Origin of the sequence: Streptomyces sp. NPDC002588, assembly GCF_040295925.1 — a bacterium.
Classification (GTDB): Bacteria; Actinomycetota; Actinomycetes; order Streptomycetales; family Streptomycetaceae; genus Streptomyces.
Window position 1 is genome coordinate 1 of sequence record NZ_JBEOWF010000058.1, and the last position, 57,284, is coordinate 57,284.

The 57,284-nt window shown below is 70.0% G+C and carries 52 protein-coding genes and 1 pseudogene (1 of these 53 running past the window's edge); 20 read left to right on the forward strand and 33 right to left on the reverse strand.

The genetic code is table 11. The features are described from left to right. Positions 1–107: 107 nt before the first annotated feature. Genes ABT057_RS42925 through ABT057_RS42935 form a run of 3 tightly spaced genes read right to left on the reverse strand, consistent with a single transcriptional unit; the run spans position 108 to position 3,926 of the window. Positions 108–2,300, reverse strand: coding sequence for a xanthine dehydrogenase family protein molybdopterin-binding subunit (locus ABT057_RS42925; RefSeq protein WP_352349661.1), 2,193 nt, complete (start codon positions 2,298–2,300; stop codon positions 108–110). Beyond that, positions 2,297–3,277 carry an FAD binding domain-containing protein gene (locus tag ABT057_RS42930; RefSeq protein ID WP_352349663.1) on the reverse strand — a complete coding sequence of 327 codons (981 nt, stop codon included), beginning with the start codon at positions 3,275–3,277 and terminating at the stop codon, positions 2,297–2,299. Before ABT057_RS42930 ends, ABT057_RS42925 begins: the two co-directional genes overlap by 4 nt. A gap of 10 nt (positions 3,278–3,287) precedes the next feature. Next, positions 3,288–3,926 (reverse strand): (2Fe-2S)-binding protein, encoded by a 639-nt coding sequence (locus ABT057_RS42935; protein WP_352349665.1) that lies wholly within the window; start codon positions 3,924–3,926, stop codon positions 3,288–3,290. A 400-nt stretch (positions 3,927–4,326) separates the two neighbouring features. Between ABT057_RS42935 and ABT057_RS42940 the strand changes: the two genes are divergently transcribed. From ABT057_RS42940 to ABT057_RS42950, 3 genes are all read left to right on the forward strand, one after another. Further along, positions 4,327–5,367 (forward strand): NAD(P)-dependent alcohol dehydrogenase, encoded by a 1,041-nt coding sequence (locus ABT057_RS42940; RefSeq protein ID WP_352349667.1) that lies wholly within the window; start codon positions 4,327–4,329, stop codon positions 5,365–5,367. 298 nt (positions 5,368–5,665) lie between these two features. After that, entirely contained in the window at positions 5,666–6,583 is a 918-nt protein-coding gene (locus ABT057_RS42945; RefSeq protein ID WP_352349669.1) for an alpha/beta hydrolase family protein, read from the forward strand. Positions 6,584–6,608: 25 nt separating this feature from the next. Continuing rightward, a complete protein-coding gene (locus ABT057_RS42950; RefSeq protein ID WP_352349671.1) occupies positions 6,609–7,562 on the forward strand; it encodes an alpha/beta hydrolase in 954 nt (317 codons plus the stop codon). Between the two features lie 56 nt (positions 7,563–7,618). On the opposite strand, the gene ABT057_RS42955 is transcribed toward ABT057_RS42950, so the two are convergent. The 4 genes and pseudogenes from ABT057_RS42955 to ABT057_RS42970 all read right to left on the reverse strand — a co-directional run. After that, a complete protein-coding gene (locus tag ABT057_RS42955) occupies positions 7,619–8,491 on the reverse strand; it encodes an aldo/keto reductase (RefSeq protein ID WP_352349673.1) in 873 nt (290 codons plus the stop codon). Positions 8,492–8,613: 122 nt separating this feature from the next. After that, complete coding sequence (locus tag ABT057_RS42960) at positions 8,614–10,095, reverse strand: aldehyde dehydrogenase (protein WP_352349675.1); 1,482 nt, start codon at positions 10,093–10,095, stop codon at positions 8,614–8,616. Between the two features lie 34 nt (positions 10,096–10,129). Continuing rightward, complete coding sequence (locus ABT057_RS42965) at positions 10,130–10,528, reverse strand: MFS transporter (protein WP_352349677.1); 399 nt, start codon at positions 10,526–10,528, stop codon at positions 10,130–10,132. 19 nt (positions 10,529–10,547) lie between these two features. Next, positions 10,548–10,718, reverse strand: a pseudogene (locus ABT057_RS42970) (MFS transporter); the annotation flags it as partial. A 4-nt stretch (positions 10,719–10,722) separates the two neighbouring features. Between ABT057_RS42970 and ABT057_RS42975 the strand changes: the two are divergent. Then, the gene (locus ABT057_RS42975; RefSeq protein WP_352349679.1) at positions 10,723–11,280 is read left to right on the forward strand and encodes a ketopantoate reductase family protein; all 558 of its coding nucleotides are present in this window, start codon (positions 10,723–10,725) and stop codon (positions 11,278–11,280) included. A 66-nt stretch (positions 11,281–11,346) separates the two neighbouring features. Here ABT057_RS42975 and ABT057_RS42980 read toward each other — a convergent pair whose 3' ends face one another. From ABT057_RS42980 to ABT057_RS43025, 10 genes are all read right to left on the reverse strand, one after another. After that, a complete protein-coding gene (locus ABT057_RS42980) occupies positions 11,347–12,798 on the reverse strand; it encodes an aldehyde dehydrogenase family protein (RefSeq protein WP_352349681.1) in 1,452 nt (483 codons plus the stop codon). A gap of 61 nt (positions 12,799–12,859) precedes the next feature. Continuing rightward, on the reverse strand, positions 12,860–13,663 hold the full coding sequence (locus ABT057_RS42985) for an enoyl-CoA hydratase/isomerase family protein (protein ID WP_352349683.1): 804 nt from the start codon (positions 13,661–13,663) through the stop codon (positions 12,860–12,862). Continuing rightward, positions 13,656–15,275 carry a class I adenylate-forming enzyme family protein gene (locus tag ABT057_RS42990; protein WP_352349685.1) on the reverse strand — a complete coding sequence of 540 codons (1,620 nt, stop codon included), beginning with the start codon at positions 15,273–15,275 and terminating at the stop codon, positions 13,656–13,658. The genes ABT057_RS42985 and ABT057_RS42990 overlap by 8 nt, the downstream gene beginning before the upstream one ends. A gap of 4 nt (positions 15,276–15,279) precedes the next feature. After that, complete coding sequence (locus tag ABT057_RS42995; protein ID WP_352349687.1) at positions 15,280–16,059, reverse strand: SDR family oxidoreductase; 780 nt, start codon at positions 16,057–16,059, stop codon at positions 15,280–15,282. A gap of 49 nt (positions 16,060–16,108) precedes the next feature. Beyond that, the gene (locus ABT057_RS43000) at positions 16,109–16,855 is read right to left on the reverse strand and encodes an SDR family NAD(P)-dependent oxidoreductase (RefSeq protein ID WP_352349689.1); all 747 of its coding nucleotides are present in this window, start codon (positions 16,853–16,855) and stop codon (positions 16,109–16,111) included. Between the two features lie 27 nt (positions 16,856–16,882). Continuing rightward, a complete protein-coding gene (locus tag ABT057_RS43005) occupies positions 16,883–17,236 on the reverse strand; it encodes a carboxymuconolactone decarboxylase family protein (RefSeq protein WP_352349691.1) in 354 nt (117 codons plus the stop codon). 2 nt (positions 17,237–17,238) lie between these two features. Continuing rightward, positions 17,239–18,078, reverse strand: coding sequence for an aspartate/glutamate racemase family protein (locus tag ABT057_RS43010; protein ID WP_352349693.1), 840 nt, complete (start codon positions 18,076–18,078; stop codon positions 17,239–17,241). A 16-nt stretch (positions 18,079–18,094) separates the two neighbouring features. Beyond that, positions 18,095–19,072 carry an NAD-dependent epimerase/dehydratase family protein gene (locus tag ABT057_RS43015; protein WP_352349695.1) on the reverse strand — a complete coding sequence of 326 codons (978 nt, stop codon included), beginning with the start codon at positions 19,070–19,072 and terminating at the stop codon, positions 18,095–18,097. Beyond that, the gene (locus ABT057_RS43020) at positions 19,069–20,283 is read right to left on the reverse strand and encodes an acetyl-CoA C-acetyltransferase (RefSeq protein ID WP_352349697.1); all 1,215 of its coding nucleotides are present in this window, start codon (positions 20,281–20,283) and stop codon (positions 19,069–19,071) included. Before ABT057_RS43020 ends, ABT057_RS43015 begins: the two co-directional genes overlap by 4 nt. A gap of 36 nt (positions 20,284–20,319) precedes the next feature. Then, positions 20,320–21,063 carry an SDR family NAD(P)-dependent oxidoreductase gene (locus ABT057_RS43025; protein WP_352349699.1) on the reverse strand — a complete coding sequence of 248 codons (744 nt, stop codon included), beginning with the start codon at positions 21,061–21,063 and terminating at the stop codon, positions 20,320–20,322. Between the two features lie 483 nt (positions 21,064–21,546). Between ABT057_RS43025 and ABT057_RS43030 the strand changes: the two genes are divergently transcribed. The 3 genes from ABT057_RS43030 (at position 21,547) to ABT057_RS43040 (ending at position 24,279) form a co-directional block, all read left to right on the forward strand. Further along, on the forward strand, positions 21,547–22,584 hold the full coding sequence (locus ABT057_RS43030) for a zinc-dependent alcohol dehydrogenase family protein (protein ID WP_352349701.1): 1,038 nt from the start codon (positions 21,547–21,549) through the stop codon (positions 22,582–22,584). Positions 22,585–22,626: 42 nt separating this feature from the next. Beyond that, a complete protein-coding gene (locus ABT057_RS43035; protein WP_352349703.1) occupies positions 22,627–23,157 on the forward strand; it encodes a cupin domain-containing protein in 531 nt (176 codons plus the stop codon). A gap of 249 nt (positions 23,158–23,406) precedes the next feature. Further along, entirely contained in the window at positions 23,407–24,279 is an 873-nt protein-coding gene (locus ABT057_RS43040; protein ID WP_352349705.1) for an NAD(P)-dependent oxidoreductase, read from the forward strand. Positions 24,280–24,330: 51 nt separating this feature from the next. On the opposite strand, the gene ABT057_RS43045 is transcribed toward ABT057_RS43040, so the two are convergent. The 8 genes from ABT057_RS43045 to ABT057_RS43080 form a co-directional block, all read right to left on the reverse strand. Continuing rightward, positions 24,331–25,002, reverse strand: a complete 672-nt coding sequence (locus ABT057_RS43045; protein WP_352349707.1) for a FadR/GntR family transcriptional regulator — start codon at positions 25,000–25,002, stop codon at positions 24,331–24,333. 291 nt (positions 25,003–25,293) lie between these two features. Continuing rightward, a complete protein-coding gene (locus ABT057_RS43050) occupies positions 25,294–26,487 on the reverse strand; it encodes an acyl-CoA dehydrogenase family protein (protein WP_352349709.1) in 1,194 nt (397 codons plus the stop codon). A gap of 30 nt (positions 26,488–26,517) precedes the next feature. Beyond that, on the reverse strand, positions 26,518–28,008 hold the full coding sequence (locus tag ABT057_RS43055; RefSeq protein WP_352349711.1) for an aldehyde dehydrogenase: 1,491 nt from the start codon (positions 28,006–28,008) through the stop codon (positions 26,518–26,520). Continuing rightward, the gene (locus ABT057_RS43060) at positions 28,005–29,171 is read right to left on the reverse strand and encodes an acyl-CoA dehydrogenase family protein (protein WP_352349713.1); all 1,167 of its coding nucleotides are present in this window, start codon (positions 29,169–29,171) and stop codon (positions 28,005–28,007) included. Before ABT057_RS43060 ends, ABT057_RS43055 begins: the two co-directional genes overlap by 4 nt. A gap of 4 nt (positions 29,172–29,175) precedes the next feature. Next, positions 29,176–29,952 carry an enoyl-CoA hydratase/isomerase family protein gene (locus tag ABT057_RS43065; protein ID WP_352349715.1) on the reverse strand — a complete coding sequence of 259 codons (777 nt, stop codon included), beginning with the start codon at positions 29,950–29,952 and terminating at the stop codon, positions 29,176–29,178. After that, entirely contained in the window at positions 29,940–31,142 is a 1,203-nt protein-coding gene (locus ABT057_RS43070) for a CaiB/BaiF CoA transferase family protein (RefSeq protein WP_352349717.1), read from the reverse strand. The genes ABT057_RS43065 and ABT057_RS43070 overlap by 13 nt, the downstream gene beginning before the upstream one ends. Positions 31,143–31,194: 52 nt before the next feature. Continuing rightward, a complete protein-coding gene (locus ABT057_RS43075) occupies positions 31,195–32,157 on the reverse strand; it encodes an acyl-CoA dehydrogenase family protein (protein WP_352349719.1) in 963 nt (320 codons plus the stop codon). Further along, on the reverse strand, positions 32,154–32,930 hold the full coding sequence (locus tag ABT057_RS43080; protein WP_352349721.1) for an enoyl-CoA hydratase-related protein: 777 nt from the start codon (positions 32,928–32,930) through the stop codon (positions 32,154–32,156). Before ABT057_RS43080 ends, ABT057_RS43075 begins: the two co-directional genes overlap by 4 nt. Positions 32,931–33,098: 168 nt before the next feature. On the opposite strand from ABT057_RS43080, the gene ABT057_RS43085 reads away from it, so the two are divergent. Then, entirely contained in the window at positions 33,099–34,598 is a 1,500-nt protein-coding gene (locus ABT057_RS43085) for a 3-hydroxyacyl-CoA dehydrogenase (RefSeq protein WP_352349723.1), read from the forward strand. 161 nt (positions 34,599–34,759) lie between these two features. Here the strand turns inward: ABT057_RS43085 and ABT057_RS43090 are convergent, their stop codons facing one another. Next, positions 34,760–35,587: an HpcH/HpaI aldolase/citrate lyase family protein gene (locus ABT057_RS43090; protein ID WP_352349725.1), complete on the reverse strand. Its 828-nt coding sequence runs from the start codon at positions 35,585–35,587 to the stop codon at positions 34,760–34,762. Next, a complete protein-coding gene (locus tag ABT057_RS43095; RefSeq protein ID WP_352349727.1) occupies positions 35,584–36,456 on the reverse strand; it encodes an HTD2 family dehydratase in 873 nt (290 codons plus the stop codon). The genes ABT057_RS43090 and ABT057_RS43095 overlap by 4 nt, the downstream gene beginning before the upstream one ends. A 184-nt stretch (positions 36,457–36,640) precedes the next feature. Here ABT057_RS43095 and ABT057_RS43100 point away from each other — a divergent pair, with 184 nt between their 5' ends. The 6 genes from ABT057_RS43100 (at position 36,641) to ABT057_RS43125 (ending at position 44,741) form a co-directional block, all read left to right on the forward strand. Further along, a complete protein-coding gene (locus tag ABT057_RS43100; RefSeq protein ID WP_352349729.1) occupies positions 36,641–37,879 on the forward strand; it encodes a CoA transferase in 1,239 nt (412 codons plus the stop codon). 138 nt (positions 37,880–38,017) lie between these two features. Then, entirely contained in the window at positions 38,018–39,064 is a 1,047-nt protein-coding gene (locus ABT057_RS43105) for an ABC transporter permease (protein ID WP_352349731.1), read from the forward strand. A 40-nt stretch (positions 39,065–39,104) separates the two neighbouring features. Continuing rightward, positions 39,105–40,385 carry a substrate-binding domain-containing protein gene (locus ABT057_RS43110; RefSeq protein ID WP_352349733.1) on the forward strand — a complete coding sequence of 427 codons (1,281 nt, stop codon included), beginning with the start codon at positions 39,105–39,107 and terminating at the stop codon, positions 40,383–40,385. Positions 40,386–40,474: 89 nt separating this feature from the next. After that, a complete protein-coding gene (locus ABT057_RS43115; RefSeq protein WP_352349735.1) occupies positions 40,475–43,009 on the forward strand; it encodes an ATP-binding cassette domain-containing protein in 2,535 nt (844 codons plus the stop codon). Positions 43,010–43,024: 15 nt separating this feature from the next. Beyond that, positions 43,025–43,939 carry an SMP-30/gluconolactonase/LRE family protein gene (locus tag ABT057_RS43120; RefSeq protein WP_352349737.1) on the forward strand — a complete coding sequence of 305 codons (915 nt, stop codon included), beginning with the start codon at positions 43,025–43,027 and terminating at the stop codon, positions 43,937–43,939. 58 nt (positions 43,940–43,997) lie between these two features. Next, positions 43,998–44,741: an SDR family oxidoreductase gene (locus ABT057_RS43125; protein WP_352349739.1), complete on the forward strand. Its 744-nt coding sequence runs from the start codon at positions 43,998–44,000 to the stop codon at positions 44,739–44,741. A gap of 46 nt (positions 44,742–44,787) precedes the next feature. Here ABT057_RS43125 and ABT057_RS43130 read toward each other — a convergent pair whose 3' ends face one another. After that, on the reverse strand, positions 44,788–45,063 hold the full coding sequence (locus ABT057_RS43130) for an HPr family phosphocarrier protein (RefSeq protein ID WP_352349741.1): 276 nt from the start codon (positions 45,061–45,063) through the stop codon (positions 44,788–44,790). Positions 45,064–45,435: 372 nt separating this feature from the next. Here ABT057_RS43130 and ABT057_RS43135 point away from each other — a divergent pair, with 372 nt between their 5' ends. The 6 genes from ABT057_RS43135 to ABT057_RS43160 are packed head-to-tail and all read left to right on the forward strand — an operon-like array spanning position 45,436 to position 52,664. Beyond that, on the forward strand, positions 45,436–47,364 hold the full coding sequence (locus ABT057_RS43135) for a glucose PTS transporter subunit IIA (RefSeq protein ID WP_352349743.1): 1,929 nt from the start codon (positions 45,436–45,438) through the stop codon (positions 47,362–47,364). Between the two features lie 30 nt (positions 47,365–47,394). Next, complete coding sequence (locus tag ABT057_RS43140) at positions 47,395–48,804, forward strand: glycoside hydrolase family 1 protein (RefSeq protein WP_352349745.1); 1,410 nt, start codon at positions 47,395–47,397, stop codon at positions 48,802–48,804. A gap of 47 nt (positions 48,805–48,851) precedes the next feature. After that, positions 48,852–49,700, forward strand: coding sequence for a PRD domain-containing protein (locus tag ABT057_RS43145; protein WP_352349747.1), 849 nt, complete (start codon positions 48,852–48,854; stop codon positions 49,698–49,700). Continuing rightward, positions 49,697–49,966: a PTS transporter subunit EIIB gene (locus ABT057_RS43150; RefSeq protein WP_352349749.1), complete on the forward strand. Its 270-nt coding sequence runs from the start codon at positions 49,697–49,699 to the stop codon at positions 49,964–49,966. Before ABT057_RS43145 ends, ABT057_RS43150 begins: the two co-directional genes overlap by 4 nt. Further along, positions 49,963–51,642 (forward strand): phosphoenolpyruvate--protein phosphotransferase, encoded by a 1,680-nt coding sequence (ptsP, locus tag ABT057_RS43155; protein ID WP_352349751.1) that lies wholly within the window; start codon positions 49,963–49,965, stop codon positions 51,640–51,642. The genes ABT057_RS43150 and ptsP overlap by 4 nt, the downstream gene beginning before the upstream one ends. Then, positions 51,639–52,664 (forward strand): Gfo/Idh/MocA family protein, encoded by a 1,026-nt coding sequence (locus ABT057_RS43160; protein ID WP_352349752.1) that lies wholly within the window; start codon positions 51,639–51,641, stop codon positions 52,662–52,664. Before ptsP ends, ABT057_RS43160 begins: the two co-directional genes overlap by 4 nt. A 71-nt stretch (positions 52,665–52,735) precedes the next feature. Here ABT057_RS43160 and ABT057_RS43165 read toward each other — a convergent pair whose 3' ends face one another. The 5 genes from ABT057_RS43165 to ABT057_RS43185 form a co-directional block, all read right to left on the reverse strand. Further along, positions 52,736–53,215, reverse strand: coding sequence for a hypothetical protein (locus ABT057_RS43165; RefSeq protein ID WP_352349754.1), 480 nt, complete (start codon positions 53,213–53,215; stop codon positions 52,736–52,738). A gap of 411 nt (positions 53,216–53,626) precedes the next feature. Further along, a complete protein-coding gene (locus tag ABT057_RS43170) occupies positions 53,627–55,060 on the reverse strand; it encodes an MFS transporter (protein WP_352349756.1) in 1,434 nt (477 codons plus the stop codon). 234 nt (positions 55,061–55,294) lie between these two features. Continuing rightward, positions 55,295–56,164 (reverse strand): helix-turn-helix transcriptional regulator, encoded by an 870-nt coding sequence (locus ABT057_RS43175; RefSeq protein ID WP_352349758.1) that lies wholly within the window; start codon positions 56,162–56,164, stop codon positions 55,295–55,297. 96 nt (positions 56,165–56,260) lie between these two features. After that, positions 56,261–56,599: a MoaF-related domain-containing protein gene (locus tag ABT057_RS43180; RefSeq protein WP_210584642.1), complete on the reverse strand. Its 339-nt coding sequence runs from the start codon at positions 56,597–56,599 to the stop codon at positions 56,261–56,263. 48 nt (positions 56,600–56,647) lie between these two features. After that, positions 56,648–57,284, reverse strand: the 3' portion of a protein-coding gene (locus tag ABT057_RS43185) for a type 1 glutamine amidotransferase domain-containing protein (protein WP_352349761.1). 65 nt of this gene lie beyond the right edge of the window; the window shows 637 of its 702 coding nt (coding positions 66–702); its start codon lies beyond the right edge, outside the window; its stop codon occupies positions 56,648–56,650.

A 57,284-nucleotide genomic window follows, 5' to 3' on the forward strand; every position in this document is an offset into this window, starting at 1 on the left:
GGCCGCCGCCGCGGCGATAGGGGGCGCGTGCGCGGCGGCGGCCCGGGGAGGGTCCGGCAGCCGTACGGGGGGTTCGGCTGCCGGACCCGGCCACGGAGGCGGTGGCGTCAGAGCAACGCCTCGGCCGTGATGGGCAGTTGGCGGACCCGACGGCCGGTGGCGTTGAAGACCGCGTTGCCGATCGCGGCCGCCACACCGACCTGGACGACCTCGCCGAGTCCCTTGACGCCCAGCAGGTTGCCGGCGTTGTCCTCGCCCTCCAGGTAGATCGACCTGATCTCGGGGACGTCGGCGTTCACGGGCACGAGGTAGTCGGCGAGGCTGGAGTTCACGATCCGCCCGTCGCGGTGGTCGGTGACCGTGTGCTCCAGCAGCGCCTGGCCGATGCCGCCCACGATGCCGCCGAACGCCTGGCTCTCGGCGAGCTTGGGGCTGATGATCCGCCCCGCGTCGTACACGCCGAGCATTTTGCGCACCCGCACCAGCCCCAGGTCCGCGTCCACCGAGACCTCTGCGAAAGTCGCGCTGTAGGCGAAGTAGGCGGACCGCTCGGAGCCAGGTCCCTCGTACGAACCGTTCGCCTCCAGACGGGAGCGGTCGTTGCGGGCCAGCAGGCTCTCGTAAGTCTCACCGCGCGCCGTGTCGTTCCGCACGTGCAGTCGGCCGTTGCGTACGAGCACGTCGTCCGCGTTCACGCCGTACAGCGGCGACTCCGGGTCCTCCACGGCCAGCTTGATCGCCTGCTGCCGCACCTTGTTGCAGGCGTCGGCGACGGCCGAGCCGACACTGGCCATGGTCGCCGAACCGCCGTGCGGCGAGGTGAACGGATACTCCGAGTCACCCAGCCGGAACGTGACCGTGCGCATGGTCAGTCCGAGGGCGTCCGCGGCCACCTGCGTCTGGGAGGTGTAGGTACCCGGGCCCATGTCGGTGGTGGCCGCCTCCACGACCGCCGTGCCGTCGGCATCCAGCCGCGCCCTGGCCTGCGCCGGATACCGCCCGCAGTCGTAGGCCCCGGCGGCCATGCCCAGGCCGATCAGCAGGTTCCCCTCCCGTGTGGAGCGCGGCTTGGGGTTGCGGCGGTCCCAGCCGAACTCCCGGGCGCCGACCGTGTAGCACTCGCTCAGCCTCCGGGTGGAGAACGGCTCGTTGGTCGACTCGTCCTCGGCCGGTTCGTTGCGCCGGCGCAGCTCGATCGGATCGATGCCGAGCTCGTCGGCGAGCTCGTCCATGGCCGACTCGATCACGAACGACGCGGGGGCGAAGCCGGGCCCGCGCATCCAGATCGGGGTGTTCACGTCCAACGGCACCTGCCGGTACGCCTGGCGGACGTTGGGCATGCTGTACATCATCTGGCCTGTGCCGAGAACGGCCTCGAAGAACGTCTCGTACGACGAGGTCTCGTGGTCGATGTCATGGATCGCGGCGTTCAGCTTGCCGCGCCGGTCGCTGCCGAGGCGCAGCCGGTACTCGTAAGCCGGCCGGAATCCGGTGCCGAAGTACATCTGCTTGCGCGACAGCACCAGCTTCACCGCGCGCCGCGTCACCCGCGCGGCGAGCGCGGCGACGATCGTGTGCGGCCAGCAGCGCAGTCCACTGCCGAAGCCACCGCCGACGAACGGGTTGATGACCCGCACCGCGTCCGCCGGCAGGTCGAAGACCGCGGCGATCTCGTCGTGCGTGCCCATCACCCACTGCGTCTTGTCCCACACCGTGAGCCGGTTGCCGTCCCAGCGGGCGACGGTGGCGTGCGGCTCCATCGGGTTGTGGTGGTTGCGCGCCAGTTCGTACGTCAGGTCCAGCCGTACGGCGGAGGAACGCAGCCCTGCTTCGGCGTCCCCCCGCGCGTAGGGTGTCGGCTCGCCCGGCTTGGCCTTGGTGATGTCGGTCGAGGGCTTCTCGGCGTCGTACCGGACCTTGACCAGGCTCGCGCCGTGCTGGGCGGCCTCCAGCGTGGTGGCCACCACCACGGCGACCGGCTGGCCGTGGAAGAGCACCTTGTCGTCCTGGAAGACCCGCAGCCTGCGTCCGGCCGGGTTGTTGGAGCCGGCGTTGTCGCGGTACGGCAGTCTCGGGGCGTTGCCGTGGTGGATCACCCGCAGCACGCCCGCGTGTTTCGCGGCGGCGCGTGTGTCGATGGACCTGATGCGGCCGCGGCCGATGCTCGCGTCGACGATGACGGCGTGCACGACTCCGTCGATGTCGTGTTCGGCGGCGTACTCCGCCTTGCCGGTGACCTTGAGCCGGCCGTCCACGCGGGACAGCGGCGCACCTACGGCTGCCTGCGGCTGGGGGCTCATTCCATTTCTCCTACGGTGCGCAGCTGGCGTTCGACGGTTCGCTTCAGGAGCTCGACCTTGAACCGGTTGTGCTGGAGGGGGCGGGCGCCGTCTGCCGCGTGACTGGCGGCCTCGGCCCACAGCCCGTCCGAGGGGCGCTCACCGATCAGGGCCCGCTCGACGGCGGGCAGCTTCCATGGCACGGTGGCCACACCGCCGGCGGCGACCTTCGCCTCGCGGATCACGCCGCCACGTACATGCAGCGCGACGGCCGCCGTGGCGAGCCCGAACGAGTAGGACTGCCGGTCGCGGATCTTCAGGTAGGCCGACTTGAGCGGACGGGGATACGCCGGGATCTCGATCGCCGTGATCAACTCGCCCTTCCGGATGCTCTGTTCGCGCTGCGGGGTGCTGCCGGGGCGGAGCAGGAAGTCGGCGAAGGGCAGGCGGCGCTCCTTGCCGTCCGGGGCCTGCAGGTGGACGGTCGCCTCCAGGGCGGTGAGGGCGACGGCGAAGTCGGAGGCGTGGACGGCCACGCAGTGATCGGAGCCGCCGAGGATGGCGTGACCGCGGTTGTAGCCCTGCAGGGCGGCGCAGCCGGAGCCGGGCTCGCGCTTGTTGCAGTCGGCGGTCACATCGCGGAAGTACGTGCAGCGGGTGCGCTGCATGATGTTGCCGCCGATGGTGGCCATGTTGCGCAGCTGGGCCGAGGCGCCTCGAAGGGCCTGGGCCGCCACCGGGTACAGGGAGTTCAGCTTGGAGTCCGCGGTGGCCACCGACATCGGGACCAGGGCGCCGATGCGGATGCCGCCGCCCTTGGTGGCGGTGATCTCACGCAGGGGCAGCGCGCTGATGTCGACCACTGTGTCGGGGGTCTCGACGGTCTCGCGCATCAGGTCGACCAGCGTGGTACCGCCAGCGATGTAGCGACCGCCGCGTCCACCGGCCTCCAGGGCTTCCCGGACACTGTTCGCGCGGGTGTAGGCGAAGGGATACACGGGCGGCTCCTTACTTGCGGGCGGCGGTCTGCTCGACCGCGCGCACGATCTTGACGTAGCAGCCACAGCGGCACACGTTGCCGCTCATGTACTCCCGGATCTCCTCCGGCGAGTTGGTGTGGCCCTCCTGGATGCACGCGACCCCGGACATGATCTGGCCCGGAGTGCAGTACCCGCACTGGAAGGCGTCCTCGTCGATGAACGCCTGCTGCAGCGGGTGCAGTTCGTCGCCCTTGGCCAGGCCCTCGATAGTGGTGACCTCGGCGCCCTCCAACCGCACTGCCAGCGTCAGGCAGGAGTTGACCCGCTGCCCGTCGACCAGCACCGTGCACGCCCCGCAGGCCCCGGCGTTGCAGCCCTTCTTGGAACCGGTCAGGCCGAGGTGCTCGCGCAGCAGGTCAAGCAGCGAGGTGCGGTTGTCCACCGTCACGGTCCGGCGGGTGCCGTTGACCGTCAGGGAAACCCGGCTGGAGGGCGATGCCTCTGCGGCGGAGGCCTCCTCCGAGCCGGCGAGTAACGTCCCTCCAACCACCACGGCACCGCCCACCACGACACCAGTGGCGATGACGGCACGCCGGCTGGGGCCCGAGGAGGACTCGCCCGATTCGGTCGAGGGTGGAACAGCGGATTCAGAGAGGTCAGCAGACATACTCACGCCTTCGCATCACGGACGGAACAGTCGTGAACAACAGCGGTACGGCAGGCGCGGGATCAACGCCACCGCAGGAAGAGGGCGACCCTGCGCCTTGGCAGGGCGGCTGGTCACGCGGGAAGTCTTGCATCACCGGCAACACTCGCGACAGGGAGACTTTTATCCCCCCTTTGCCTTCTCGTGATCTCTCCATGGCATGGATGTGGCGAATGAACCCAATCCTTGAGCGCATGACACATTTCGCTCACTGCAGGGCAAGAGCCTGACTCTGCCAGTAGTAGGAACAGCGAACATAGGCACACTCCCGCCCTGGGTGATTTCCTGGCGGCGAGGCATGCTCGTCACCGTGCCCGGCCGAAGGCAGCCGGGCGCGAGAGCACCGCTAGGAGACCCCCACATGACCACCGTTGCTGCTTACGCCGCTCCCGCCGCGAAGGCTCCGCTGGAGCGCACCACCATCGAGCGGCGCCCGGTCGGCGAGTTCGACGTGCTGATCGACATCAAGTTCGCCGGCATCTGTCACTCCGACATCCATCAGGTCCGCGAGGGCTGGGGCACCGCCATCTTCCCGATGGTCCCCGGTCACGAGATCGCCGGTGTCGTCTCAGAAGTCGGCCCCGGCGTCACGAAGTACAAGGTGGGCGACCGGGCGGGCGTAGGCTGCTTCGTCGACTCCTGCCGCGAGTGCGACCACTGCAAGGCCGGCCAGGAGCAGTACTGCACCGGCGGCATGATCCAGACGTACAACTACCTCGACAAGGACGGTCAGCCCACCTACGGCGGCTACTCCGAGAAGATCGTCGTCGACGAGAACTACACCGTCCGGATCCCCGACGGCCTCGCCCTCAACTCGGCCGCCCCGCTGCTGTGCGCGGGCATCACCCTGTACTCCCCGCTCAAGCACTGGGGCGCAGGTCCCGGCAAGAAGGTCGCGATCGTCGGCCTGGGCGGCCTGGGCCACATGGGCGTCAAGATCGCCCACGCGCTCGGCGCCGAGGTCACCGTCCTCTCCCAGTCCCTGCGCAAGAAGGACGACGGCCTCAAGCTGGGCGCCGACCACTACTACGCCACCAGCGATCCGAAGACCTTCGAGGAGCTGGCCGGCACCTTCGACCTCATCGTCTCGACGGTCTCGGCCCCGCTGGATTTCAGCGGGTACGTGAACCTGCTGAAGATCGACGGAGCCCTCGTGAACGTCGGCGCCCCCGAGGAGCCGATCTCCGTCAACGTCTTCCCGCTGATCATGGGCCGCAGGTCGATCGCCGGCTCCGCCATCGGCGGCATCGCCGAGACCCAGGAGATGCTGGACTTCTGTGCCGAGCACGGCTTCGGCGCCGAGATCGAGGTCATCGCCGCGTCCGAGATCAACGAGGCGTACGAGCGGGTACTGAACAGTGATGTGCGGTACCGGTTCGTAATCGACACCGCGACGATCTGACCTGGGATTCACCACCACAGTACCTGTGCCCTTGTCGGGCCGCCGCACTGCGGCCCGACAAGGGCACAGCCATGAGGAACGTCACCTCCCAGGGAGGAATTCCTCCCTGGGAGAATTCCCTCCCCCCCTCTTTCCCTATCCAGGTCGAGCCCAAGATGCGGAAAATGTGCTCACGGGCCAATCTTGATGAAAATCCAGACGCCCGGGGCACCGCACACGTTGCAGGTCTGCAACTCGAACAGTTCAGGCGGCAACGGTGCCATATCGAGCACCGTTGCCGGGAAATCAGGAGCGTACCGTGACCGAACTCGACATGGCCGAGCTGGCATTCAACGGATTCGTCGGACAATGGACGGAAGGCACGACCGATGGCCGGCGCGCCCCCCTGCTCCGCCGGCCCTCCGAACTGGGCCTGGCCTACGAGGACGTGACGTTCCCGTCGATGGACGGCGTACCGCTCGAAGGCTGGTTCATCCCGGCCGACTCGGATCGGCTGATCATCCACAACCACTTCTCCCCCGGCAACCGCTACGGCTACCCCGGGCACCTGCCGGGCTGGGACCGCTTCGGCGGCTTCGAGGTCAACTTCCTGCCCACCTACAAGGGTCTGCACGACGCCGGTTACAACGTGCTCACCTACGACCTGCGCAACCACGGCATGAGCGGCTACGGCAACGGCGGGATCTGCACGATCGGCCTCACCGAGTACCGCGACGTCATCGGCTCCCTCCGATACGTGAAGACGCGCCCCGACACGGCAGGCATGAAGAAGGCCCTGCTGTCGGTGTGCCTGGGCGGCAACTCCACCGCCGTGGCGTGGGCCAAGCACCCAGAGGAATTCGCCGAGATCCAGGCGATGGTCCTGCACCAGCCGCTGGAGGGCCGGTCCATCGGCGAGCAGTTCTCCAAGGCGATCGGCTTCAAGGGCGGCTACGACCGTCTCGACCAGGCCGTCCTGGAGCGCACCGGCTTCCACCTGGCGGAGCAGTCGCCCGCCAAGTACGCCTCCGCGATCACCGTGCCCACGCTGGTCGGGCAGGTCCACGACGACGTCATGACCACCCCGGAGGCCGTGCAGGCCGTCCACGACGCCATCCCCGTCGAGGACAAGGAGATGCACTGGATCTACGGCACCTCTCGCCGCTTCGACGGCTACAACTACTTCAGCGAGCACCCCGAGGTCGCCGTCACCTGGTTCGACGGACACGTCCGCTGACCGGCGGCGCGGGAAGGCCAAGGGCATGTCCCCGACGGACAACTACATCTTCGACCTGGATACCGACGTCACCCGCACACCGGTGTCGTACAAGAACAGGTTCGGCATCACCATCGCCGCGGACCTCTACCGGCCGGGGGACTTCAACGCGTCCCGTCGGTACCCCGCGTTGATCGTCGGCGCACCGCACAGCGCGGTCAAGGAGCAGGGTTCGGGCATCTACGCCCAGAACATGGCCAAGGGCGACTTCGTGGCACTCGCCTTCGACCCGTCGTTCAACGGGTACAGCGGCGGCGAACCCCGGCACATCACGTCGCCGGAGGTCTTCACCGAGGACTTCAGCGCGGCCGTCGACTACCTGGGCACACGTGACTTCGTGGACCGCGCGCGCATCGGCGTGATCGGCATGTGCGGCAGCGGCGGGTTCGCCATCAGCGCCGCCCAGGTCGACCGGCGCATCAAGGCGGTCGCCACGACCAGCATGTACGACATCGCCCGGGCCTACTCCAAGGGCCATCTCGACTCGATCACCGAAGAGGACCGCATCCGCATCCTCGACGAGCTCGCCGAGCAGCGGTACGCGGACTTCGAGGCCGAGCATGCCGCGCTGGCCCCGCGCGGGGCGCCCATCGGATTCGACGAGAACACCGACCCCGTCGGCCGCGAGTTCGGCGAGTTCTACTCGACCCCGCGGGGCTACCACCCCAACGCCATCACCCAGTTCACCCTGACCAGCACGATGGCGTACATGAACTTCTCGCTGCTGGACCACATCGCGTCGATCTCGCCGCGGGCCCTGCTGTTTGTCGTGGGCGAGCACGCCCACTCGCGCTACTACAGCGAGGATGCCTGCGAACTCGCCGTGGAGCCCAAGGAGTTGTACGTCGTCCCGGGCGCGGGCCACGTGGACCTGTACGACAGGACGGACCTGATCCCGTTCGACAAGCTGGAGGAGTTCTTCACCAAGAACCTGGCGTGACGGCCACGTCGAGTACTGATGGGGGGCATCCGGACGGCCGGATGCCCCCGTACGCATTACACGGCGTCGGTGAGGGACCGGAACTCGTCGTCGGTGAGGTCGAGCAGCGCGGCGGCGGTGTTCTCCTCCAGGTGTGCGACCCGCGAGGTGCCGGGGATCGGCAGCATCACCGGGGAGCGGCGCAGCAGCCAGGCGAGGGCGAGCTGGGAGGGGCTCGCGCCGTGCTGCTTGGCCGCGGCGTCCAGCGGGCCGCCCGGACGGGCGAGTTCGCCGGTGGCGATCGGGAACCAGGGGATGAACGCGATGTTCTCGGCCTCGGCGTAGTCGAGAACGTCCTCGGCCGAACGGTTCGCGAGGTTGTAGAGGTTCTGCACGGAGGCAATCTCGGCGTGGGTACGGGCCTCCTTGAGCTCCTGGACCGTCACCTCGGACACACCGATGTGGCGCAGCTTGCCCTCCTGCTGCAGCAGGGCCAGCTCACCGAGCTGGTCGGCGAGCGGCACCCTGGGGTCGATGCGGTGCAGTTGGTACAGGTCGATGCGCTCAAGTCCGAGGTGGCGCAGGCTCAGCTCCACTCGCTCGCGCAGGTACTCGGGTCGTCCGTCGGGACGCCAGTCGCCCGGACCCGGACGGGTGAGGCCGCCCTTGGTGGCGATGACCAGGTCGTCGGCGTAGGGGTGCAGAGCCTTGCGGATCAGCCGCTCGCTGACGAACGGCCCGTAGGCGTCGGCCGTGTCGATGAAGGTGACGCCCAGTTCCACGGCCCGGCGCAGCACCCGGACGGCCTCGTCCGGGTCGCGCGGCTCGCCCCAGACACCGGGGCCCGTCAGCTGCATGGCGCCGTAGCCGAGACGGTTGACCGTCAGGTCGCCCCCGAGGTCGAAGGTGCCCGAGGCGACGGCGGGGCGCTCGGTGGGCTGCGTGCTCATAACAGGTCCTTTGAGAGAGTGCGAAGGTCCATCCAGGCCACCGGCCTGCCTCATCGAGCGTTGCACCATCGCCCGGCGCGGAAAAGGGAAGGATCCCTCCCCCCTTCCGACTTACCGCATCTTTACCGCATCACGAAGTTGTTCGGCGGAGCGTCTTCGTCCGTCGAAATCATCACGCTCTTGGTCTCAAGGTATTCGTTGACCGCCTCCACCCCCTGCTCACGTCCGATACCGGACCGTTTCACACCGCCGAAAGGCACCATGTAGCTGTACGTGCGGTAGGTGTTCACCCAGACCGTGCCTACACGGAGTGCCTTGGACATCCGCAGGGCCCGTCCGATGCTCTGCGTCCAGACCCCTGCCACCAGGCCGTAGGCGACTCCGTTGCCGATGCGCACCGCCTCTTCCTCATCCTCGAAGCCGATCACCGACAGAACGGGCCCGAAGACCTCTTCCTGAGCGATGCGCATGCCGTTGGTGACATCGACGAGGATCGTGGGCTCGACGAACTGACCGCCGGTCAGGCCGGGCCCGCCCGCCGGTCGGCCGCCGAGAACGCAGCGCGCGCCTTCCGTCTTGGCGATGTCGATGTAGTCCAGCACTTTCTGATACTGCGGAGGCGTCGCGATGGGGCCGACGTTCGTGTGCGGATCCATGGGATCTCCGAGCCGCACCCCGCGGGCGAGACCCAGCAGCTTCTCCGTGAAGCCGTCCTTGATGGAGTTGTGGACGAGAAGACGCGATCCCGCCGAGCACATCTGGCCGGCCGCTCCGAAGATGCCGGCGACGACTCCCCCCGCGGCCGCATCGAGGTCGGCGTCGTCGAACACAATGTTCGGCGACTTCCCGCCGAGTTCGAGTGAGACGCGCTTCATGGTACGCGCCGCGCTCTCGTAGATCCTCGTCCCGGTCGTGTCCGAACCCGTGAAAGTGATCTTCGCGACGTCAGCATGGTCGACCAACGCGGCCCCCGCCTCCGGTCCGAGGCCGGTGACGACATTGAACACACCGTCGGGGAGCCCTGCCTCCTTCAGGAGTCCGGCGAACTCCAGCGTGCTGGCGGAGGCGAACTCGGACGGCTTCACCACCACGGCGCATCCCGCGGCCAGTGCCGGGGCGCACTTGACCGCGACGAACCACAGTGGAGAGTTCCAGGCGGTCAGCGCGGCGACGACGCCGATCGGTTCGCGCGTGGTGAACGCGAACACGTTCTGCTTCTCGGCGGGGATCGAGGCGCCCTGGATCTTGTCGGCAAGGCCGGCGTAGTAGTACCAGCATGCGGAGATCGAGGCGAGTTGGCCGCTCATCTCGGCGAACAGCTTGCCGTTGTCACGCACTTCGATCTCGGCGAGGCGCTGTGCGTTCTTGGCGATGACATCGCCGATGTTGCGCATGATCCTGCCGCGCTCCGACGGGCTCATGCTCGCCCAGGGCCCGACGGTCATGGCACGGTCGGCGGCGGCCACGGCACGCGACACGTCCTCGCTGTTGCCGCGGGCGATCCGAGCCCAGGGCTCTCCCCTGTACGGGTCTACCGTGTCGAGCCATTCGCCGCTGTCAGGGTCGACCCAGTCGCCGTCGATGTGCAGCCGATACTTCGTCATACGTGATCCTTCGTCAGTTGTGGGGCAAGGCCTGTCACTCGGGGAGGATCCCGTCGACCACCGGCCAGCTTGCGGGAGCCAGCCCCTCCACCTGCGGCGACTGCGCCTTGGTCGCCTTGGTCAGCCCCTCCTCGTCGGGGACCGGCCGGGCCAGGAAGACTGCCCCGAATCCCGCGAGGCTGGTCAACGCCATGAACGCGGAAACCGCCCACGTGGAGTTGGCCCACGTCAACAGGGCCGTGGCGATCAGCGGTGTCAGGCCGCCGCCCACCATCGTGCCGCCCTCACGGCCGAGGGAGACGCCGCTGTAGCGGACACGTGTGCCGAACAGGCTGGTGAAGAAAGCCGGCTGAACGGCGTCGTTGACGGCCGCGCCCCCGGCGATACCCAGTGTCACGGCGATGATGACGACGGTCGTGTCCCGTGTTCCCATCAGCAGGGAAGAACGGGAACGCGAACAGGATCTGGAACACCATGCTGATCGCGACCATCCTGCGAAAACCGAAGCGGTCACCGAGGTGACCCCACACCGGTGCCATCACCATCGCCACCAGGGCACCGATCACGGTGGCGAGGAGGATCACCGAATCGGGAAGCCCGAGTGTCCCGGTCGCGTAAACCAGGGAGTTGTGGGACCACGTCGGTCCGGAGCGCGCCGTGGGCGCGGTCGCCTACACCGCCTGCAGCGTGATCGCACCGGGGGTGATCCGTGCCGAGAACCCGCGCAACCGCCTGGTCGTCGGACGCCCCGACGGCCGGCCCGACGGGCGACTCGACAGCCTGGCGTCGCTCCTGAACCCCACTGGCCTGGAGACCACCGTCACGCCGAGGATCCGTGACGCGATCTGGGCCAAACTGCTGATGAACCTGATCGGGGGCTCGCTGGCCGTCCTCAGCACCTCGCCCATGAAGGACGTCCTCGACAAGCCCGCCATCGCCCGTGCCCTGGGCTGCGACCCGGGCGATCCCTACGAGGGCCTGGGCAAGCTGGCGAAGTCCGGCCACCTCCAGAGCATCGCGCAGGACCTTCAGGCCGGCCGGCCCATGGAGATCGACGCCATGTTCCGCGTCCCCCTCGAACTGGCCGAGCTGATGCAGGTCCCGACCCCCAACCTGGACCTGGTGATCGAGCTGGCCACCCAGCGGGCCCGTGCCGCGGGCCAGTATCACGACACCGCTGGATGACACCGGACGAGCCCTGGACACAGGCCTGTGTCCGGGGCTTCCTCTCACACGCCCTTCTGCCACGCGCTAGACGTGCGGCGGAAGGGCGTGTGCCTCTTCTTCGAAGCCGTAGACCGACTTGACTTCGAGATATTCCTCCAGGCCGAACACGCCCATCGACCGACCGACGCCGGACTGCTTGTAGCCGCCCATCGGGGTGAGGGAATTGGTGTTGGCGCCGTTGTAGGAAACCCGCCCCGCACGCAGGCCGGACGCGAACTCGTAGCCGCGTTTGCGGTCCTCGCTGAAGACGTAGCCGCCCAGACCGAAGACCGAGTCGTTGGCGATGTCCAGTGCCTCCTCCTCGGTCCGGTACGGCATGACGACGAGGACCGGGCCGAAGATCTCCTCCCTGGCCAGGGTCATGTCGCGGGTCACGTCGGCAAGGACCGTGGGCTTGCAGAAGAAGCCGCGGTCGAAGCCGTCCACCCGGCCCAGTCCCCCGGTGACCAGGCGCCCGCCTTCCTCCAGACCGGTCCGGATGTGGTTCTGGACGCTGTCGAACTGCTGGGCGTGCACCAGCGGGCCATGGGTCGTGGCAGGGTCGCGCGGGTCGCCCACGCGCATCCTGCCGATCTCGTCCACGAGGAACGGCAGGATGTCCTCGACCTGGCTCTCGTGCACCAGGAGCCTGCTGGGGGCGTGGCAGGACTGGCCGGTGTTGGAGAACCCGCGCTGGATGTTCCAGCGGGCGGCCTTTTGCAGGTTCCCGTCGGTGAGGACGATGTTCGCGGACTTGCCGCCCAGTTCCAGACACTGCCGCTTGACCGTCCGGGCCGCCGCCTCGCCCACCTTCGCTCCCGCGCCGGTCGATCCCGTGAAGGAGATCATGTCCACATCGGGGTGGCGCGACAGGGCATCGCCCACGACACTGCCACGGCCGATGACCAGGTTGAAGACGCCGGGGGGCGTGCCCGCCTCGTCCATCACCTCGGCCAGGGCCACACCCGACACGGGCGAGGCGTCCGAGGGCTTCAGCACCATCGTGCAGCCGGCGGCGATGCCGTAGATCACCTTGATGACCGACGTCTGGATCGGCCAGTTCCACGGCGAGATCAGGGCGCAGACGCCGATGGGCTCACGCCGGACGATCGTTTCGGCCAGTCGCTGTTCGAAGGCGTAGGTGCGGATCAGGTCGCGGGCGACCTTCATGTGGCCTGCCGGGCCGGACACCTGCGCCTTGAACGAGACGGGTACGCCGACCTCTCGCGCGATCAGGTGCGCAAGCTCCGCCTCGCGGCGTTCATAGGCGGCGATGATGCGGTCGATCAGCGCGATCCGCTCGTCGGCCGACGTCTTCGAGTAGCTCACGAAGGCGCGCTTGGCCGCGGCCACGGCGCGGTCGACATCGGCCACCCCGCCTCCTGAGCCGACGGTGGCCCAGGGCTCCTCGGACGTCGGGTCGATCAGCGTCCGAGTCCCGTCGCCGCTGGGCGCGACCCATTCGCCGTCGATGTAGAGCTGTCCAAAGTGTTCCACTCATGCCTCCAAACGGTCGAGCTACGTCGGGCGATCCGGGCTCGAGGACCGCCTGAAACGGTCAGGCGCGCCGCGCGGCCGACGTGCTGAACCGCTCCATGACGGAAAGGATTCGCTCCCTGACCTCAGGGCGTGCGATCAGCGCGATGTTCGCATTGAGGCTGTCTCGCAGGGCCGCCTCGAAGGCCGGTGTCGACACACCGCGGGCGATGGTCTTGGTCTGGGCGAACGTCTCGGCGGGCCCATGGGCCAGCTCCGCTGCCAACTCCCGCGCACAGGCGTCGAGTTCGTCGGGCGCGCAGACCTCGTTCACGATGCCGAGGCTCAGCGCCCGCTCGGCGTCCACGAAGGCGCCCGACGCCAGCAGCCTCGTCGCCGCGGGCAGCCCCGCCACCAGCGGGAGCAGGAAGGCCCCGCCGGCCACGGGAACCATCCCGAGGTTGACGTAGCTCTCGGCGAATCGCGCGGTGGAGGCCGCCACCCGTACGTCACAGGCGAGGCCGAAGTCGAGCCCCCCGGCCGTGGCCGCGCCGTTGAACGCCGCGACGACCGGCTTCGGGGCGCCCCAGATGAGGCGGACGGTCCGCTGCACGGCGGGCATCCACACATCGGCGAGATAGCTCATCAGGCCGTCGGGACCGTCGCCCTGGTACACGTCGTACATCTCCCGTACGTCGGCACCGGCGCAGAACACCGAGCCCGTACCGGTGAGGACGACCGCCCGGACCGCGTCCGTGTCACAGAGCCTCTGGACGGCGTCGCCGAGTTCCGTGACGACGGCCGGGGTCACCGAGTTGCCGCGTTCCGGACGGTTCAAGCGCACCGAACCGATCACGTCCGTGCCGTCGACCACCACCTCATCCACGAGGGGTCACCACCTTTGTCACGTTGGCCGGGACGCCGGCCGGGTCGGCGACCCAGGCGCGCAGCATCCGTTTGATGTCACCGCGCGCGATCTTCGACTCGCCGGACGCGCGCGGAATCGGGTCCCCCGAGAGATAGACGTGGCGGGGCCGCTTGAACCCGGCCAGCCGGTCGCGCACCCAGAGGGTCAGCTCCTCGGCGTCGAGCGCGTCGATGCCGGGCGCGTGGACCAGCGCCGCCGGGGTCTCGCCCCACTCCGGGTCGGGGACACCGACGACGACGGCCTCGCGGACCCCCGGATGCTCCTCGAAGGCGCGCTCGATCTCGACGGGCTGGATGTTGGTGCCGCCGGTGATGATCGTCTCGCTCGCGCGGCCGACGATGAAGACGCGTCCCTCCTCGTCGAAGTGGCCCAGGTCCGAGGTGCGCCACCAGCCGTCGGGAAGGAGGCGGTGGGCGTGCTCGGCCTCCGAACCGATGAGCGCCGTGGTGACGCTCGGGGTGCGGATCACCAGCTCTCCCTGGACGCCGGGCGGCACCTCGTCCAGCACCTCCTCGCCGACCAGCAGGGAGAACTCCACCCCGGGAATGGGCCTGCCGATCGAGGGCCACAGCTCGGGCGACCGCATCTCCCGCCGGCCAAGCAGCGTGGTGGACGCAGGCGCCTCGGTCTGGCCCCAGCACTGGACCAACGCGTCCGTGTACTCGCTGACAACCTCCAGTGCCGGGATGGCGGCGGGCTCCCCGGCCAGCATCAGGCAGGAGAGCTGCGCGTCACGCAGCAGTTTGAGCTCGTCGGAGAGGCTCATCCGGCGCAGCATGGTCGGCACGGCGAACATCCAGTCGATCCGCTCGTCCTTGACCGCCCGGAGGAGTTCGTCGGCGTCGAAGCGCGGCAGGATCACGTTCGTGCCGCCGCACAGCAGGGTGGGCAGGACGCTCCAGCCGCCCGCGTACACCAGGGGCGCCGCCTGAAGCGTCCGGGGAGCGGGCGCCGGCCCGCTGGTGCTCATGATCCAGGTGTTGCCGAGGATCGCCGCGCGTGCCCCGCGGTGCGAGATCGCTATCCCCTTGGGTGCTCCGGTGGAACCAGAGCTGAACCTGATGTGGTAGAGGTCGTCGGGGCCGACGGGGACACGCGGTCGCACCGGCGCGCCCGCGGCGACCAGGGCGTCGAACGAACGCCAGCCCGGCCGTTCACCCAGGACGACCTTCAACAGGCCGTCGCCGCCGGTGACTTCGTCGATCGAGGCCGCCGCCGGCGGGTCCGCGACCACGAGGCGGACCTCGGCGAGTTCCATGCACCGGCGGAGCTCACGAGGGGTGAAGCGGTGGTTGAGCGGGACCTTCACCAGCCCCGCCTTGAGCAGCGCGAACTCCAGTACGACGTACTCGACGTGGTTCTGCGCTACGTAGGCCACCCGGTCGCCGTGGGTGAGTCCGAGGCCTGCGAAGGCGTTGGCCAGCCGGTTCGACGCCTCGGTCAGGTCGGCGACGGTGAGTCTGTGCCGGCCTCCGAGTGCCTCGACGGCGACGGAGTGGCGCGGCCTGCGCTCGACCTGGCTCATGAGCTGGACGACCGTCTGCGCCGCGGCGTTCATCGCGGTGGCCATGGCCTCAGTCCTGTCCGAAGGACATCGGCATCGTGGCGAGCGACAGCCCGCCGTCGACGACGATCGTCTGGCCGTTGATGGCCGCGCTGCGCGGCGAGCAGAGGAACGCCATGACCTCGGCGACCTCTTCGGGCGTGGGGTAGGCGCCGGAGGGGGTCATGCCGAGCCAGTGGCGTTCGTACTCGCCCCAGGCGTCACCGGCGTAGAACCGGAAGGAGTCGGTGTCGATCGGCCCGGGGCAGATGCCCACAGCGGTGATTCCGCGGCTGCCCAGCTCGACCGCGAAGTACTTCACGATCGTCTCCATGGCGGCCTTCGCGGCGCCGAGGAGTCCGTGGCCCGGCAGGGCCCGGAAGCTGTCCCAGCCCGAGACGGCCACGATCCGCCCGCCCGGCGGCATGTGCGCGGCTCCGGCGCGCGCCAGGTCGAGGAAGCCCTGGACCGTGATGCCCATCGTCTTGGCGATGTGATGGGAGCGGATCTCGGTCAGCGGTTTGAACGCGCTGGCCGCCGCGTTGGCGACGATGACGTCGATCTTCCCGAAGTGCTCGGCCGCGGTCGCCACCAGCGCCTCGACCGCTTCGGTGTCCGAGATGTCGGCCTGCACCGCGAGTGCTCTGCCGCCGGCCTCCTCGACACGGGCGACGGTCTGCGCCGCAGCCTCGGCATCGCGCCGGTAGTTGACGACGACGTTGGCACCTTCGCCGCCGAGCCGAAGCGCGAGGCGTTGTCCCATGCCACGAGAGCCACCCGTGATGATGATCGTCTTGCTCTTCAGTTCCATGCTGTCCTCACCATCGGGAGTTGTATGCGTCCGGGGGCCCGTCCGGGGGCTACGACCCCATCGTCAGACCGCCGCCCACGCACAGGGTCTGGCCGGTGATGTAGCTGGCCTCGTCGAGTGCGAGGAACGTGAGGGCGGCGGCGATCTCCTCCGGCTCGCCGGCCCTGCGCATCGGGACCGCCCGCACGATGCTCGCCAGCAGCGACTCCCCGCCCTGGCTCTCCAGCAGCGGCGTGGCCGTGATCCCGGGGGCCACCGCGTTGACCCTGATGCCGTGCCGGGCCCACTCGCGGGCGAGTGACTTGACCAGGGCGATGACGCCGGCCTTGGCCGCGGAGTAGACGGTCTCACCGGAGGTTCCCACCGTGCCCGCCTCGGAGGAGGTGAGGACGATGCTGCCGCCGTGCTCGCGCAGCACGCGTCCCGCCGCCGCCGCGAGGTAGATGCCGGACATCAGGTTCACGTCGATGATCCGGCGCCAGTACTCGGGCGACTCGTCGAGGAACGGCGTGATGGCCGTCCAGCCGACGGTGGAGATCACGTGGTCGACGCGTCCCAGAGCGCCGACCGCCTCGGCCATCATCCGGTCGCAGGCTTCGGGGTCGGTCGCGTCCCAGGACGCGTCACCGAGGGCGACGATGTTCGGGTGCTCCTTCGCGAGCTCCCGCACGGCCTCGGCGTTCAGATCGGCCGCGGCGGTGGTGATGCCCTGGTCCGCGAGACGCAGGGCGGTGGCGCGTCCGATGCCGGAACCGGCGCCCACGACCAGTGCCTTCTTGTCATTGCCGTCGGGCATGTGTCCTCCTGTTGCGGTGGTTCGGGGTCACCGAAGCTCGTCGTGCACCCAGCTGAGCGCCTCGACGACCGGGACCAGCCCCAGGGAGGTGCCGAGCATGAGCATGACGACCTGCTCGATTTCCTCCGGTGTCGCGCCCGCCTCCTTCGCGCGGGTGCAGTGGACGCGGAACCCGCCCTCGTTGCGGGTGGCGGCGAAGGCGGCCAGCAGACAGAACTCGCGTTGCTTCGCTTCCAGGGTGCCGTGGGCGTCGGCCGCGCGGCGCAGGCCGCGGAAGGCGTCCGCCATGGCGTCCGAGGTCTCCCTCAGCCGGTCCAGGTTGGACACGAAGGTGTCCTGCTGGCTCAGGGGATAGACCGGCGGTCCGCTGTGCTCGGGCATCGTCACTTCTCCTTCTGCAGGTCGGCGTCTTCGGTGTCGGCGAGCCGGGCCAGCGCGGGCAGCCCGTAGCTCTCGGCGTACGCGGCGGCCGACGAACCGATCACGTGGGCGGGGGCCTTGGCGTACAGGCGTCGTCGGCTGACGAAGGACCCCGCGGCCGCCCGGATCCGTACGGCCGACTCGGTCATGGCCAGCAGGGTCGCCGTGCCGTCGAGGACGGGCGCGCCGTCCACCTCGCGCAGCCCGACGGAGTTGAGGAACGCCGTGATGCGTCCGCCCGCCGGGATGATGACCTCGGCTCCGAGGGCCATGGTCGCCCGGGCCGCCGCCAGGAAGGAGTCGGTGGCCCGCTTGCGGCCCTCGTCGTCGGAGAAACAGGCGTCCAGCTCGTGCGGGGTGAGGTCCATGCACGCGATGCCGGCCAGTCGTTCGCGCAGCCCGTACCTGGCGACGTTCTCCTCGAAGCGTCCACCGAAGTAGGGGTTGACGCCGACCAGGGCGAACTTGCTGCCCATCAGGCAGGCCATCAACATCGCGGTCTCGCCGTAGCCGAGCACGGGGATGTCGACCATGGAGCGGGCCTCGCGCAGCGCGGGGTCCAGGATGTTGCCGATCGCGACCGCGTCGAAGCCGGACTGCTCCGCGTCCAGCACGGAGTCCAGGATCGACACGGAGTCGAGGGCCTCCCAGAACCGGAAGCTGTCGATGCGTCCGACCCGGGTTCCGCGCAGCTCGACCTCGGTGCCCTCGGCGACGAAGTCGTCGATGTACCGGCGCAGGAACGGGAAGTAGTTCGGGGAGTACGCGGCGTTGGACAGGCTCAGATAAAGGATGCGGGTCACGGCGTTCGTCTTCCGATCACTGGGCTGGGTCGACGCTCTTGTGGTGCTCGCGGTACCAGTCGACGAACTCCTGGAGACCGCTGTGCAGGTCGGTGGTCCCGGCGAGGCCGAGTGCCGAGGCCAGCCTCTCGGCGCTGACATGCTGGTACCTGGTCCGCTCGTCCCGCCACTCGATGGCGGCCGGGTCGGAGCCGTGGATGCGCACGAGCGTCGTATAGAGCTCTTCCGAGGTGACCGGCGGCCCGACCACGTTGACCGCCGTACGCTCGACGCCGGTCGCCTCCAGCGCGCGGACGGTGGCCCGCGCCGCGTCGTCGACGTGGACGAGGGCGTGCACGGCGTCCCGCTGCCAGGGCACGGACGGGCGCTCACCCCGGTCGAGCGCGTCCAGCATGTCGAGCATGATCCCGGCGTTGGAGTCGCGGTTGGCCCGCGGCCCGTAGATCGTGCCGTACCGGAGGATGACGTACGGGGCTCCGCCGCTCTGGGCGAAGGCCTCCGCGAAGGCCTCCGCGAAGGCCTCGGCGGCCAGCTTGCTCGCCGAGTACATGCTCAGGCCGCGGCGCACGCGAGCCTGGTCCTCGGTGAACGGCGGTGCCGCCGGGTCGTCGAACGCGCCGTAGACGCAGTGGGTGGACCCGAGCACGAGACGCTCGACGCCGTGCCGGGCCGACAGGCTGAGCAGGTCGTAGGCGGCGCCCACGTTCACGTCGTGCGCGGCGCGGGGTGAGGCCGAGGCGGCATGGGTTCTGACGGCGGCCAGGTGGACGACCTGGTCGCAGGCGCTGACTGCCATGTCGAGCGCCGTGGTGTCGCGCAGGTCCATGGCGAGGAACTCGACGTGGTCCAGAGCGGCCAGGCCCTCCGCGCGTTCCGTGCGGGCGATGTCCGTGGCCAGCACCTCGTGGACGCCCGTCCCGCTGAGCCGTTCCACGACGTGGGAGCCCAGGAATCCGGCGGCGCCGGTCACCAGGACGCGTCGGCGGGCGGTCATGCCGCCACCCGCTCGAAGATCGCCGCGAGCCCCTGGCCGCCGCCGATGCACATGGTCTCCATCCCGTAGCGGGCGTCGCGCCGGTCGAGCTCCCGCAGCAGATTGGCGAGGATCCGGCCGCCGGTGGCGCCGATGGGGTGGCCGAGGGAGATGCCCGAACCGTTGACGTTGACCCGCTCCAGGTCGTCCTCGGAGAGTTCCCACGTGCGCAGGCAGGCGAGCACCTGGGCGGCGAAGGCCTCGTTGAGCTCCACCAGGTCCAGGTCGGACCACTTGAGGCCGGCCCGTTCGAGCGCGGTGCGCGCCGCGGGTACCGGGCCGATGCCCATGCGGTGCGGTTCCACGCCGGCCAGCGACCAGCTCACCAGGCGGGCGTAGGGGCGCAGTCCGAGCTGCTCGGCGCGGTCCGGCGTGGTCACGATCGCCACGGCGGCCGCGTCGTTCTGGCCGCTGGAGTTACCCGCGGTCACGGTCGCGCCCTCGATGGTGCCCTCCAGTATCGGCCGGAGGCGGGCGAGGGACTCCACCGTGGTGCCTGGCCGGGGATGCTCGTCGGCGGTCACGGTGATGCCGTCGCCCTTGCGGGCGGGCACCACCACGGGGATCGTCTCCTCGGCGAAGAGGCCGCGCTCCATCGCGCCGACGGCGCGGGCGTGCGAGCGGACCGCCCACTCGTCCTGCTCCGTGCGGCTGATGCCGTACTCGGCTCGCAGGTGCTCCGCGGTCTCGATCATGCCGCCGGCCACCGGGAAGCGTCGGCCGCCCGAGTTGCCGCGCGGCTGCGCGAGCCGGTCCAGCAGCTCCGGCTGCCGGCCCTGGTTCCAGCGCATGCCGGGGATGTAGTACTCGGCCTGGCTCATGCTCTCGGCGCCGCCGGCGAGCACCAGCTCGGAGCCGCCGGTCGCCACCTGCATACAGGCGTAGATCACGGCCTGCAGCCCCGAGCCGCAGCGCCGGTCGATCTGCAGGCCGGGGACGGTGATGTCGAGGCCCGCGTCGAGGGCGGCGATCCGGCCGATGGCCGCCGCCTCCCCGTTGGCGTAGCCCTGGCCGAAGATCACGTCGTCGATGTCGTCGGCGGTGATGCCCGTGCGGTCGACGAGGCCCTTGACGACCGTGGCGGCGAGGTGGGTGACCGGGACGTCCTTGAAGACGCCTCCGTAGCGTCCGACCGGGGTGCGGACGGGCTCACAGATGACGGCCTCGAACATGGTGCGGCTCCTTTGGGGCGTGTCCTTGGGGCGCGGTCAGACGCTGGACTCTCCGCCGTCGATGGCGATGGTCTGCCCCGTCAGGAAGTCGGGGGCGTCGAGGGACAGATAGGTCACCAGGTCGGCGAGTTCCTCCGGCCGTCCCATACGCCGTGCGGGGATCCGGCGCAGCACCTTGGCGACCGCCGCCTCGTCCTCACGCAGCTCGGCGTTGATGTCCGTGGCGAAGTAGCCGGGGGCGACGGCGTTCATCTGCGCTCCGAACCTCGCCCACTCGGCGGCCACGGCACGGGTGAAGTTGATGACGGCGCCCTTGGACGCGCCGTAGGCGGAGTACCCGGGTCGGCCGAGCAGTCCGAACACCGAGGCGACGTTGACCGCCCGGCCGCGGCCCGCGTCGGCGAAGTGCCGACCCGCCGCCCGACTGCACAGGAACATGCCGCGCGCGTTGATGTCGAAGATACGGTCCCAGTCGTCCTCGGTCATGTCGGCCAGGCTCACCTGCGCGGCGACACCGGCGTTGTTGACCAGGACGTCCAGGCGCCCGTACTCCCCGAGACAGGTGTCGAAGAGAGCCTGGACCGACGCGGCGTCGGAGACGTCGGTCGGCACGTCCAGAGCGGTACCGCCCTCGTCGAGCACGGCGCTCCGCGCTTCCTTCAGCTGCCCGGGCGTACGTCCGGCAAGTACTACGGCGACCTTGCGGCGGGCCAGGCTGCGGGCGACGGCGCGACCGAGGCCCCGACCCGCGCCTGTGACGATGGCGACCTGTGTGGACATGCGTTCAAGATGTCTGACATTCAACTCACTGTCAAGGTGTGATCAACGAGTTCCTCGGTCAAGCGTTTTGTGCGCACCCGCACCAAGGGTCCGGCCCAGCCGGTTGCCGCTCCGCCGTACGCTCATCACGGTGTGCCCCTTGAGGCCGTCCGAAACATGACCGACCGCCGAGACCGCCATGCCGAGCGACAGCAGCCCGATCGTCCCGGCGGCACGATCTCTCAGGGACGCGGCGCCCCGCACAGCCGACAGCACGCCGGGAGGCAGACGCGGAGCAGATCGCTGGAGGACAGCACCGTGAAGCCGACGACCATCCGCGCCCCAACGGTGACGGCCATCAGTCGCGGAACCCGTAACAGCACCCGGCGGGCTCCCTTCGGACGAGGGGCGATGCTTACACGAATCCAAAAGTCAAACCATTGCGAGATTGTAATGCGAATGCTCCACTGAAAGGAGAGTGCAGCCGCGACGTCAGGAGTTGCCATGCAGGGGGCCGTTTTCCTGGGTGACCGCAAGGTCGAGCTCCGGGAGTTTCCCGATCCGGAGCCGGGACCGGGCGAAGTGGTGGTCGCCATCCGGGCCTCCGGCCTCTGCGGCAGCGACCTGCACTACTACCGCGACAGGCCGGGAGCGGCGACGACCACCGGGAAGTACGTGGCCGGGCACGAGCCGGCCGGCGTGGTGCACGCCGTGGGTCCGGGCGTCCCCGCTGACGTCGCCGCCGTCGGGGACCGGGTCATGGTCCACCACTACGCCGGATGCACCCGCTGCGACCACTGCCGCACGGGGTGGCCCCAGATGTGTTCCACGGCGCCCACGCGCGTCTTCGGCACCCATGAGCACGGCGCGCACGCGCCGTTCATGCGGGTGCCCGCGGCGACGCTGGTGCCGTTGGACAGGGCGCTCGGTTTCGCGGCGGGTGCCGCGATCGGGTGCGGCACCGGCACGGCCTGGGGCGGGCTCGATCGCCTGGGCGATGTGGGTGGGGCGACGATCGCCGTGTTCGGTCAGGGTCCCGTCGGGCTCTCGGCGACCCTGCTGGCCACCGCGCGGGGCGCACGGGTCGTCGCCCTCGACACGGAGCCCGCCCGGCTGGTCAGAGCACGCGAGCTCGGGGCCGTCGCCACGATCGACCCGACGGCCGTGCGGGCAGCCACCGCACTGCGCGAGCTGACCGGCGGCGCGGGTGTTCCCCTTGTCCTGGAGACGTCGGGCGCGTCGCGAGCCGCTTCCGACGGTCTCGCGTCGCTCGCCCCCTGGGGCCGGATGTGTGTCGTCGGACTGGGCGGCGAGGTCCGATTCGACGTCCTCGACCTGCACCGCAGTCAGATGACCCTGATGACGTCCTGGTCGATGTCCATCGTGCAGATGCGCCGGTGCGCCGAGTTCGTGGCCCGAAACGAGGTGCCGATCGACGACCTGTTCAGCCATCACTGGAGTCTGGACCAGGTGGCGGAGGCGTACGAGGAGTTCGACAAGCAGTCCGCGGGCAAGGGTGTCATCGTCTTCGACGGACCCTGACCGGGATCACCCATGCCGCCGGACACGGCAGGAGCCGACGAAGTGACCGGAGAGCACAAGCAGACCAGGGCCCGGCGGATCATGATCGGACTCGACGACCGGGGCAGGTCGACGATCGTCGAGGACGGGCCGACGCGCACCCGCCTGGCGACGGAGGCGTACACCCTCAACCAGATCTGGCAGGCGACCACGGTGCCCACTCCCGTGAGCGCCGAGAACACCCTGGGGCCAAAGGCGGTGATCCCGCCGCCCCCGAACGGCTACACCTTCGTCGTCGCGACGTTTCCGCCCGACAGCGAGTGGGACTATGAAGAGGGCTGGGCGAAGGCACTGGCCGACTCGGGCGCCGGCGAGTCGCTGGACTCGGCCGGGGGCATCCCCGGATTGCACGCGACCGAGACGATCGACCTCGTGACGATCGTATCCGGCGAGATCTACGCGATCACCGAGACGGGCGAGACCCTGATGCGCCCCGGAGACTCCTTGGTGCAGCGTGGCACCAAGCACGCGTGGAGCAACCGCGGCCACGTGCCCTGCACCCTCGCCGCGGTCCACATCGCCGCAGTCCGGTAGCGAAGGCCTCGGGGAACAGTGTTGTCAGTGTCAGACAGTTGACCGACTGCAACGGCCGAGCTAGATTCGCAAGGCAGCAGTCGCGGACACCGTCCGCCGAGTCGTCCTCGGGCCGGTCCGGCCCTGAGCGAGACCGGCGACACCGCCAAGGACCCCTTCGACCCGCGGGCCCGACCCCGCGCGCACGACCTTCAGGCATGGGCCCGGCCCGCTCCGGGCCGGCCGCGAGGTGAGAGTGAGGTACCCGTAGTGACGACCGGGAAGCTGGGGTTCATCGGCATCGGTGCCATGGGATCGGCCATCGCGAGCCGTCTCGTGACGGGGCGCGAGTTGTACGTGAACGACCTGAACAGGCAGGCCGCCGACGAACTCGTACGCCAGGGCGCCACCTTCGCGCCGACGGACGAGATGGCGAAGCAGTGCAGGTACGTCTTTCTGTCCCTGCCCGGCCCGGCGAACGTGGTCGAACTCCTCCTCGGTTCCGAGGGCATCGCCCGTCACTTCGAGCCGGGCACACTGGTCGTCGACACGACCACCGGAACGCCCACCACGGACAAGGAGATCGTCTCCGCACTCGCCGAACTCGGCGTGGACTTCGTCGACGCGCCGATAGCCGGCGGTGTGAAGCGGGCCCGGGAGGGCACGGCCACCCTGATGGTCGGAGCCTCCGAGCAGGCGTTCACCAAGGCCCGGGACCTCCTGCTGGCCGTGACGTCCGACGTCCACCATGTCGGCCCCTCGGGTGCCGGCCACGCCATGAAGCTGGTGAACAACCTGCTCAACAGCTGCAACCGCTTCGCCGCGCTCGAGGCCGTCCGGCTCGGGCAGGCGTACGGCATCGACCAGGACACCGTGGTCGAGGTCATCAACAAGTCGAGCAGCCGCAACTACACGACGGAGACGACCTTCCCGCAACTGCTGAGCGGCGACTCGTACAGGCCGCAGGGCTTCACGCTCCAACTGATGCTCAAGGACCTCCACCTGGCCAACGAAATGGCGGAGAGCCTCGGGCACGCCACGCCGATCGGACACCTCGTCGAGGAGTTCACCCAGGAAGCCATCGACCGCTTCGGCCCCGGAGCGGACCAGAGCCAGCTCATGGCGGAGTGGTACCGCGGTTGACGGCCCAAGACCGTGTGCCCTCCCCGCCGCGACGGCGGGGAGGGCACACGGTCATCCGGCGCCCTGGGCGGTCGAGTACCGCAGTACGTATTCCAGGTGCGACTGCATGGCCTCAGCGGCCGCCTCCGCATTCCCGCTCTCGATCGCACCGAGGATCATCATGTGCTGCTTCACCGTCCGCCGACCCACTTCCTCGGTGACGTCGAGGAACTGCGCCGGATGCGTGGCGTCGTGCACGGCGGCGATGAACGCGGCGAGCAGGCGATTGCCCGAAGCCTGCCCGATGGTGGTGTGGAACGCCAGGTCGTAGCCGGGAATGTCCGGGTCGTCGATCGTGGTGGTCCGCTGCCGCTCGACGATGGAGCGCAGCTTGCCCAGATGTTCCTCGGTCCGGTGCCGGGCGGCCATCCGCGCGGCAGGAACCTCCAACACCCGTCGCACTTCGGTCAGTTCCGGCACGTCCAGCGCGCCCAGACGCAGAATGGTGTCCACCGACTCACTGAGCATGCGGCTCAGTGAATCCGGCGTCACCGTGTTCACGAAGCTTCCGCCCGCCATGCCGGGGATCTTCCGGATGAGCCCGGCGCTCACCAGCGCGCCCAGCGCCTCACGCACGGTCGGTCGGCTCACCCCGAACTGCCTCGCCAGCTCCGTCTCCGGCGGAAGTTTCTCCCCCTGGGCGAAATGCCCCTCCAGGATGGCATCCCTGATCTGCTGCTCCACTTGGTCACGCGGCCGCATGACCTGGCGTGCCGTGAACCTCTCCGCCGCCCCGGGCCCCGCCCCATCCGCCATGCCGCGCCTCCCAAACCCGTCCACCTGTCCGACGCGATCACGTCGGAGACACACAATGCCCTAGATCGGAACCTGCAGTATATGACCAGCACGGTCAATTGTCATACTGAAAAATGTCGTGCTTAAAACCGGAGCCCGGTCGTCCCGCGCCGGACTGTCGGCGTGGGGCGACCGGACTGTCGGCGTGGGGCGACCGGACGAGCGTCACGACCCGGCGTATCACACCGCGTACTCCTTGAGCAGGCTCCGGCCAATGATCATCTTCTGGATCTCGGAGGTGCCCTCACCGATGAGCATGAAGGCCGCCTCCCGGTAGAGCCGCTCGATCTCGTACTCCTTGGAGTAGCCGTATCCGCCGTGGATGCGGAACGAGGCCTCGACCACTTCCTTGCAGTACTCGCTCGCGAGCATCTTCGCCATGCCGGCCTCGACGTCGTTGCGCAGGCCGGAATCCTTCTTGCGGGCAGCCCGGACCATCATCGTGTGGGCGGCCTCCACCTTGGTGGCCATCTCGGCCAGACGGAACAGGATCGCCTGGTGCCGGGCGATCGGCTTGCCGAACGTCTCGCGCTGCTGCGCGTACGCGATGCCCAGCTCGAAGGCGCGTACTGCGATGCCGCAGGCGCGCGCGGCGACGTTCACCCGGCCCACCTCGACGCCGTCCATCATCTGGTAGAAGCCCTTGCCGGGATCCCCGCCGAGGATCTGGCCGGCGACGATCCGATGCCCGTCGAAGATCATCTCGGTGGTGTCGATCCCCTTGTAGCCCATCTTGTCGATCTTTCCCGGCACGGTGACGCCCTGGGCGGTCTCCCCGAAGCCTGGCTGCTTCTCGACGAGGAACGTGGTCATGTTCCTGTAGACGGAGTCCGCGCCCTCGTCGGTCTTGGTCAGCACCGCGACCAGGTTCGACGAACCGCCGTTCGTCAGCCACATCTTCTGGCCGGTGATCGAGTAGGAGCCGTCCGAAAGCCTTTCGGCCTTGGTGGACACGGCCGAGACGTCGGAACCGAGGCCCGGCTCCGACATCGAGAAGGCGCCCCGGACCTCGCCGGTGGCCATCTTCGGAAGGTACTTCTGCTTCTGCTCCTCGGTACCGTGCTGCATCAGCATGTACGCGACGATGAAGTGCGTGTTGATGACACCCGAGACACTCATCCAGCCCCGGGCGATCTCCTCCACGCACAGCGCGTACGTCAGAAGGGACTCGCCGAGCCCGCCGTACTCCTCCGGGATCACCAGGCCGAAGACTCCGAGTTCCTTCAGTCCCTCGACGATGTCGGTCGGGTACTCGTCCTTGTGTTCCAGCTCGGTCGCGACCGGCATGATCTTCTCTTCGACGAACTGCCTGACCACCTTGAGGATCTCCCGCTGGTCCTCGGTCAGTTCTTCGGTTTGGGCAAGACGGTCCATCTCAGGGTCCGTTCCTCTCGATCCTGTCGTTCACGCGAGCGAGTCCGCCAGGTCCGGGGGCAGCCCGATGGACCTCAGCTCGATATAGCCGTCGAGCCCCTCGGGCCCGTGCTCGCGCCCGATCCCGCTGGCCTTGAACCCGCCGAAGGGGGCGCTCAGGCCCACGGGATGGCCGTTCAGTTCCACGACGCCGGTGCGCATCCGGCTCGCGAGTTCCAGGCCATGACGGGCGTCCGCCGTGAACACCGCCCCGCTGAGGCCATAGGGGGAGTTGTTGGCGATGTCGACCGCCTCGGCCTCGTCCCGGTAGGCCATCACGGCGAGGACCGGTCCGAAGATCTCCTCCTGGGCGATCGTCATGTCCGGCCGCACATCGGTGAAGAGCGTCGGCTCCACGAACCAGCCACGGCCCTGGCCCTCGGGGCGTCCGCCGCCCGTGACCAGGGTCGCGCCCTCCTTGCGGCCCGTGGCGATGTAGTGCTCCACGGTCTCGCGCTGCCGCTGGGAGAACAGCGGTCCGATCTGGGTGGCCTCGTCGTGCGGGTCGCCCACCGGCATCGAGCCGATCAGGGAGCGGAGCCGCTCGACGAGCTCGGCCCGACGCGCCTCGGAGACCAGCACCCTGGTCTTCAGCGTGCACACCTGACCGTTGTTGCGGAACGCCCCCAGGCGCATCGACTCCACGGTCCGGTCGAGGTCGGCGTCGTCCAGGACGATCGCGGCGGACTTGCCGCCCAGTTCGAGCATGACGCGCCGCAGGTCGTGGCCGCACAGCGCCGCGATCCGGCGGCCCGCGGCGGTCGATCCGGTGAAGGACACCTTGTCGACGCCCCGGTGCGTGACGAGGTACTCGCTGCTCTCGCGCTCCGCCGGAACAATGTTGACCACGCCCGCCGGGAACCCGGCCCGCTCGATCAGCTCGCCCAGGAAGTAGGCGTCGAGCGCCGTCTGCGGGGCCGGCTTCAGCACGACCGTGCACCCGGCCAGCACCGCCGGCACGATCTTCTGGACGCTGATGCCCACGGGCACGTTCCACGGAACGACCGCAGCCACCACGCCGACGGGTTCCCTGGTCACCAGGGCGGTGCCCGTCTCGGCCGTACGAACCGACCGGAACGGGTAGTCGGGCGCGACGTCGAGGTAGGCATCGACCACCCGTACCGGGTGGGTGACCTGGATGGCGCGGGACTGGGTGATGGTGCAGCCCATCTCGTCGGTGATGAGCTGTGCCAGCGGCTCCTGGTGCTCGGCGAGCAGCCGCCGCAGCTCCCGCAGGGCCGCCATCCGTTCCTCCACCGGCATCCGCGGCCACGGCCCCTTGTCGAACGCCTCGCGCGCCGCCGCGACCGCCCGGTCGATGTCACCGGTGGACGCCGAGGGGACCTCGGCGATGACCTCCTCGGTGAACGGCGACACGATCCTCAGGTGCTCACCATGCGCTGGAACCCACCGACCTCCGATGAACAGACGGTCGTGGCGGCCCTCCCACACCATGGACCTCTCCTTACGTTCGTCGCTCACGCCGACACCGAGAGGCGGATGTCCCGGGCGACGAGCATGCTCTGGACCTGGTTGGTCCCGTCGTAGATTTCGGTGATCTTCCCGTCACGCAGCCGGCGCTCCGCGCCGATGTCGTCACGGTCGCCGTCCTCGCCGAGCAGTTCGACGCAGGCCGAGGCGACGCGTACACCCAGTGTCGTGCAGTGCAGCTTGACCATGGCGACCTCGGCCACGGGATCCTCGGCACTGGCGTCGACCAGGTCGCAGACCTCCCTCAGCATCGAGCGTCCGGCCGCGATCTCGGCCCGCAGCCGGGCCAGCGCGAACTGGAGGTCCTGGGCGTCACGGGTGCGCGAGGAGAGAAGATCCCGCTCCGCGCAGTGGCGCACGGTCGCGTCGAAGGCGCCCTGGGCGAAGCCGATGCCCTGGGCGGCCGCACTGATGCGTGACTTGGTGACCGACCGCAGCAGCAGGGGGTAGCCCTCGCCCTCGGCGCCGAGCCTCGCCCCCACGGGGATCCGGCAGTCCTGGAAGCCGAGCGTGACGGTCGAGGCGCCCTTCTGGCCCAGCTTCTTCATCGGCTTGCCGGCTTCGAGGCCCTCCGTGCGCGCGGTGTCGACGAGGAAGGCGGTGATGCCGTCCTTGCCGAGAGCCGGGTCGACGGTCGCGAAGAGCACGATGACGTCGGCGACGTCGCCGTTGGAGATGAACGTCTTCTCACCGTTGATCACATAGGCGTCGCCGTCCCGGCGCGCCGTCGTACGCATCGACGCGACGTCCGAGCCGGCCTCGGGCTCGGTCAGGGCGATCGCTCCGATCGCCCTGCCCCCGCAGATCGCGGGGATCCACGCCTCGTGCTGGTCGGGCCGGCCCTGGAGGTGAATGGGATGGGCGCAGTGCATCTGCGTCATGTAGACCGTCGAGGTCGAGCCGCAGGCGGCCGCGATCCGGGACAGGGCCTCGGCGTACGTCGCCGTGGAGGTGCCGAGTCCCCCGAGCGACGGTGGCATCAGCAGCCCGCCGAGCCCCGCTTCGGCCAGCGCCCGGACGGATTCCGCGGGGAAGGAGCCGTCCCGGTCCACGGTCACGGCGGCCGGGGCCACGGTTCGTGCGATCACCTCGTCGAGGAGTCCGATGACGGCGGTGTGGTCCGCCGGGGGTGGGATCTGGGGGGCAGGGTTCACTGCGTCACTCCTCGGTGAAGACGGGCTCGCGTCGCTCGGCGAAGGACGTGATGCCTTCCTGGCCGTCGACGGAGGCGATCGACAGGGCGGCGAGCGCGGCCTCGTGCTCCAGGGCCGGGCCGGCCGTGCTCCGCCGTGCGGCTTCGAGCAGGTTGGCCAGACCGGTGCGGCTCCCGGACGCGATCAGCCGTGCCGTCGTCTCCACCTCGTGCCGCAGCTCGGCGGCGGGAACGGGGGGGACCGACAGCAGACCGATCTGCCAGGCGCGGTCGGCGTCGATCCGACCGCCGGTGAGCATCAGATGGAACGCCGCGGCCTTGCCCACCGTCCTGGGCAGCCGCTGGGTGCCCCCGAAACCCGGGATGCAGCCGATCCGCGCCTCCGGGAGCCCGAAGCGGCTGCGGTCGGAGGCGATCACCACATGGCACGCCAGCATGAGTTCGAAACCTCCGCCGAGGGCGTAGCCGTCCACCTCGGCGATCACCGGAACGGTCGAGCGCTCGATCGCGTTGATGGCCTGGTGGCCCCGCCGGATGAAGGCGTGCGCCCGGTCGGCGTCCAGGCCCCGGATCTCCTCCAGGTCGGCACCGGCGCTGAACGCCCGGTCGCCCGCCCCGCGGATGACCAGACAGCGGATGCCCTTGCTCTCCTCGGCGACCCGGCGTACCTCGTCGGCCAGCGCGTCCAGCACGGCACTGTTCAGCGCGTTGAGCCGGTCCGGGCGGTTGAGAGTGATCGTCCGCACGCGTGCGGCCTCGTCCACCTCGATCAGGGAATCCATACGACACCCGCCTCCGTGAGATCGGCGATCCGCTCGTCGTCGAAGCCCGCACCGGAGAGGATGTCGCGGCCGTGCTCGCCCTGGAGCGGGGCCGGCAGGCGGGGCGCCCGGCTGTTCCGCGAGCCGAGGCGCCACGGGCTCGCGACGCCCCGGAAGACGCCGGCTCGCGGATGCTCCTGGCCGACGATCGCCTCGCGCGCCTCCACCTGGGGGTCGTCGACGACTTCGGACAGCGAGTTGATCCGTGCACACGGTACGCCCACGTCCTGCAGGGCCTTCAGCGCCTCCTGCGAGGTCATCGTGGCCAGGACCGACTGGAAGGCGTCGACGACCTCGCCGCGGCGCGCGCGCCGTCCGGCGTTGGTGGCCAGGTCCGACCGCCCGGCCAGCTCGTCCAGACCCAGGGCCGCGCAGGCGTGGAGCCAGATCTTGTCATTGCCCACGGCGACGACGATGGGGCGGTCGCTCGTCCGGAACGGCTGGTAGATCGCGACCACGGAGTCGGTGCCGCCGCAGGGGCGGGGCTCCGGGTCGCCGGCGAGGTAACTGGCGATGCGGGGCGACATGAAGGCGAGGTCGGCCTCCAGCAGGGAGACGTCGATGACGTCGCCGACGCCGTGCAGCTGCTGCCTGACCAGGGCCGCCGCGATGGCGTACGCCGCGACGGTACCGGCCGCGACATCGGACAGGGCCGTGCTGACGCGCTGCGGCACCCCGTCGTCGCCGGTGACGCTCATCATCCCGGAGCGGGCCTGGGCGATCAGGTCGTAGCCGGGGAGAGCGGCGTCGGGGCCGTCGAGCCCGAATCCCGACAACGCGCAGATCACCAGTCGGGGAAACCGTTCGCGCAGAGCGTCCAGTCCCAGACCGTGCCGTTCGAGCTTGGCCGGATTCAGGTTCTCGATGAACACGTCCGCGGTCTCCAGCAGCCGGAACAGCACCTCACGGCCCTGCTCACCACGGATGTCCAGGCACAGGCTCTTCTTGTTGCGGTTGACCGAGAGGAACCAGGCCGCTTCGCCGTTGAGGAAGGGCGGCCCCCATCCACGGGCGTCGTCTCCGCGCACGGGCTCGATCTTGATGATCTCCGCTCCCATGTCGCCGAGATACATGGAAGCGGTCGGTGCCGCGTAGGACGACGAGATGTCGACCACGGTGATCCCGTGCAGCGGGGCAGGGGACGCGTTCATGAAGCCTCCGTCCTGGGGTGGTTCGTCGGGCCGGGCGGGATGTGTACGACGGTCATCGCGCACCGCCCCCGGCCTTGCCGAGGTGCCGCGCGGCAACCTGCGCCAGAAGGGACCGACGGCCGCCTCCGCGGGCCAGGAGGCTGATCGCGTCGCGCAGCAGGCCGGCGACCGGGTACTCGTCGATGTATCCGTAGCCGCCGAGCACCTGGATCGCGTCCACGCAGACGTCGACGGCGGCCCTGCCCGCCTCGGCCAGCAGTTCCGCCGTGTCGCCGTCACCGGCGACCGCGCCGTCGAGCATCGCGCGCACCGCGCCGACGCGGACCCGCATCTCGGCCAGGATCGCGCGCAGCCCCGCGAAGGTGCCGATCGCGGAACCGAACTGGCGCCGCTCGCCGGCATACGTCTCGGCCGTGTGCAGCGCGTGCTCGGCGATGCCGAGAGCCACGGCGGAGGTGAACAGGTCCCAGTCGTGGGCGGTGCGCCGCGCGACGGTGTCCGGCAGCGCCATCACGGGGCCACCAGGCCGAACGGTCCGCAGGGCGGCCTCGCGCAGCCCGCTGCGTCGTGCTTCCGCGGCCCGGTCCGGCACCAGCTCGTCCCAGCGGGCCAGGGCGGCCGATTCCGTTCGGCGGTCGAGGAGCACGAAGGCGCCGGGGGCGAACAGGGTCGGCACGGTGGCCGTCCAGAGGGCCGGAGCGGCCGGGTCGGTGACCGCGGAGGTCAGGTCCGGCATGTCGCTCTCTGCGGTCTCCGTAGCGGCGAGACCGCGCTGCGCGGCGAACCGGCCCGCGAGGGCGAACGCGGCCGAGGGCGAGACGTGCGCGGTCGTGCGCACGGCGGCCACGAGCCAGTCGACGGCGTCGTCGAGCTCGGCCGTCTCCCGCGCGAGGTCCAGGACGTCCGCGTCGCCCAGCGTGGCGCGGAGGGTGCGGGCGTCTCTCCCGTCGACCGGAGCGAGACGCTTGTTCAGCACGGCGAGGAAGTCGTCCAGCTCCACATTGCGCCCGCTCATCGGTAGAACCTCTCGCGGCGGGGGTCGCGGCGCTCCTCGAAGGACTCCGACATCTCGGTCGCCTCCTGGGTGGAGCGGTAGGCGGTGAGCAGCAGGTCGTGCGCGAGGCGCGCCTGTCCGGCGACGCCGGTGTGACGGCTGGAGAAGGCGGTCTTGAGGGCGGCCAGCGCGAACGGGCCCCGGCGACGCAGGTCCTGGGCCACCTCGACGGCCCTGTCGAGGACTGGGCGACCGGTCACCACCTCGTTGACCAGGCCCATGTCCAAGGCCTCCGCGGCGGAGTACTTGCGGTTCAGGTACCACATCTCCTTCGCCCTCTTGCGGCCGATGGTCTCCTCCAGGTACCAGGTGCCGAAGCCGGCGTCGAAGCTGCCGACCATCGGGCCCACCTGCCGGAACACGGCGTGCTCGGCGGCGATCGAGAGGTCGCACACGACCTGGAGCACGTTCCCGCCGCCGACGGCGTATCCGTTGACGGCAGCGATCACCGGCTTGGGCATCGCGTCGATGAACTCGTACAGGTCGATGACCGGCATCACGCTGGAGTAGTCGAGGGAGTCGAGCTTGTCGTGCTCCCCGCCGATGCAGAAGAACTTGTCACCGGCGCCGGTGAGGACCGCCACGTCGATCTCCGGGCTCTGGCGCACGTGCTGGAGCGCCGCGAGCAGCTCGCGGGCCGTTTCGAACCTCAGCTTGTTGGCCCGGTCGGGCCGGTTGATCGTGATCACCGCGACGCCGTCCTGGACGGCGACGGTGATGTCCTCGTAGCTCATGGACTCAGCTCCTGGTTCGACGAGTCGGCCCGTTCGGGATGCGGCTGTGTCACCTGACACCCAACCTCACACCCAGTTCTGTTTTTCATAGGCGTGAAAAAGTTTGACATTACGATACTCTGTCCGGCAACCCTGTCAAGGATCTTGGAGATCGTCGAGGAGACACTGATGTCACAGCCACTCGCCCCCGTCTGCGTGATCGGAGCGGGCACGATGGGCCGGGGGATCGCACAGGTCGCCCTCGCCTCGGGTCACCCCGTGTGCCTGGTCGACCCCGACGCGGGACAACTGGACGCCGCCCGAAGCGAGATCACGGCCCGGCTCGGCCGCAAGGACCCCACGGCGCCCGCTCGGGTCGAGGAGCGGCTGACCACCGTCACGGAGCTCACCGACGCTCCGGCGGAGCCTCGTACCGTCGTCATCGAGGCCATCCTCGAACGTCTGGACGTGAAGCAGGACGTCCTGCGGCGCGCCGCCGCCCACTTCGGCGAGTCGTGCGTCCTCGCGACCAACACGTCCTCGCTCTCGGTGACCGCCATCGCCGCCGGCGTCCCGGACCCGTCACGCGTGGTGGGCATGCACTTCTTCAACCCCGTCCCCGTCATGGGGCTCGTCGAGGTCGTCCGGGGCCTGCAGACCGCCGACGAAGTCGTGGAGACCATCGCCGAACTGGCCGTCCGCTGGGGCAAGTCCGTCGCCCACGTCCGCTCGGCACCCGGGTTCATCGTCAACCGGGTCGCGCGTGCCTTCTACGGCGAGTCGCTCAGGCTCGTCGAGGAAGGGGCCGCCGCCACGGAGACGGTCGACGAACTCATGCGGTCGGCGGGCGGGTTCCGCATGGGGCCGTTCGAACTGATGGACCTGATCGGCAACGACGTCAACTTCGCGGTGACACAGACCGTCTGGGCGTCGTACCACTACGACCCGCGGTTCGCCCCCTCCCTGGTCCAGAGCGAACTCGTCGCCGCGGGACGCTTCGGCCGCAAGACCGGTCGGGGCTACTACGAGTACGGCGAGGGTGCCGAGCAGCCGCGCGCCGTGGCCGCGGAGGTGAACGCCGAGGCGGCGGCGTCCGCCGTCCCCGTGGTCCTGCACGGTTCGGACGACCAGCTGGAGACCCTGCTGTCCCGCAGCGGTCTCGAGTTCGACAGGAAGGACAGCGACACGCCTCGCATCGAGTTCCCCGGCATGGGATCGGCCATGATCACCCGCGGCCGGAGCGCGCGCGAGGAGTCCTACCGTCGGAGCGAGCCCGTACTCCTCCTCGACCGCTGCCTCGGCCCCGCGACGGCGACGGCCCTCGCCCTCGCCTCGACCGACGCCCCGCTCACCGATGTGGTCGTTGCCCTGCTCGATCGTGCCAGGGTCCGCGCCTTCCCCGTCGCCGACGTGCCGGGGCTCGTGGTGGCCAGGGTTCTGTCCATGATCGCGAACGAGGCGTGGGAGACGGCCCACCACGGGGTCGCGACCCCGGAGGACATCGACACCGCGATGCTCCTGGGCACCAACTACCCGATGGGACCGTTCGCCTGGAGTGCCCGCTGGTCGACGTCGAGCCTGCTCGGACTGCTGGACGCGCTGTGGTCGTCCTACCGCGATCCCCGGTACCGCGCGAGCTACGCCCTGCGCTCCGCGGCGCTCGGCATTCCGGGCGGCAACCACGAGTGACGGCGGGCGGGGGCCCGCCTGCCGATCGGCTCAGCGCACGCCGGCGGACGCTTTCCGGAGCCGGGCGGGGACCCTCGACCGCCGCCCGACTCCGGCTCACACGCCCGCGCCCGGGGTCTGCCGGGCCTCGCGATGCGGGGCGAGGCCCGTCGGCCCGTGGATCAGGGCGCACCGTGGGAGTCGTGGGCCCGTTCCAGGAGGTGGCGGGCTCGTTCCAGGACAGGCTTGTCGACCATGCGACCGTCGACCGTGGTGACGGAGTCCCCGGCGGTGAGGACGCCGCGCGCCCACTCCAACTCCTCCCGGGACGGGGCGAACCCCCGGCTGACGGCCTCGACCTGGCCGGGATGGATGCAGAGTTTGCCGGTGAAGCCCAGGCGGCGGGCGTGGGCGATGTCCTCCTGCAGTGCCCCGCCGTCCTTCACCGCGGTGGTGACCCCGTCGACCGGTGAGCGGATGCCCGCCGCCGCGCAGGCGAGGACGAGCCGGGAGCGCGCGTACGCGAGGGCGGCGTGGTCGTCCCATGCGACACCGAGCTGTCCGGCGAGGTCGACGTTGCCGAAGGCCACCCGGGCGACCCCGGCCGTGGCGCACACCTCCCGGGCCCGTTCCACACCGCCCGCCGTCTCGATGAGGGGGACGAGTGCACAGCGTCCCGCGACACGGGCGGCGATGTCCGCGAGGACGGCCGGGTCCTCGGCCTTGGGCACCATGACCGGGCAGCCGTGGCGGGCCGCCTCCATCAGGTCGGACTCGAACCACGGGGTTCCGGGCGGGTTGATCCGGACGACCGTGTCGTTGCCCTGCGCGAGCCAGTCGGCGGCGCTGGCGCGGGCTCGCGCCTTGTCCTCGTCCGCGACCGCGTCCTCGAGGTCGATGATGACCAGGTCGGCGCCGCTGGCGACGGCCTTCGGGAAGCGGTCGGGCCGGTGCCCGGGGACGAAGAGCCAGCTGCGCGCCGAAGTGACGCCCCTGTGGAAGCCGGTCATACGAAGGTCACCTCCGCCGTGGCGTGCCGGTTCTCCCGGCCGGTGGCGATGCGCAGCCGTGCCCCGTCGTCCGCCGGTGTGCCGGCTGCGAGCAGGCGTTCAGCGGCGTAGGCGGGGCTGCGCAGCCGATAGGAGAGGGTCCGCACCTGGCGGGTAGGCGCATGGCGGCGTACGAGTTCCGTCATGAGCAGCGCCAACAGGGGGCCGTGGACGACCAGCCCCGGGTGGCCCTCCTCGTCCCGGGTGTAGGGCAGGTCGTAGTGGATACGGTGAGCGTTGGCGGTGAGCGCGCTGAAGCGGAACAGCAGGGTCGGATCCGGCCGCAGGGAGAGCTGCCACGCGTCGTCGGCCTGGGCCGCCGCTGGTGTTTCGGATACCGCGGGCGTGTTCCGCGCGGGAGCCCGGCCGGACCGGTAGACGATGTCCTGCTCCTCGACGAGACAGGTTCGGCCGCGCTGCCGGAACTCGTTGCGCTGCGTCACGAAGAGCAGTTCGCCGGTTCGGCCGTGCTTGACCTCAAGGCCCCGCAGACTGCTGACCCGCTCCGCCCGCTCGCCGATACGCAGAGGTTCGGAGACGGTGCAGCGCCCTCCGGCGAACATCCGCTGCCGGTCCGGGACAGGGGGCAGGAAGTGGCCGTGCGCCGGGTGGCCGTCGGCTCCCAGCTCGCTCTGTGCGGGCCACTCCAGGAAATAGAGCCATTGCCACAACACCGGCAGGGGGTCTCCCCCGGTCGCGACGGGCCCGGGTTCGTCGAGCAGCGCCGACAGGGCGGCGACGGGCCCTGGAGGCAGCGGGTCCTCGCGGATGACCTCGCCCGGTTTCCATGACTCCACGTATGCCTGGAGGGGGCTGTTCGTGAGCTGCAACGGTCCGTCCTCGGTAGCGGCTGACGCCGACTGACGACGGCTGACGACTGCAGACGGCGACAGACGAACGACAGGCGATGACAGACGAACGACATTGACATGATTGTAAGACAATGACACGGTCGTCAATAGATAGACGATTTCGGCGCTCTGCAGTGCGCTCGTCCCGCCGAAGGGAATCACGTTGACGCCATCCCTCCAGCCGCTCAGCGGTCTGCACATCGTCGAAGGCGCGTCCTTCGTGGCCGCACCGTCGGCCGGCCTGGCCCTCGCCCAGCTCGGGGCGGACGTCATCCGCGTCGACCCCCCGGGCGGCGGGAGCGACTTCCTGCGCTGGCCCCTCTCCCCCTCCGGGGACAGCCTGTTCTGGACCGGCCTCAACAAGGGGAAGCGATCGGTGACCATCGATCACCGCAGCGACCGGGGACGGGAGTTGCTGCTCGCCCTCGCCACCGCGCCCGGGGAGGGGGCCGGGATCTTCCTGGACAACATGGTCGGCCGGCACCGGCCCTCGTACGAGGAACTGCGCGCCCGGCGCGAGGACGTCATCCACGTGCACCTTCAGGGCAGGAGCGACGGGTCACCGGCCGTCGACTACACGATCAACGCGGAGGTGGGCGTACCGCAGATGACCGGCCCCCAGAGCACGGAGCAGCCGGTCAACCATGTCCTGCCCGCCTGGGACCTGCTGTCCGGCATGGTCGCGGCCTCGGGAATCCTGGCCGCCGTCCTCCATCGCGAGCGGGAGGGCCAGGGGGCGAAGCTCGAACTCGCCCTGGCGGACGTGGCGCTGGCGGGCGTGGGCACCATGGGATGGCTGGCGGAGGCGGAGCTGCGGGGCGGGCCGCGAGCCCGGCAGGGCAACCACATGTACGGCTCCTTCGGCGTGGACTTCGAGACCTCGGACGGCCGCCGGCTCATGGTGGTCGCCCTGACCGAGGGCCAGTGGCGCGCGCTGCGCGAGGTCACCGAGACGGGTGCCGTCTTCGCCGCGCTGGAACGGGTCCTGGGCGCGGACCTGAACCAGGAGAGCGACCGGTACCGGTTGCGGGAGACCATCGCCGCGGTACTGAGGCCGTGGTTCGCCCAGCGGGACCTCGGCACGGTGCGCGGGCTGCTGGATCGCGCGAGGGTGCTGTGGAGTCCGTATCTGGACATGGCCGAGGCGGCTCGGGCCGCGCGCGCCGACAAGACGTCGGTGGCCGTGGAAATGGACCAGCCCGGCATCGGTTCCCTGCTGGCCACCGGCCGGCCGCTGCGGTGGGACGGCGACGGGGCACCTCCCGTACCGGCGCCGCGCCTCGGCGAACACACCGAGGCCGTGCTGTCCGACGTCCTCGGTCTCTCCCCCGGGGAGATCGGCCGGCTGCACGACGCGGGCGTCATCGACGCGGGTGGCAACGCGGGCCACGTGCCCCGGTAGGCATCCCGGCATCAGCCTCGTCGGATTCCCGTCGAAACCCTTGACGGGCAGGTATTACGAGCATATGAATACGGTCTTACATTAGTCAGCTGCGCCGGAAGTATGGCAAAGGCGCCTGTGAAGGAAAGCGACCGGCTGATGAACGTGCAGAGCCAGGGCGTGTCCATGGAGACCGCCCCCCGATCGGACCGACTCACCGACCTGAAGTACCGCTGGCCCGCGCGTTACCGCGCGAGCTGGGCGGCCCTCACGGTCCTCACCGTCGCCGTCGTCCTCATCGCCCCGCGGACGCTGAGCAGCGCCTCCCTCGGGCTGGTGACCGCGCTGGCCGGGGTGCTCGCGATCGCGTCGCTCGGGCAGACGCTGATCATCATGCTGGGCGCGATCGACCTGTCCGTCTCGGCGATCATGTCGCTCTCCGCCGGGATGGTGGTCCACTACGGCGGCCCCGGGGCGAACGTCCCCGCGGTGATCGTGACGGCGTTGGCCGTCCCGGTCCTGCTCAGCCTGCTGAACGGCGTGCTCATCACGGTGTTCCGGCTGAACGCGCTGATCGTGACGCTGGCGACGTTCGGCATCGTCTCGGGCGGGATCAAGCTCTGGACCGGCGTCTCCCTGTCGCTGACGGGCAAGGCACCCGAGCCGCTGACGAACGTGGCGCAGAAGGAGTTCTTCGGCGTCAACGCCTGCTTCCTGTTCGCCCTCGTCGCCGCGGTCCTGCTCGCCGTGGTGCTGGGCAAGACCCGCTTCGGCCGCCGCATCGCGGCCGTCGGCGTCAACCGGCGGTCGGCGCGCGCGCTCGGCATCCGGGTCACCGCCGTGGAGCTGTCGACCTTCGCGCTGGCCGGGCTGCTCTACGGCGTCGCGGCGGTTCTCCTCGCGGGCTACATCGGCACACCGGACGTGGCCGCCGGCGCCCCGTACCAACTCGCCACCATCACCGTGGCCGGTATCGCGGGAGTCCTCTTCACCGGCGGACCGGTCAGTGTGGCGGGCGTCGTGTGCGCCGCCGTCTTCCTCCAACTTCTGGACCAGGCGCTGTCCATCCTCGGCCTCTCGGCCGGACAGCGCGTGGTCATCCAAGGTCTGGCGCTCGTGGTCGCCGTGGCCGCCATCACCATCGGCCAGTACGGCGCGTCAGGGCTCAGCCGTGGCATCAAGCTGGTCGGCCGCCGCGCGGGCTGACCACACCCGGTCACCCGCTCACGCACAAGGAGTCAAGCCAATGACAAAGGACAAGTCCTACCGCGCGGGTCCGCGCAGATCCCGCCGCGGTCTGACGATCGTCGCGGCCGCCGCGGCCGGCGCGCTCGCGCTGGCCGGATGTTCCAGCACGACATCGAACGGCTCAGCCGCCGCGGAGAAGACCGTGGCGCCCAGTACGTCCGTCTCCGTGAGCCCCAAGGCGGTGGCCGACACGATCAAGCGGACCTTCCTCAAGGACATTCCGCTCGACTCGCTGAACCCCGCGGTGCAGCGTGCGATGCAGACCGCCGCCGTCTCCGGCACCCCCGCCACGCAGGCGAAGCTCAAGGAGTGCCTGAGCACCAACGTCTGCGAGACCGGGCACGGATCGCTGACCATCGGGTTCCCGAACGACAACATCAACCCGTGGCGACAGACCTTCCGGGCCGAACTCACCGCCCAGGCGATCGCCTCCCCCGAGGTCTCCAAGATCATTTACAGCCTTTCGCCCGATGTGGCCGGCTACCTGGCGAACTTCAAGAGCCTGATCGCCCAGCGGCCGGACGTCATCGTCATGGACACGATCTGGGGCGGCGCGGTGCTGCCCGTGGTCCAGCAGGCCAAGGCGGCCGGGATCGTCGTCGTCCAGGTGGAGACGCCGGTGCCCGACGCGGTCGCGAAGGCGGTCGACGTCTACGCGCCCGCCGACCTCTGCGGTGCCTACACGGACGGCGCGAAGCAGGTGGCGGAGCTGGTCGGCAAGCCGGGTACGTACGGGCTGTACACCGGCATCCCCGGCAACGCGAGCGCGGCGGCGTGGCAGCCGTGCCTCAACAAGGGCCTGACCGGCGCCGGCTGGAAGAAGTCGATCGAGGGCTTCACACAGTGGACGCCACAGGGCATGGCGCAGGCGGGCAACTCGCTCTTCGCCTCGGGCAAGAACCCGGACGCGGTCGCCTACGACTACACGCTCGAGTACTTCGCCGCGCCGTACCTGAAGGCGAAGCGGACTCCGCCCATCCTGATGTCGGACGTCGTCAACTACGCCTACCTCAAGCAGGTCCAGGACGCGCAGGACGCCGGCACCAAGGTGACCGCGTTCTTCGCCAACAGCCGTGTGTGGTACGGCCGTATCGGTGTCACCGCCGGGATCATGAAGAGGCAGGGACAGAAGGTCGACCACGATGTCTCGATCCCGTACCCGATGGTGAACATCAACGACGTGCTTCCGCTGTACGACCCGGCCATGCCCGCGAACGCGCCGGTCCCCACCCTCTTCACACCTGACCAGGAGTCGGCCGTTCTCGCGGAGGGTTCGTGACCCGCGAAACGCTCGGCGGTCCCGGCCGGGTGGGCGTCGCCCCACCCGGCGGGACCGGGTCATCGATCCATCCAGTGGAGGAGTCCCCGATGGAGAAAACCCGGCTGCCGCTGGCTGTCGGTGAGGATGTCGCCTCGGCGGCGGCCGTGACGCTCACGGGAGTCTCGAAGTCCTTCCCCGGCGTCCGCGCGCTGTCGGATGTCGACTTCGACTGCCGTCCCGGTGAGGTCCATGCCCTGGTCGGCGAGAACGGTTCGGGGAAGTCGACGCTGATCAAGATCGCGTCCGGCGTCATCCAGGCCGACGCGGGCACCGTCGACATCGGTGGCGAGCAGCTGGGCACCGGCGGGGTCAAGCGCGCCCGGCGCCTCGGTCTGATGACCGCCTACCAGGACACCTCGCTCGTCACCGAGCTGAGCGTCGCCGACAACATCGCTCTCAGTTTCAACGCCGTCGGCAAGCCGAGGCCGGTCGATCTGGACCAGGTCCTCGCGCGCTTCCAGCTCCCGTTCGGGCAGTCGGACACGGTGGCCTCGCTGGGCCCCGGCGCACGCCAACTCCTCGAAGTGGCACGCGCGATGGCCCATCGCCCCCGCGTTCTGATGCTCGACGAACCGACGGCCGCACTCGACATGCGGCTGGCCGAACACCTCGGGGAACTCATCAGGCTCTCCCGGGACGAGGGCACCGCCATCGTCTACGTCAGCCACCGCCTGGCGGAGATCAGAAGGCTCGCCGACCGCCTCACCGTCCTGCGCGACGGCGTGGTCCAGGGGACGTACGCGTCGAAGGACTGGGAGATCGACGAGATCGTCGAACTCATGGTCGGCACCTCGACCGAGCTGGAGTTCCCCGCGCGCACGGCTCCCGCGTCACCCCCCACCCGACTGGACGTGCGCGACCTTCAGGGCCAGGGCTTCGGGCCCGTGTCCATCCAGGTCGGGGCGGGCGAGATCGTGGGGGTCGCCGGCGCCGAGGGCAACGGTCAGCGGGCCCTGCTGCGCGGCATCATCGGCATCGGCCTCACCGGCGGTTCGACCGGCGTCGACGGCAAGGCACTGAACCGGGTCACCCCGGCGACGGCACTCGACGCGGGCATCAGCTTCCAGAGCGGGGACCGGGCCGCCGAGTCGGTCTTCGCACCCATGTCCGTCATGGACAACGCGACGGCCCAGCTCGGCTCCGACGCCGGCCCCTCCGGCTCGTCCCTGACCCGCAGACTGCTTCCGGCCTTCCGCCGGGCGACCGACGAGCTGGGCATCGTGGCGGCCTCCCCGTACCAGCCCATCAGCGGCCTGTCCGGCGGCAACCAGCAGAAGACCGTCCTCGCCCGGCCCGCACTGCGGCCGCCGAAGGTGCTGGTCGTCGACGAACCGACGCAGGGCGTCGACGCCCGCGCTCGCATGGACATCTACCGGGTGCTCGCCGACGCGGCCGACGACGGGATCGCCGTCCTGGTCAACTCCTCCGACTCCGCCGAGCTCGCGGGACTCTGCGACCGGGTGTACGTCATGTCGCGGGGAACCGTCGTCAGGGAACTGACCGGGACGACGACCGAGAGCGAGATCGTACGAAGCTTCGTCAGCGCGACCGACGTGGCGGAGGCCGACGGGCCTGCCGTGGCCGCGGGCGGCGGGCTGCTGCACCGGATGTTCGGCCGGCTCGCCGCGCACCTGCCGATCGCCGTGCTCCTTGTGCTGATCACGGTCGTCTCCCTGTACACGGGCGCGCACTCGGACGTCTTCTGGACCCGGACGAACCTGGCCAACCTGCTCATCCTGACGCTGCCGCTGGGCTTCGTGGCCCTCGGGCAGCAGGTGACGATGCTGGCCGGACTGCTGGACATATCGGTCGGCTCCACGATGAGCCTCACGGTCGTCCTCGCGTCGATGACCCTGCCCGACCTGTATCCCTCGTCCCTCCTCGCCACACTCGGCGTGCTGGCGCTGGCGGTGATCGCGATCGCGGGCTTCAACAGCCTGCTCATCGAGGTCCTCAAGGTGACACCGATCGTGGCGACGGTGGCGACCATGGGAATCGTCCAGGGCATCGCCATCGTCCTGCGCCCACAGCCGGCCGGAATGATCGCGCCCCAGCTCGTGTCCCTGGTCTCGCAGGGCATCGGCTTCGTCCCGGCCGCGTTCATCGGCCTCGTCGCCATCGCGCTCGCCATGGAGTTCTGGCTCCACCGGGCGCGCCGGGGCCTGGCCCTGCGAGCGGTGGGCTTCGACGGCGAGTCCAGTCGTCGCGTCGGCGAGCGGGTCTCGGCCGTCCACGCGGCCAGCCTTCTCGTCTGCGCCCTCGGGGCCGTCATCGGCGGCGTCTTCCTGGCGAGCCAGACCGGTCTGGGTTCCAATGATGTGGGAGCGGGCTATGTGCTGCCCTGCTTCGCCGCCGTCTTCCTCGGCGGAGCCGTCCTCTCCGGAGGCCGCGGCTCCTTCGTCGGAGCGCTGCTCGGGGCACTGTTCCTGGGCCTGCTCAACAACGTGACCCCACTGCTGAACATCCCGGACGCCTGGCAGCAGATCATCTACGGAGGCATTCTGCTGTTCGCGATCGCGTCCTACGTATCCCTCGAACGCACCCGCAGCCGACGCGCCAGCCTGGCTGCCCGGCCCACATAGCCGCGGAGGACGACCGTGACGCACCGCATCAGCACCCTCATCCCAGGCCGGACCTTCATCGAGGCGCCGCGTTGGCACGAGGACCGGTTCTGGTTCTCCGAGCTGTACACGCACAGCGTGATGTCCGCGCGCGAGGACGGCTCCGATCTGCGCGTGGAGGCGACCGTCCCGGCGCAGCCCTCGGGACTGGCCTGGCTCCCCGACGGCCGGCTGCTCATCGTGTCGATGCGGGATCGCAGGCTCCTGCGTCGCGAGCCGGACGGCACCCTCGTGGTCCACGCCGATCTGAGCGGACACGTCGAGAACTTCTGCAACGAAGTCGTCGTCGACCGGCACGGCCGTGCCTACGTCGGCGACTTCGGGTTCGACCTCGACCACCATCGCCCGCTCGCGCCCGGATCGCTGCACCGTGTCGACCCGGACGGCCGGATCACCCGGGTGGCCACCGATCTGTGGTTCCCGAACGGGTGCGTGATCACCCCGGACGGCGTCCTCATCGTCAACGAGACGTTCGGCAACCGCATCACCGCCTTCGACCTCACCGACGACGGCCTGCTCGTCAACCGCCGTGCGTGGGCCCGGTTCGGACCGCTGCCCACGACAACGGACTTCGCCGCCGCCGCCGCGGAGTTCGTCGTCCAGCCGGACGGCATGTGCGTCGACGCCGAGGGCGCGCTGTGGATCGCCGACCTCGCCGCGGAGAAACTCCTGCGCCTGCGTGAGGGCGGCGAGGTCATCGACGAGATCTCGCCGGGCATGATGCCTTTCTCCGCCGCCCTCGGCGGCAGCGACGGCAGGACCATGTTCATCTGCGCCGCACCGAACTTCGACGAGACCGAGCGGCGCACCACCACCCTCGCCGCGGTCCTGACCGCGCGCGTGGCGGTAGGGACGACGCCGACGGGCGCGGTGAGCCGAGCGGCCGGTTGACCGACCGCGATACACAGGATCACTTTGCGCAGTAAATGAAATGAGAAAGGAATTCGGCATGCCCGAACTCACCGGGAAAAACGTCCTCATCACCGGCGCCCTCGGCACCATCGGGCGGGCTCTGGTCGCCCGCTACGCCGAGGAGGGCGCCAATATCATGGCTCTGGACCGACCGGACGCACCCGATCCGCAAAAGGTCCTGGACGGCATCGCCCCGGGTGTGCGCTATTTCGCCGCGGATCTGAACGACCTGACCGCTCTGGAAACCGATGCGGCGGCCCTGGCCGACGAAGTCGGCGGGATCGATGTATTGGTCAACAACGCCGCGCTGGTGATATTCAAGCAGCATGACGAATTCACGATCGAGGAATACGAGGACCAGGTGCGGGTGAACTCGTCCGCCGCCTTCGTCCTCTCCCGGGTCTGCTCCAGGCACATGAAGGAGAAGCGCTACGGCAAGATCGTCAACATCACCTCGCTCACCCTGACGGGCCGCTGGGACGGCTACGTGCCCTACATCGCCTCCAAGGGGGCCATGTACGGCCTGGTCAAGGGGTTGGCCCGGGAGCTCGGCGCACACCTGATCAACGTGAACGGCATCTCGCCGGGAGCCGTGGTGTCGGAAGCCGAGTTCCGCGACCGGGGTGACAAGCGCGAGGAATACCACCAGTGGATCCTCGAGAACCAGAGCCTCAAGCGCCGGATCGAGGCCGTCGACATCGCCAACGCCGCGGTCTTCCTCTCCACTTCGCAGTCGGACCTGATCTCCGGGCAGAACATCCAGGTCGACGGCGGCTGGTAGGCCGTCGGCTGTCCGTGGGCCTCGGCCCACGGACAGCCGACGGGTGTCACGGCGCCGAAACCGTGTCCAGATCGCTCTCCAGCAGTTCGCCCAGCTCGCGCAGCGCCTGGTCGGCATCGGCCCCCTCGGTGCGGAGCAGTACCTCGTCCCCTTGGCCGGCTCCCAGACTCATCACCGCGAGGATGCTGGCAGCGTCCACGGTCACGTCTCCTCTGGTGAGGGTCGCGCTCGCGGTGCTCTTCGCCGCCGCCTGGACGAACAGGGCGGCCGGACGGGCGTGCAGACCGGACCGGGAGCCGATGGTGACTCGGCGTTCAGGCATGTGTGGGGTCCTTCCATGAGTCCGTCGAGCGGGACGCGGACACGCCAACAGAAAAGACCCGGAGCCGCCACCCTCGGGGGTGGGGCTCCGGGTCTTGCCTGATCGCGTCAGTGACAATCCCGCGGGCCGAGCATAACCCGGCGACCCCGTCTGCCGGAAGTATGGACAACGCCCGCATCGGAGGCTAAAGTCCCCGGCCAAGGACGGAGTGTCCTGCGGATTTCGGGATTGTTACTCGGGTTTTCGACCCCCGAGGCAAAACCCGGATTCCGGTCCGTGTCCCCTTGCGGGGTGCGGACCGGAATCCGGGTTTTTTTGTTCCCGCGCAGGGCGCCGGTACCACTGTTACGGCAGCTCGACGAGGAGTCGGCCATGAAATACCAGGAAGTAGCGAGCGGCATCCTTGAGGGTGTCGGCGGCGAGTCAAACGTGAGATCGGTGGAGCACTGCAACACCCGTCTGCGGTTCTCACTGATCGACCGCTCGAAAGCGGACAAGGCCGCGGTGGAGACCGTCCCCGGAGTGATCGCGGTCGTGGACAGCGGCGGCCAGTTCCAGGTGGTCGTGGGCAACCGGGTCCGGGAGATCTACACCGAACTCGGTCTGGCCGAGCGGCAGGCCGGGGACTCCGAGGACACCCGTCCGGCGGCCGGCGGCCTCGGCGCTCGCGTGATCGAGCTGATCACCAGCATCTTCACCCCGGTCATCTGGGTGCTCGCCGGTTCCGGTCTGCTCAAGGCCCTGCTCGCGGTCGGCGCCAAGCTCTCACCGTCGTTCGGCGGTTCGACCACGTACGCGATCCTGTTCACGGCGGGCGACGCGGTCTTCCAGTTCCTGCCGTTCCTCCTCGCCGTCACGTCCTCCCGCCGCTTCAAGGCCGACCTGATGACGGCCCTCGCCCTCGCGGGCTCTCTCGTCTACGCCAACACCCTCGGCGTCCTGCCGGGGCCCGACGGCACCACCCAGACCCTCCAGGCCTTCTACAACGGGGGCGGCGACCTCACGTTCGCCGGGATACCGGTCGTCATGATCGCCTACCTGGGCTCGGTGATCCCGATCATCGTCGCCGTCTACGCGCAGTCGCACCTGGAACGACTGCTCAAGCGGGTGATCCCGGACGCGATCCGCAACTTCTCCGTACCCCTGGTCACGCTGGTGATCATCGTGCCCGTGACCTTCCTCGCCCTCGGCCCGGTCGCCCACTACGTGGGTGTCTGGCTGTCGGACGGAGTCGACTGGCTGTGGGGCCTCTCTCCGTTCGCCGGCGGCATCATCATCGGCGGCCTGTGGCAGGTGTTCGTCATGTTCGGCCTGCACTGGGGCTTCGTGCCCGTGATCATCCAGCAGGTCACCACGGAAGGCGTGTCCATGCTGGTCGGGCCGACCTTCGCGGCCGTCTTCGCCCAGGGCGGCGCGGTCCTGGCCGTGTTCCTGCGCACCCGCAACCCGCAGATCAAGGCCGTGGCGGGCACCGCCTCCATCTCGGCGCTCCTCGCGGGCATCACCGAGCCGGCGATCTACGGCGTGACCCTGCGCTACAAGCGCCCCTTCGTCATGGCGCTGATCGCGGGCAGCATCGGCGGCGGCATCATCGGCGCGAGCCACTCCGCTCCCTCGTCCCTCGTCCTGCCCGGCGGCATCACTCTCGGCTCGGCCGTGGACGTGGGCAACTTCGGCCTGCTGCTGATCGGTTCGGCGGTCGCGGTCGTCCTGGGCTTCGTGCTCACCTTCGTCACCTTCAAGGAGCGGGAGCTGACCGCCCCGGCCGACACGCCGGCCACGCCGAGCACGGCCGACCAGCCGGAGCCCGCCACTGGCACCGCCTCGGCATCCGTCGCCGTGGCGGTACGGACCAAGCCGCTGGAGCTGCTCGCGCCGGTCGCCGGCACGGTGGTGGCCCTCGCGGACGTGCCCGACAAGGTCTTCGCCTCCGGCGCGATCGGTGACGGAGCCGGTCTGGCCCCCGCGGGCGGTGAGGTCCGGGCGCCCCTCGACGCCACGGTGATCACGATGATGCCGCACGCCTACGGGCTGCGGACGGACGACGGCGTCGAGGTCCTCGTCCACGTGGGCATCGACACCGTCAAGCTCAAGGGCCGCCACTTCCACCCCGCCGTAGCCGAGGGCGACCGGGTCCGCCCGGGTGACCTGCTCGTCGAGTTCGACCCCGAGGCCGTACGCGACGCCGGATGCGACCCCGTCACCGTCGTCCTGGTGACGGCGAAGGCGGGCTACGCCGAGGTCGAGTCCAAGACCGGTGACCTGCTGACGGGCGACGCGTTCCTGACCCTCCAGCCCTGATCGACGACCATCCCGTACGGAGTTGACGACATGACCGATCTCCCCCGCCTTCGTCCCGGCTTCCTGTGGGGCGCCTCCACCTCGGCCTACCAGGTGGAGGGCGGCTGGGACGCCGACGGCAAGGGCCCCTCGGTACAGGACGCCCGCACCAACATCCCCGAGGGAACCACCGACTTCCGGGTGGCCGGTGACCACTACCACCGCTACCAGGAGGACGTCGCTCTCTTCGCCGAACTGGGCCTGAAGGCGTACCGGTTCTCGATCGCCTGGACCCGCGTCGTCCCGGACGGCGACGGCCCGGAGAACCCGGACGGCATCGCCTTCTACCACCGCCTCATCGACGAACTGCTCGCCCACGGCATCGAACCGGTCGTCACCATGTACCACTTCGACCTGCCCCAGGCGCTCCAGGAGAAGGGCGGCTGGTCCTCGCGCGCCACGGTGGACGCGTTCGCGCGCTACGCCGGCATCCTCTTCCGGGAGTACGGCGACAAGGTCCGGTACTGGCTGACGATCAACGAGCAGAACATGATGATCCTGCACCCGGGGGCGATGGGCCTGGAGCGGGAGGACACCGTCGAGGCCCGGCGCGACCTGTACCAGCAGAACCACCACATGCTGCTGGCGCAGGCACGGGCGATGGCCCTGTGCCACGAGACGCTGCCCCAGGCCAAGATCGGCCCGGCGCCGAACATCGTCTCCATCTACCCGGCCTCCAGCGCCCCCGAGGACGTCCTGGCCGCCGACGACTTCTCCGCCATCCGCAACTGGCTCTACCTGGACGTCGCCGTACACGGCCGCTACAACCCCACCGCCTGGGCCTATCTCACCAGCAAGGGCATCCAGCCCGCCTTCGCCGAGGGCGACCAGACGGTGCTGGCCGCCGCCCGCCCCGACTTCATCGCCTTCAACTACTACGCCACGCACACGGTGGCGGCGCCGTCGGGCGGTGCCGAGGACGTGGGCGACACGGGGGACGCGCTCGTCTCGCTCGGTGAGGCCGGCGTCTACCGGGCGGTACGCAACCCGCACCTCAAGACCAACGACTTCGGCTGGGAGCTCGACCCCACCGGCTTCCGGATCACCCTGCGCGAGATCCACGACCGCTACCGGCTGCCGCTGCTGATCACGGAGAACGGCCTGGGGGCGTACGACACCCTCGAGGACGACGGCACGGTGCACGACGGCTACCGCATCGAGTACCTTGCCGAACACATCCGGAACATGCAGCTCGCGGCGGGTGACGGCGTGGACATCATGGGCTACTGCCCCTGGTCGGCCATCGACCTGGTCTCCACACACCAGGGCGTCCGCAAGCGCTACGGCTTCGTCTATGTCGACCGGGACGAGTTCGACCTGAAGGAGCTGGCCCGGGTGCGGAAAGACAGTTTCTTCTGGTACCGGGACGTCATCGCCCGCAATGGTGTGTCGGCGTCATAACGACGTCCCTGCAGCAGGTCCGCCGCCGTGCGACCGAGGAGCCGCGCGTGAGAGTAGTCAAGGTCTTCAACAACAACGTCGTTCTGGCCGCCGCGAACGACAGCGACGACGTGGTCGTGCTCATGGGGCGCGGCCTGGGCTTCGGCGTCCGGGCGGGCCAGGACATCGACGCCGGGCGCGCGGAGCGGACGTTCGTACCGACGGCGGGCCAGCCGCCGGAGCGGATCGCCCGCTTCCTGGAGGAGATCCCGGCGGACCACCTGGGCGTGGCCGAGGACATCGTCCGTCTGGGGCGGTCGGAGCTGGGTGACCACATCGGGGGCCATGTGGTCATTCCGCTCGCCGACCATCTGTCGTTCGCCCTGCGCCGGGCGCAGGGCGGGCTGGAGATCGCCTATCCGCTGCGGGGCGAGGTGCTGCACTTCTACCCCCGCGAGGTCGCCGTCAGCAGGCGCGCCATCGAGCTGGTCGCCGACCGGCTCGGCATCCGCCTGCCAGACATCGAGGCCATCCCGCTCGCCCTGCACTTCGTCAACGCCCAGTTCGAGGCTCCGGATCTGGGGAAGGTGGTGAAGCTGACCGAGACGTTCACCGTCGTGCTCGCCGAGACCGGCACGTTCCTCGGCACGCCGGTGGACGGCGACTCGCTCGAAGCGGCCCGGTTCATCACCCACCTGCGTTATCTCGCCAGTCGGCAGGAGAGCGGAGCGACGGCCCCGGACACCTTCGACTCCCTGCACGACAGCCTGCGCGCGAGCCACGCGCGTGAGGTCGCCTGCGCCGAGCACGTCGGGCGCGTCCTCGAAGAGCGCTTCGGCTGGACGCTGGGCCGCGACGAGGTGCTCTACCTCGCGCTCCACATCGGCCGTCTCACCGCGAGGAGCCGAACCCCGTGACCGCGCCCGGACCCGACTTCGCCCGCCAGGTGATCCGTCTGGTCGGCGGCGCGGGCAACATCGACGCCCTCACCCACTGCCTGGCCCGGCTGAGGTTCGTCCTGCACGACGACACCCTGGCCGACGACGCGGCGCTTCAGGCCCTGCCCGAGGTGGTCGTCGTCGTCCGCCAGGGCGGACAGCTCCAGCTCGCCCTGACCTTCCCCGTACCCACCGCCCACGCGCAGGTCGCGCGTCGTCTCGTAGCGGAAAGGAACGACCTATGAGTCCCGCCGCCCTCGCCGGGCTGGGAGTGAGCCCAGGGGTCGTCACCGGCCCCGTGGCCCGCCTGGGGCGCCCGCCCCGGCCGCCCGTGGACGAACAGCCCGCGGCGGACGTCGAGGCGGCGGCCCACCGTGTCGTCGAGGCCTTGGAGACGGTGGCCCGGCAACTGGAGGAGCGTGCCGAACGCACCCGGGGACCGGCGGCCGACGTGCTGCTCGCCACCGCCCTGATGGCCCGTGACCCGTCCCTGCCGACGTCCGTCCGCGCCCGGTTGGAGGCCGGCCTGCCCACGGCGGCCGCCGTCGACGCAGCCTTCGAGCAGCACTGCGAGGCCCTCGCCCGCGCGGGCGGCTACCTGGCCGAGCGGGCCGCCGACCTGCGGGACGTACGGGACCGTACGCTCGCCGTTCTCCTGGGTGAACCCATGCCGGGCCTGCCCGACCCCGGGCACCCCTACGTCCTGGTGGCCCACGACCTCTCCCCCGCGGACACCGCCGCACTGGATCCGGCGCGGGTGCTGGCCCTCGTCACGGAGGCGGGCGGACCCACCGGCCACACCGCGATCCTCGCCAAGGGACTGGGGATACCAGCCATCGTCCGGTGCCCGGCGGTGACGGCGGTGCCGGAGGGCACGCAGGTGCTGGTCGACGGCTCCGTCGGCACAGTGACGACCGCCCCCGACCAGGAGACGGTCCACGCGGCGCGGGCCCGCACACGGGCGCGGCGCACCTTGGCCGCCTCGCACCACGGCCCCGGCCGGACGGCCGACGGGACGCAGGTCGCCCTGCTGGCCAACATCGCCACCCTGGAGGACGCACAGCGCGCCGCGGTCGCCGACTGCGAGGGCGTCGGACTCTTCCGCACCGAGGGGCCCTTCCTCGACCGGCTCACCGCCCCGGCGCGGGAAGAGCAACAACAGGTCTACGCCGAGGTCTTCGCCTTGTTCACCGGGCGCCGGGTGGTCGTACGCACGCTGGACGCGGGCGCCGACAAACCGCTGGCGTTCGTCCCCCACGGGGCGGAGGAGAATCCGGCACTCGGCGTGCGCGGCTACCGGGTGACCCGGCACACTCCGGAGCTGCTCGATACGCAGCTCGCCGCCCTCGGCGCCGCCGCACGGCAGACCGGGACCGACGTGCGTGTGATGGCGCCCATGATCTCGACGCCCGCCGAGGCCCGGAGCTTCACGGAGGCGGTCCGCCGGACCGGCCTCCCGGTGGCGGGCACCATGATCGAGGTACCGGCTGCGGCCCTGCGTGCCCGACAGCTCATGCGCCACACGGACTTCGTCTCGATCGGTACCAACGACCTCGCGCAGTACACCCTCGCCGCCGACCGTACGATCGGCATGCTCGCCGACCTGCTCGACCCCTGGCAGCCGGCCCTGCTCGACCTCGTCGAGCGAACCGGCACAGCCGGCGAGAGCACCGGCACCCCCGTCGGGGTCTGCGGCGAGGCCGCGGGTGACCCCTCGCTGGCCTGCGTGCTCGTGGGCCTGGGCGTGCGGTCGCTGTCCATGGCGCCCGCGCTGCTGGCCGACGTACGCGTGGCCCTCGCGCATCACACGCTCGACGACTGCGGGCGCATGGCACGAGCGGCTCTCGACGCGGACGACGCGGCGGGTGCCCGTCAGGCCGTACGAGCGCTGCTGTCCCCGGTGTTGAAGGAGCACCTGTGACACCCCTGCGCGTGGGACTGGTCGGCTACGGCATGGCGGGCGCGGTCTTCCACGCGCCGCTCATCGCCGCAACACCCGGGCTGGAACTGACCGCAGTCGTGACCGGCCGGGCGGCTCGCGCCACCGCCGCCCGTGAGCGGTACCCTGGCATCGCCGTGCTCCCTGGGCTCACGGACATGCTCGCCTCCCGCAGACCCGACCTGGTCGTCATCGCCTCGCCCAACCACGTCCACGTAGAACAGGCCCGCATGGCACTGGAGGCCGGTGTCCACGTCGTCGTCGACAAGCCCGTCGCCCCGGCCGCGGCGGAGGTCCGGGAACTGGACCGTCTGGCGCGGGAGCGGCGGAGGGTGGCGGCGGCCTTCCACAACCGCCGCTGGGACGCCGACTTCCGCACCCTGCGCGCCCTGCTCGACGCCGGCCGCCTGGGACGGGTCCAGCGGTTCGAGTCCCGCTTTGAGCGGTGGAGCCCGGTCCCGTCCGGGGGCTGGCGCGAGTCGGGCGACCCGGCGACGGCCCCCGGTCTCCTCTACGACCTGGGGACCCACCTCGTGGACCAGGCGCTGCACCTGTTCGGCCCGGTATCGCGGGTGTACGCCGAGGCCGACGTACGACGTGCCGAAGTCGAGGCGCCCGACGACGTGTTCGTCGCGCTGCGCCACCTCGGAGGCGTGGTGTCGCACCTGTGGATGAGCAAGGTGGCGGCGGCACCCGGATCGCGTATGCGCGTCCTCGGCTCGGAAGCGGCCTTCGTGGCGCACGGCCTCGACGAACAGGTCGCCGACCCGAACAGCCCGAGGACCGGCACCGGTCAGCGGGCCGTGCTCACCCGCGGCGCCGAGGAGAAGCCCGTCACCCTGCTCCCCGGGGACTATCCGGACTTCTACCGCGGGATCGAACGCGCGATCCGAGGCGAGTGCGCACCGCCCGTGACGCTGGGCGAAGCAGCGGTCGTTCTGGACGTCATCGAGAAAGCAATCATGAGCAGCCGGACAGGGACCGTCGTCGACGCGCCCCTGTGAGTCGGCCCGGTTCGCGTGCCGAGAAGCCTCCACCTCCGTGGCGAAGACGGAGTTGTCGGGGCCTGTGCAGCTCACCCCCGCGACAGCGCCCCGCCGGAGTGTTCGGAAGCCGACGACCGGCGGCGCCGGTGCCGGACAACCAGGACGGAGCCGGCAAGCAGGCCGAGGGAGGCGAGAGCCATCTGGCCGGCGAGGGACGGACAGTCCGACGGAGTGTCGTAGCCACCGTCCTCGAGACCCGCCTGACGCTCGAAGTGGTTGAACGCGCCGGGAAAGAACGCCTCGTCGAGGGCGTAGAGCGCGGGAAACGCGGCGGGCCCGGCGGCGAGTGAGAAGCCCGCCCACTGGTCGGCGTGGCGGGCCTCGTGCTCTGCCAGGCGGTGCGCGCGGGCCGTTTCCGTCTCCATGCGCTGGTCGGTGAGGAAGACCGTGCCGAACATGGTGCCGGCACGGACGACCCCGTCGTCCAGAACCACGGCGGTCGTTCCGTTGTCGCCCTGGTACACCTCACCGCCCTGGCCCATGCCGTAGAGGAGGGCAGCCCCGGACACCGGCGCGTTGACCACCTACGAGCGGCTTCCCACTCACCGGCACCCCTGGCGGCCTGGGCGGACGGTGCCGGGCCGGTGCGGAACTCGCCGACGGAGCCGGCCGCCGTGAAGGACACCGCGCACACCAGTTGCACCACCGTCCCGGCGACGACCACCGCCACCCGCCGCCGGGACGGCATGCGACCGCGCAGCGTTCCCACGGCGGCGAGGACCAGACCGAGCAGGCCGCCGCAGATCAGACAGGCGGCCCACCACAGCGCGCTGAGGGTCCGCGGGTGTCCCGGCCGTGTGGCGGAGGGCTGTTGGTCCGGAACGGCCCTCTGCCGCGGTGGGACGAGCGTTGGGGTGGTGGGCCGGGTCAGTGTGGATGTGGACATGGGGATATCTCGGCGTCGGGGTGGATGGCTTCGCTCATCGCGCTGCGGCGCGTCGCCGCAGTCGCAGCACCGGGACCAGGTTCAGCAGCAGCCCGATCGCCGCGACGCCAGTGACCAGGTTGAGGCCGGGGCGGTAGGCGGTGAAGTCGGCGCCGCTGTCGCCCGCTTGGGCGATCACGGCCGTGAGAACGGCGAGGACGAGGGCCGCGCCGACCTGGCCGGAGGTCTGCACCAGGCCGGAGGCGAGGCCCTGTTCGGAGTCGTCGATGCCTTCGGTGGCCTGGGCCATGATGGCGCTGTAGCCGAACGCGAAGCCGCCGCCGAGGAGCAGCAGGGACGGGAGCATGGCGGTGACGTAGTCGGGTGAGGAGCCGGCCGTGGCCAGGAACCAGACGTAGCCGAGGGTCAGCGAGGTCATCGAGGTGATGATCAGTGGTGCCGTGCCGAAGCGGTTGACGAGTCGGCCGGTGAGGGGCGAGCCGACGGCGACGATGAGGCCGACCGGCAGCAGCGCGAAGGCCATGCGCAGGGGCGACCAGCCGAGCCCGTCCTGCAGGAACAGCGTCATCATGAACTGGAAGCTGAGGTAGGAGCCCATCAGCGCGACGATGCTGAGGTTGGCCCGGACCGTGGTGGCCTTGCGCAGGATGCCGAAGCGGACCAGCGGGTGCCGGACCCGCTGCTCGATCAGGACGAAGGCGATCAGCAGCAGGGCGGCGACGCCGAAGGCGGCGAGGGTCGCGGCGGAGGTCCAGCCCGTCTGCGGGGCGGTGACCACGGCGTAGACCGCGAGCAGCATGCCCGCGGTGAGGGTGACCGCTCCGGCCGGGTCCTGGCCGCCGGTCTCGGTGCGGCGGTCGCGCGGAATCAGGATCAGGCCGACGACCAGCGCGAGCAGGGCGAGCGGGACCGGCATGAGGAAGGTCCAGCGCCAGCCGATCCCCGTGAGCAGACCGCCCAGGATCAGGCCCGAGGAGTAGCCCAGGGCGCCAAAGAGGCTGAAGACCGACAGCGCCCGGTTGCGCTGCGGGCCCTCCGGGAACGTCGTGGTGAGGATCGACAGGCCGGCGGGCGCGGTGAAGGCGGCCGCCACGCCCTTGACGAAGCGAGTGGCGATCAGCAGCGAGCCGCTGTCGACCAGACCGCCGAGCAGCGAGGCGGCGGCGAAGACGGCCAGCGCCATGAGGAAGACGCGGCGGCGTCCGAGCAGGTCGGCTGTGCGGCCGCCGAGCAGCATCAGGCCGCCGTAGCCGAGGACGTAGCCGTTGATGATCCACTGCAGGGAGCCGGTGGCCATGCCGAGGTCGTGGCCGATGGAGGGCAGGGCAACGCCGACCATGGAGACGTCGAGGCCGTCGAGGAACAGCACCAGGCACAGCACGGCGAGGACGGCCCAGAGGCGGGCGGTCCAGCGCGGTTCGGGGACGATCGAGGGCAGCGTCCCGGGGCGGGACTGGGTCAGGGACATGGGGAGGTGGATCTCTTTCCTGGCGGATGAGCAGGCAGGTCGGACGCCTCGGCGCTGAGGAAACCGGTTCTGCCGGTGGGAAGAGGGCCGGACCGGGGGCGGGGACGCGCAGCGCGGTGGGCCTGGTGACGAGCGTGCCAGGAGAGCCGGACACGAAAAAGGGAGAGCCTCTTCCTAGGCGCGGGGCGCGTAGGAGGAAAGGCTCCCCCTTTGAAGGGAATACCCGGGCGACGGTCAGGCGGAGCTGCCGCTGGTCGAGTGGCTGGGGTCCGCCGCCCAGGAGGCCAGCATGCGCAGGCTGTCGTGGGTGGGCGTGCCGGATTCAGCGGTCCACACGATGATCGCCAGGTCGGGATCGGCGGCCCAGGTGACGGCGTTCCAGTCGAGATGCAGGTCGCCCACGACAGGGTGGCGCAGGTGCTTGGTCCCGGTGTCCCGGACGGCGACGTTGTGGGCTGCCCACCACTGACGGAACTGCTCGTCCCGGACCGAGAGTTCGCCCACCAGAGCGGCGAGCTGTGTGTCCCCGGGGTTGTTGGCGTTGTGCATCCGCATCTGGGCGATGGCCAGCCTGGTGACGCCCTCCCAGTCCGCGTACAGCTCGCGCATCGCGGGGTCGGTGATGAGCAGCCTGATGTAGTAGCGCTGCTTCTCCGGGATCTTCCCGAAGTCGGTGATCAGAGCCGCGCCCATGGCGTTCCAGGCGACGATCTCGGTGCGCGGCCCGATCACGAAGGCGGGAGTGTGCGCCATGTCGTCGAGCATGCGCTGCAACTGCGGCTGCGCCTTGAGGCGTGGCTGCCTCCGGGGAGGGCGGAATTCGTCCTTGACCGCGAGCTCGTACAGGTAGGCGCGCTGATCGTCGTCCAGGTGCAGCACCCGGGCCAGGGAGTCCAGCACGGACGGCGAGGGCTGGATACGGCCCTGTTCGAGGCGGGCGTAGTAGTCGGTGCTGATGGCCGCCAGTACGGCGATCTCCTCACGGCGCAGGCCCGCGACGCGACGCGGGCCGCCGTCGGGCAGGCCGACGGCGGCCGGGTCGAGCTCGGCGCGGCGCGCCTTGAGGAATTCCCCCAGATCATGGCGGTGAGGATCGCGGTTCATGCCACCACCCTGGCATCGGAAAGCGCTGTTGTCAGGGGGACAGATTTGTCCCTGGAAGTTCTCACCGTCAAGAGGCCGCGCTACTGTCCTGCGGGATCAGCGGACGCGGCTCCACTTTCCGTGGAGCTGGACGAACTCGCCACCGATGACGGAGCTGGCCATGCAGGTGCCCTCGGTGTAGTCCTCGATGTGGGTGACGTGGTCACCGGCGTCGGGCTCGGTCCATCGCACGACGAACAGGCCGTCGCGGAGCTGGGTGGTGGTGTACTCCATCGTCTGCTTACGGCCCTTGATGGCGCCGCCCGTCACCTCGAAGCTGACCTGGGTCGCGGAGTCGAAGGTGATCTCCACCGTGAAGTGGCCGAGCGGGGTGTCGGGGCCGAGGTCCGCCAGCCAGGTCTGGCCGACGCTGGGGAGAGTCGCGTTGCTGTCCATCGGTACTACCTCTTTCTTTGAGCGTTCGAGCGGTGGTGCGGGGTGTTGTCAGCCGAGGGTCTTGACGACTTCGTGGGCGAGCGGGACGGCCGAGGCGGGGTTCTGGCCGGTGATGAGGGTGCGGTCCACCTCGAGGTGGGGGGCGAAGTTCTCCTCGCCCTTGTGGTAGTCCGCGCCGACGTCCGCGACGAGACGGTCCTGCAGCAGCCACTTCGCCCGGTCCGCGAGGCCGTTCTGGATCTCCTCGGAGTTGGACAGACCGGTCAGGCGGTAGCCAGCGAACGGGGACTTGCCGTCGGCGTCCACGGTGGACAGCAGCGCGGCCGGGCCGTGGCACACCAGCGACACGATCTTGCCGGAGGCGAGCCAGTCGCTCAGCAGCTTGCCGGCCGCGGGGTCGTCGGACAGGTCCTCCATCGGGCCCCAGCCGCCGGGCACGAACACGGCGTCGTAGTCGTCGATGTTCACGTCCTCGATGCGGACGGGGTTCGCCAGTTCGGTGGCCTCGCGCAGGGCGGTCTTCATCTGCTCGGCGCCCTCCTCGCCACCGTTGAAGTCCGGCGTCAGGCTGAGGGCGTCGGCGGTGGGCGGGACGCCGCCCGGGGTGGCTGCGGCGATCTCGTAGCCGGCCTTCTTGAAGACGCCGTACGGGCCGATGGCCTCCTCGGCCCAGAAGCCGGACGGC

Bases quoted from the DNA above. Each gene is read 5' to 3' on its own strand.
- ABT057_RS43170 (WP_352349756.1), bottom strand. From the start codon at position 55,060: ATGTCCCTGACCCAGTCCCGCCCCGGGACGCTGCCCTCGATCGTCCCC.
- ABT057_RS42950 (WP_352349671.1), top strand. From the start codon at position 6,609: ATGTCCCCGACGGACAACTACATCTTCGACCTGGATACCGACGTCACC.
- ABT057_RS43070 (WP_352349717.1), bottom strand. From the start codon at position 31,142: ATGAACGCGTCCCCTGCCCCGCTGCACGGGATCACCGTGGTCGACATC.
- ABT057_RS43015 (WP_352349695.1), bottom strand. From the start codon at position 19,072: ATGACCGCCCGCCGACGCGTCCTGGTGACCGGCGCCGCCGGATTCCTG.
- ABT057_RS43080 (WP_352349721.1), bottom strand. From the start codon at position 32,930: ATGAGCTACGAGGACATCACCGTCGCCGTCCAGGACGGCGTCGCGGTG.
- ABT057_RS43140 (WP_352349745.1), top strand. From the start codon at position 47,395: ATGACCGATCTCCCCCGCCTTCGTCCCGGCTTCCTGTGGGGCGCCTCC.
- ABT057_RS43090 (WP_352349725.1), bottom strand. From the start codon at position 35,587: ATGACCGGCTTCCACAGGGGCGTCACTTCGGCGCGCAGCTGGCTCTTC.
- ABT057_RS42940 (WP_352349667.1), top strand. From the start codon at position 4,327: ATGACCACCGTTGCTGCTTACGCCGCTCCCGCCGCGAAGGCTCCGCTG.
- ABT057_RS43180 (WP_210584642.1), bottom strand. From the start codon at position 56,599: ATGGACAGCAACGCGACTCTCCCCAGCGTCGGCCAGACCTGGCTGGCG.
- ABT057_RS43125 (WP_352349739.1), top strand. From the start codon at position 43,998: ATGCCCGAACTCACCGGGAAAAACGTCCTCATCACCGGCGCCCTCGGC.
- ABT057_RS42925 (WP_352349661.1), bottom strand. From the start codon at position 2,300: ATGAGCCCCCAGCCGCAGGCAGCCGTAGGTGCGCCGCTGTCCCGCGTG.
- ABT057_RS43175 (WP_352349758.1), bottom strand. From the start codon at position 56,164: ATGAACCGCGATCCTCACCGCCATGATCTGGGGGAATTCCTCAAGGCG.
- ABT057_RS43030 (WP_352349701.1), top strand. From the start codon at position 21,547: ATGCAGGGGGCCGTTTTCCTGGGTGACCGCAAGGTCGAGCTCCGGGAG.
- ABT057_RS43020 (WP_352349697.1), bottom strand. From the start codon at position 20,283: ATGTTCGAGGCCGTCATCTGTGAGCCCGTCCGCACCCCGGTCGGACGC.
- ABT057_RS42960 (WP_352349675.1), bottom strand. From the start codon at position 10,095: ATGACGAAGTATCGGCTGCACATCGACGGCGACTGGGTCGACCCTGAC.
- ABT057_RS43085 (WP_352349723.1), top strand. From the start codon at position 33,099: ATGTCACAGCCACTCGCCCCCGTCTGCGTGATCGGAGCGGGCACGATG.
- ABT057_RS42955 (WP_352349673.1), bottom strand. From the start codon at position 8,491: ATGAGCACGCAGCCCACCGAGCGCCCCGCCGTCGCCTCGGGCACCTTC.
- ABT057_RS43075 (WP_352349719.1), bottom strand. From the start codon at position 32,157: ATGAGCGGGCGCAATGTGGAGCTGGACGACTTCCTCGCCGTGCTGAAC.
- ABT057_RS43000 (WP_352349689.1), bottom strand. From the start codon at position 16,855: ATGCCCGACGGCAATGACAAGAAGGCACTGGTCGTGGGCGCCGGTTCC.
- ABT057_RS43130 (WP_352349741.1), bottom strand. From the start codon at position 45,063: ATGCCTGAACGCCGAGTCACCATCGGCTCCCGGTCCGGTCTGCACGCC.
- ABT057_RS43050 (WP_352349709.1), bottom strand. From the start codon at position 26,487: ATGGACCGTCTTGCCCAAACCGAAGAACTGACCGAGGACCAGCGGGAG.
- ABT057_RS43110 (WP_352349733.1), top strand. From the start codon at position 39,105: ATGACAAAGGACAAGTCCTACCGCGCGGGTCCGCGCAGATCCCGCCGC.
- ABT057_RS43105 (WP_352349731.1), top strand. From the start codon at position 38,018: ATGAACGTGCAGAGCCAGGGCGTGTCCATGGAGACCGCCCCCCGATCG.
- ABT057_RS42965 (WP_352349677.1), bottom strand. From the start codon at position 10,528: ATGGGAACACGGGACACGACCGTCGTCATCATCGCCGTGACACTGGGT.
- ABT057_RS43065 (WP_352349715.1), bottom strand. From the start codon at position 29,952: ATGGATTCCCTGATCGAGGTGGACGAGGCCGCACGCGTGCGGACGATC.
- ABT057_RS43005 (WP_352349691.1), bottom strand. From the start codon at position 17,236: ATGCCCGAGCACAGCGGACCGCCGGTCTATCCCCTGAGCCAGCAGGAC.
- ABT057_RS43025 (WP_352349699.1), bottom strand. From the start codon at position 21,063: ATGTCCACACAGGTCGCCATCGTCACAGGCGCGGGTCGGGGCCTCGGT.
- ABT057_RS43135 (WP_352349743.1), top strand. From the start codon at position 45,436: ATGAAATACCAGGAAGTAGCGAGCGGCATCCTTGAGGGTGTCGGCGGC.
- ABT057_RS43115 (WP_352349735.1), top strand. From the start codon at position 40,475: ATGGAGAAAACCCGGCTGCCGCTGGCTGTCGGTGAGGATGTCGCCTCG.
- ABT057_RS42995 (WP_352349687.1), bottom strand. From the start codon at position 16,059: ATGGAACTGAAGAGCAAGACGATCATCATCACGGGTGGCTCTCGTGGC.
- ABT057_RS42935 (WP_352349665.1), bottom strand. From the start codon at position 3,926: ATGTCTGCTGACCTCTCTGAATCCGCTGTTCCACCCTCGACCGAATCG.
- ABT057_RS42990 (WP_352349685.1), bottom strand. From the start codon at position 15,275: ATGGCCACCGCGATGAACGCCGCGGCGCAGACGGTCGTCCAGCTCATG.
- ptsP (WP_352349751.1), top strand. From the start codon at position 49,963: ATGAGTCCCGCCGCCCTCGCCGGGCTGGGAGTGAGCCCAGGGGTCGTC.